Here is a 56,191-nt window from a genome sequence, read left to right as displayed (position 1 = left end):
AAAAGGGGGCCACTGACCGGACCGAATCCGACCGACCGTGGCAAGTTGGGATCGAAGATTCACCTCATCACGGACCGGAGCGGACTGCCCCTGTCACTGGGGATCTCCGGCGCCAACATGCACGACAGTCTCGGTCTGAAGCCGCTCGTGCGTGGGATCCCGCCCATCCGTTCCCGCCGCGGGCCCCGCCGCCGACGCCCCTCCAAGCTCCACGCAGACAAGGGCTATGACTACGACCACCTGCGGAAATGGCTCCGTGAACGAGGCATCCGGCACCGTATCGCCCGCAAGGGCATCGAGTCGTCCACGCGGCTCGGCCGTCACCGCTGGGTGGTCGAGAGGACCGTGTCCTGGCTGGCCGGCTGCCGACGCCTGCACCGCCGCTACGAGCGAAAGTCGGAACACTTCCTCGCCTTCGTCGGTATATCAGCAGCCCTCATCTGCCACCGCCGACTCACCAAATGAAACGGCGTCTTAATCGGGGCGCTTCGGCAGGATACGACCGGCGAGAATGGCACCTCATCGCACCGGCTGTCGTTGTTCCACAAGACCTTTGAAGGGCCCTCAGTTCCATGACCGACCATCGCATGCTCACTGGAGACCGACCCACCGGAAGGCTGCACCTCGGCCACTAGGTGGGCAGCATCGCCAACCGGGCGCAGCTCCAGCACAAGTACGAGACACGTTCCTGATCATCGCCGACCTGCACATGCTCACCACCAAGAACACCCGGGAGGACATCGCCAAGGTCTCCACCAACGCCCTGGACATGGTCCTGGACTCCCTAGCGGCCGGCATCAACCCGGCCCGGGCGACCTTCTACCTGGAATCGGCCATCCCCGAGGTCAGCGAGCTCAACACCCTGTTCCAGAACCTGGTGACCGTACCGCGCCTGGAACGCGTGCCCAGCCTGAAAGACATGGCTCGGGACTCGGGCAAGGAAGAGATGCCGTACGGCCTGCTCGGCTACCCTGGGTCTCCCGCACGAGGTTGATCACCTGTTCGGCTGCTTGCAGACCGCTCGTCATCCGAAGTCCTTCGCCCTGCTCATCCAATAGTCCTGTGCGGCGCCAGGGCCCCGCCGAAGCCGAAAGCTTCGGCGGGGCCTGACGGACCGATGGATCCGATTACTCGGTTGTGGCAGCCTGGCCTACTGTCACCATCAGGCCGCCCACCAGGGCGAAAAGGTTCTCGCGGTAAAACCCGAGCTGCTCGTGGAAGCCCTCCTCCGAAGCGAACATGCAGTACACGGACGTCAGCACGGCGTGCAGAGTATGCAGTTCCCCGGCTGAGAGAACCACATACTCACGATCACCGGCACTCTGGATCCTGCCGTGGAGTTCTTCCAGTTGCTGTCTACCACACCCGGCCCACACCTGGAGTGCAGATTCGCCCTCCCGCCTGTAGGCGAGCGAGAGCAGTGCCTCGCCGACGAGGTCACGCTGTGCCCCGACGAACCGCACGGCGAACCCGTTCCCCTCTCGCCGGACGAACGGTTTGCCTCTCACGGTGTTCCTCCTCCGGATTCAGCGGCACGTACTGGCCGATGTCCGCATCTAAGCCTCTGGTTCACGGCGGGAATTAGCCAGCGATTCGCTGTGAACCGGTCTACCTTTGCGGCTGGAGGTTGACATTTTGCCGCCTGATGGCCAGTAAAGCGCCCAGCGAGAAGACGTTCCAAAGAGAACTCCTGTGTGGGGTTGATCACTCTTGAAGGCATCGACCCTGCCAAGATCACGAGCCGTCTATGTTGGTCGAGACCACATCTCCAGGGGGTATCTGTGAGACCTGCCAGATGGGTTTTGCCTGTCGTCATGAGCGCCGTTGCTGTGCTGCTGTCGCCTGCGACGGCGTTCAGCGTCAGCGATCCGAAGTCGGACCACATCACCTATACGGCGACCTATACGCCGTTGGACGAGTCAGGCTCTCTCCCGCCCGGCGCCTCGGATGGGGCTTCGGGCGTCCGAGCCGGCGGCGGGGGGAGGCCTCCGGGCACAAACTTTAACTATGACGACGTCACCTACGGCGAGTGCATCAAACACGGCAACACGAACGGCCAACCGAACTGGGTCAAAAACCACTTCGCCTTGTGCCGCCGGGGCACCGTCCAGGTCGTCGGTACAGATGTCGACACTGGTGAGCCGGTCGGGACGCTCACCTACGTGGAGACGATCGTCGGGTACGCCTTTCAGGGCGAGCGAACTGTCGCCTTTGACCAGTACTTCGACAACATCCAGAGCACCGGCACCATCAAAGACAAGACAACTTTTTTGATCAACAGGTGGAACGAGGCCAACGGGAACGGCCCCATCCTGCATAAAGGGGAAAAGCATAACGGTGTCACGCAGGTCTCGGGCGGCTTCCGAGGTGAGGTCGGCTCAGCGAAGGAAGACCCCAGCCTCACAAGCTGGAAGCGTGACAACATGGAAATTTTGATCTTCGACGAAGACGAAGCCTCCGGCACCGGCAAGGACAAAGTCCACACTTTCAACTTCGTTCCGGCCACCTTCTTCATCTCGGACGGAAGCCACAACGTCCAGCTCCCCGAACCCGAGATCACAGTCCGGTTCGACAGTGCGCCCTACCTGAAGTACAAGAAGGGCAGCATCTTCACGGACATCCGCGCGACTATGAACTACGACCGCGGCAATGCCGATGTCAAGGAGACAGCGCAGCACATCTGGGACGCACAGAACCGTCCGGAGATCACCGTCCCGAAGAAGGCTGGCAAGAAGATCCCGGGGGGCCTCTCTTCCATGCCTCTGCACCGGATCTTCTACGACACGAAGCTGCGGGATCGGAACCGCGACACTGCGCGGGCGGCCTGCCAGGCGGAGTGGCCGAACTACTCCAGTGACGGCAAGGACTGTGACGAGTACCCCTTCAGCACTACAAAGGAAGGGGCCTACAACGCCAACGGCAACTTCTCCGCGCGAGCTCTGACGAGCAAGGACAACCAGAAAGCGGGGTCCCAGCTCTCCGCCTGGTACAACGACGACCGCATCCTGGACGGTGATGCCTTCTACGTTCACGTGAGCTAGTCACCGCTGCGGCGGGGCGGCCGACTCGCGGCTGCCCCGCCGACCGCGTTATCTCCACAGCTGGATGACGAAGCTCTCGAAGAGTCGGTACGCGTCTAGCTCTTCAGCAGGGTTCTCTTGCTGAGATCCCATCCACACGCGTACGCGGTAGGGGCCAGCACTGGTAAGTGCATACTCGTCTGACTGTGGTTCTTGCATTAGGCTGATCAGCTGAATTCGCTCGGACTCAAAGAAGACGGCGCTCGGCTCTCCCAAACTTTTGAATTCTTCTTCGGCTGGTGCATCGGGCGGCGAGTCCCATAGCTCCACCCTCACCTTGGCCCTCTGGTCTTCCAGATCGGACGCAACCACCACGGAGCCTTCGTGGGCCAGAAACGCCGAGTTGTCCGGGATCTGCGAGAACGTCTCTTCTCTCTCTGGGTCGGTGTCAGCCAAGGCGAACAGGTGACGTTCCACTCGTACAACCGACGAAAACGAGCCTTGTAGCCCCACTTCACCCTCCCATGGCTGAACGCCTCACCAGTATGCCAATGAGCAGGCGCCGCAGTTGCCTGGAAGCCGGTGGCCAGCCGCCTGTCTGGGGCACCTGTCACGCGAGGGGCGCGTTCGGCTGGTGTGGCGACATCGCCATGAACCTCGCTGTCCCGGTCGCGATGTCGCTCGCGCTCCGCGAGGGCCGCCCGGCCGCAGACCACGCTCTTCCGGGCCTGCGGGCATCCCGCGCAGCGCACGCCCGGTCAGCGTGGGGCCTCGGCGCCATCACCGCGACGAACACGCTCCAGCACGTCCCGATGGAGAGCCTTCAACCCACTGGGCGGGACGGGAGCGGGACTGCCGGTAAGGGTGTACCACTCGTCCGCTTGCGCGTACTGGATCTCGATCTGGGCTTGTCCATCGCCGAGCGGGGTCGTGGCAACGGTCAGTTGACCCGTGATGACGCCGACATCATCGGTCATGGCACCGCCAGGACCAGCCTCCACGTCGTCGACCAGCCGCTCCCGAGCCCGCTCGCTCATGTCGCCTCTCATGGCCTACGAGTGTCCACTGCTTCAACATCCGTGGTGCTGAACGGCACGCCGCGTTCGGAGCACGTTGCCCGCACTGCAGTTGCCGCTGCTGGTACTTGATACGCGTGATCATCTCCACTGCGTGGCGCCGCGCCGCCACCCTCGTACTGGTGTGCCTGGCCGGACTCCTCCCGGCCGTCACCACTCCTGCCTCCGCAGCCCCCTTGCCCTATTACAGTGCGCTGGCCCTGCGGCGCGACCTGCCTGAGCCGCCGGGCGCCGATGTCGCCCTCAAGGAGCTTGGCGAACTCAAGGTCGAAGAACCGCACCAGACGCCCGGTTACTCGCGGGCGAAGTTCCCACACTGGGCCAAGGTTTACGGGCAGTGTGACACCCGCGAAGTCGTCTTGGCGCGCGATGGAAAGGGCGTGACGCAGGACTCGCTGTGCCGGGCTGTCGCCGGCACCTGGTACAGCCCCTACGACAGCAAGACGCTCGACGCCGCCTCCAAGGTCGACGTTGACCACCTCGTCCCGATCTCCAACGCCTGGAAGTCCGGCGCGGATCTCTGGACTACGGACAAACGCAAGGCTTTTGCCAACGATCTGACGCACTCGCAGCTGATCGCCGTCTCCGCCAGCTCCAACCGATCCAAAGGCGACCAGTCCCCGGACCAGTGGGCACCGCCGAACAAGGATTACTGGTGCACCTACGGGCGTGCCTGGACCGACATCAAGTACGTGTATGGGCTGAGCATCACGGCACCGGAGAAGAAGATGCTCGGAACGATGCTTAACACCTGCGACTGAGAACGCTCGTCGGCAAGCCAGCCGACATCCTGAACCCGGCCTCTACCACCGAGGACGGGTTCAGGCGCGTCCGGGTGCGGCTACCCGTCACCCAAGGCCCAGCGACTGCAGCGCCGTCGTCCAGTCCGTGGCGATCGCGTTCTGCGCCGCCGTGAGCGTGACCTTGCCGGAGCAGACTGCGGTGTGCAGCTTCGTCTCCACCGGGTCCTTCTTGTTGTTGATCCCGCCGCCCGGCTTGTGGCCCGGGTCCGGCGGCTGAACCCAGAGATTGCGGGAGTCGTTCGGGTCGCCGCCCAGCTGAAGCGAAATATCGTGATCATATTCAGCATCCGCGGGGCTCCCCTTGTAGCCGTAGGACGCCGCGTTCAGCTTCTTCTCCTGGCCCGTGATCGAAGCCGGCGGTCGGATCCCCTTGGTGTAGCCGCCCTTCCGGCAGATCGTCTGCGCCAGGTTCGCCTGTGTGACCGCCGGCGAGGTCGCGCCCGGCGTGCACTTCGGATCCGGCAGCGGCTCCCCATCTTTGGTGAACCGGTAGTGGCAGCTGCCCGCCGGGGGCTGCTGTTGCACCGTGTAGGTCTTCTGCGGGCCAGCGCCCACGGGAAGCTTCCCCGACGAACCCGCCGTACCCGAGGGCCCGGCAGCCGATGCGCCGTTCTTCCCGGCAGCGTCCCCACCGGAATGGGACCCGGAGGGCAAACACCCTGCCAGCACCAGACAGGACAGCACCACCAGCGGCGTGGCGCGACGCAACGAACCCATGACGACCCCTCACAGAGCGGAACAGACTGAGCAGATACTGTCCCACCGAAGTCGCCGACCCACCGCCAGGATCCGGCGCAGAGGAGCACATGCGCGCATAAGGAGAAACCCTGCTGCGGGGCTTCGGAAGGAAGCGGCGGCTATGTCCTGTGCTCAACAGGCAGCGGGGGGTTCGCCGTGGGCGTGGGCGGAGCTGGGAGACGTTCGGCCCAGCCCGCACTGCACGTGACAGCGCCCGGTTCAATGAGCCGCTGGCGGTCTGGTCAGCCGGCAAGGCCACGATCGTCTTCATGGCGCTCGTGGCTGCCGGGCTGCTCAGCGGGTGGGGATCTTGCGCTTACTGGAAGTATTCTGCTATCGCTCAGTCGGCACAGCAGAAGGGAAGGCCGTCGTGGCGAAGCCACTGATCGTGGGCCGCAAGGAGTTCGCGAGGATCTACAACGTGGCGCAGACGGCCGTCAGCGACTTGTGGGTGCCTCGGGGCCTGGTCTCCTACGAGGACGCCGCGATCGTTTCCGGCAAGCCGTTCTGGCCCGGTGGCCTGGCGGTGGACTTCGCGCTGCCCCCCGGCAGTCGCGGCCGGCAGTTGGACGAGACCTTGCTCACCGAACTGGAGAAGGAACAGGGCGCTACGTCCCGTCCGAAGTCGAAGGGCGAGCTGCCGCCTCTCGTGGGTCTTCAGGAGTACGGTGCGCTCTTCGGGGTGACTCAGCAGGTTGCAGCATCGGCTCGTCGACGGGGCGGCGAGATGCTGCCCGCCGAGGACTACTGCCTGTCGGGGTCTCCTTTGTGGATGCTCTCGACGGTGCTCGACGCGGCGTCGGAGACCCTGAAGCACAGCCGTAAGGGCACGTGGCAGTTGCAGGAGATGGTCGTTGAGGCTCTCCGTGAAGGCCGGTACGACGGCCCGGGGTCGTCGATAGCGGCACGCGGCAATTACGGCGCGAAGAAGGACTGACACCAGAGGTTGTCTCGTAACCCGTGTGGCTGTTGGTGCGATGGTTGGGCATGGGTGCGGTGATTTCAGCGGATGATCCGAAGTGGATTGAGCCGTTCTCCGGGCTGACCGAGGTGCAGTTTGCCACGCTGGTAGCCCTGGTGCGTCGTCGCGGTGGCGACGTTCAGCGCGGCCGTCCCTGGCGACTGCCACTTGCGGACAGAGTCCTGTTGGTAGCGACGTACTGGCGCACGAACCTCACATTGCGCCAGGTGGCACCGCTGTTCGGAGTCTCGAAGTCCGCAGCCGACCGCATCCTCGATCCCCTCGCACCCCTGCTGGCCATCTCCCCGGCCCGCCGACCACGCAAGGACACCGTCTACATCGTCGATGGCACCCTGGTAGCTACCCGGGACCGCAGCATCGCTGCGTCCAGCAAGAACTACCGGTACTCGACCAACCTGCAGGTCGTCATCGACGCCAACAGCCGCCTGGTCGTGGCGATCGGGATCCCCTTGCCCGGCAGCCGCAACGATTGCCGGGCGTTCACCGAGTCCGGCGTCGACCGGGCCTGCCTCGGAGTCCCGGTCATCGCCGACGGCGGCTACCAGGGCACCGCCCTGCTCATCCCTCACCGCAAACGGCGTGGTCAGACACGTCTCAGCCCGCGAAAGGAGGTGGAGAACACCGCCCATCGCCGGGCCAGAGCCAGAGTGGAACACGCACTGTCCCGCCTGAAGAACTGGAAGCTGTCCGGGCCGCTTTGCGGCGTCCTTGACTGGGGAAAATTCTGACGGCGGCCTCGGCTTGGGTGACGTCGAAGGATCTTGGTGCGGTTGAGTCCGTGTGGAAGCTTGGCGCGAGGGCTGGGGCAGGCGCCCTGGACTGTTGCCTCTGAGCACGTGAGTCAGATTCCTAAGTTGGCTGTGCCCTCACCAGGCCGGGGTCGTTTGGCGATGACGGCCTCCGAGGGGGTGGCTTTATGGATGTGCTGGTCGAGAGAGTCGCTGGACTCGACGTTTCCAAGGGTGATGTGAAGGCCTGCGTCCGGGGGCCGATCTCCCAGGGTTCACGACGCTACCGGGATGAGGTCCGCACCTTCTCCACGATGACCAGGTCGTTGCTGTTGTTGTCGGACTGGCTGGCCGAGCAGGACGTTCAGCTGGTGGTGATGGAGGCAACAGCGGACTACTGGAAACCAGTGTTCTACCTGCTCGAGGAACGGTTCGAGGTCTGGCTGGTCAACGCCCGCGACATCAAGCGGGTGCCAGGCCGTAAGACCGACGTCTCCGACGCCCGTTGGATCGCCCAGGTGGCTCAGCACGGGCTGGTCTCCCCGTCCTTCGTGCCACCACCGCGCATTCGTCGACTCCGTGACCTCACCCGGCAACGCACCAGCCTAGTCCGAGAGCGTTCCCGCGCTCTGAACCGGCTGGAGAAGGTGCTCGAAGACGCGGGCATCAAGACCTCGCTCGTGCTGACCAAGACGCTGAGTATGTCTTCCCGCGCCATGATCGAAGCACTCATCGCCGGTGAGCGTGACCCGGTGGTGCTGGCCGATCTGGCCGTCGGGAAGGCCCGCTCCAAGATCACCGACCTCCGCGAGGCCCTGACCGGCCGCTTCGAAGACCACCACGCCTTCTTGACGTCCCAGGCCCTGGCTCACATCGATTCCGTCGACGCGCAGATCGCCGCGTTCGATCAACGCATCGATGCCGAGACCGCGCCCTTGCGCCGGCAGCACGACCTCCTGGTCACCATCCCCGGCGTCTCAACCCGCCTCGCACAGGTAATGATCGCCGAGACGGGCGCCGACATGACACGCTTCTCCACCGCGGCCGCTCTGGCAAGCTGGAGTGGCGTGGCTCCTGGAAACAACCAGTCCGCGGGCCGAAGTTACTCAGGCGCCACCACGCACGGCAACATCTGGCTGAAGGGCGCCCTCGGCGATGCGGCAGCCGCCGCGGCACGCACCAAGGGCACCTACCTCAACGCTCACTACCGACGGCTGATCAGACGCATGGGCAAGAAACGCGCACTCGTCGCGGTCATGCACAAGATCGTCATCGCCACCTGGCACATGCTCACCAACGACACCGACTACCAGGACCTCGGACCCAGCCACTGGCAACAGCATCCGCACCAGGTCAAGCGACGGCAGCAACGGCTCATCGCCGAGCTGAGCGCCCTCGGGGTCGACACCTCCGGCCTCGCACCCGCTTGATTTCCCGTACCCCAGCCGCACTGCCGGGGCAATCAGCCCTGCCCTCGTGCGGCCATTTTCGAGTCAGATCCTGCGGGACTGTCGCCTCAAAGGCAACGGCGTTCACCAGGCCATGCTCGGCATCGCCCGACTGCACAATGTCGCCATCACCGACTGACGCATACCTCACAGAACAGCTGCCGGCCGAGGCTTGCTGCCGTTGACTGATCAGTATGACCGGGAGTCACGGTCCCGCAAGGCGCTGACACCGTTGACATCGGCGAAATACTGATAGGCATGAGCCTGGCGGCGTGCACCGTGAAACCCTCGGGTAGCCGCCGCTTCGATCCGATGCACCTCAGGATTGGGCGGCATCCTCCGTCGTTCTCGGCGTACAAGCATGACCATAGGCACGGCCAGAATTGCCACCACGGCCACCAGCGCCGCAATTAGGTAACCCATCATTCCCCCGTAAACGCCTCGGACTGTCATCATGATCGGCGGATCGACTTTGCTCATCGAAAGCTGCCCGACCACCGTACTGACCCGTTTGCCCGATGTGAACGGCATGTTCCGGCACTAGGACTTGGCTGAACCTTGCCGTCGTCCGGCAAAGTTCAGCCAACGAGGCCCTACCTCGCTCCCGACGCACGCGTCAGATATGCGGGACAGCCTTTGGCCTCGCCGCCTCACTTGTAGAAGCGTGGCGCTGAGCTGACTCCGCCAGCCCAGCGCAGTGGCGCGTCAGGCTGGAGCGGGCTTGGGCGCCGCGCTCGGGTTGCGGTCGTTTCATTCGATCTTGCTGCTTGGACGGCCGGGAGTGGCCCGTGTCCTGGCCGCTCACTGCCCGGTGCTGCGTGTTCCCGGAGTTGCCCCACCTCATGAAGATAGTAGAATAATCTTAGCTAGGAGGGGGTGTTCGGTGCAGGGCAGAACCGTGGTTGCAAAATAGGTTGCGATACATCGAAAGAGAAGGAGGAGAGGTGACCCCGGTGCAGCTCGAACTGTCCATCGCAGTCATCCGCCAGCCGGACCACCCGGCGGGCAAGCTGAGCATCCAGGAGCGATTCGAGGCGTTTCATGAACTCAACCCTTGGATCCTCCGACACCTGGAGACCCTCACCGCCGACTGCGTCGAGCGCGGCCTCACGCGCATCGGCATCGGGATGCTCTTCGAGGTTCTGCGCTGGCAGTACGGGATCGCCACGCAGGGCGAACCCTGGAAACTCAACAACGACTTCCGGTCCCGCTACGTGCGACGCCTGCTTGAGCTGCACCCCGAGTGGTCTTCCCTGTTCGAGATGCGGAAGATTCACACGGTCTAGCAATAGGCCAGTACCCATCAATCACTCTGGAGATTATCTGTGTCCACCATGACCCCGCCACGTCTGCGCACCCGGAAGCCGACTGGCATCGTGCCGTGGCCGAAGATCCTCATCGAAGGCGAAGAGAAGGCTGGGAAGGCCCAGCCCCTCGATGCGCTGATCGCAACACCGCAGGGCTGGTCACCCATGGGTGACCTCCAGGTCGGAAGCGAGGTCATCGGCTTCGACGGCCGGGCCACCACGGTGACATCGGTTCTCGACCGAGGCATGCTGCCCATCTACCGCCTAACCACGTCCGACGGAGCTTCGACCGAAGTTGCTGACGATCACTTGTGGCGTGTCTGGACAACCCGCGACAAGCACCGTCAGAAGAGCGGCCGACGGATACCTCACGCTGGCCGCGTCCTCACGACGGAGGATATCCGGGACAGACTCGCTCGGGGCGACGTGATGCATCTACCGATGGTCGCCCCCGTGCACTATGAAACCGGCCCGGACCTTCCGCTGGATCCATACCTCCTCGGGCTCCTCCTCGGCGACGGCGGGATGACCCCCGCGAGCGCGGTGTTGTTCTCAAGCGGCGATCCGGAGTTGCACGACGCAGTTGAGGCCGCTCTCCTGGAGGGGGACCGGTTGCGCCGGGAAGCAGATGGAGTCTGCGCCCGCATCACCGGAGGGGCAACCCTCACTCTGCTGCGCGAGCTTGGTCTGCACGGACGGCGCAGCGAGCACAAGTTCATCCCAGAGCCGTACCTGCGCGCCACGCCAGATGAACGCCTGGCACTGCTGCGCGGCCTGATGGATACGGACGGTGGCATGGAGAGGGCTGCGGCGACGTACTCGACGTCCTCCCCTAGCCTCGCGTCCGATGTCCGTGAATTGGTCGAGTCCCTGGGCGGGACTGCCTCGACACACACCAAGCCGACGTGGTACCGCGGGCCGGACGGAGACCGTCGCGATGGCCTGTTGTCGTACCGAATGAGGGTGCGTCTGCCCCGCGGTGTTTGCCCGTTCGTGCTCCGACGCAAGGCTGAGCGGTGGCAGCAGACCCGGCCGACGTTCGTCACAGGACCGATCCGAACTGTGGCCGAAGTGAGCTTCGTTGGGCACAAGGAAGCCCGCTGTATCGAGGTCGCAGCCGACGACCACCTGTACGTGACCGAGAACTTCCTCGTGACGCACAACTCCTACCTCGCTGCCCAGTTCACTGGCTCGAAGCCGACCGGGCAGGCGTACTGGCTGGAACTCGGCGAGGACACAGCGGACGAGTACGCGAGCGTGCCGGGGGCGGATTACCTGTTGATCGAGCACAACGGCACCTACCGCGACATCCTCGGTCAGATCGAAGCAGTGCATGCGGAGGCGAAGCGGGCGGCGGCCGCGAAGGAGCCGCCCGTCGTTCTGGTGGTCGACTCGGTCTCGCTGTTGTGGCGGATGTTGGTGAACTGGACGCACGAGCGGGCCCGCCGCTCCCCGCAGGGGCAGCGCAAGCTGCGGCAGGACCCTGATGCCGAGATCAAGCCGACGATGAATCTGTGGAATGACGCTTACGAGCGGTGGGCGAACGTGATGTACCTGGTGCGTACGATGCCGGGCATCGTGGTCTTGCTCGCCCGGGGCAAGGAGGTCGCTGCTGTGGACGGCAACGGTGACCCGATCCCGAATACGAAGGACTGGCGGGTGGAGGGGCATAAGTCCCTCGCCTACGACGCGACGGTATGGGTGCGTCTGCGGCGCGGCCAGGATCCGCAGGTCATCGGGGCTCGGTCGCTGAAGTTCGAGGTACCGCGGGACGGCAAGCCGATGGCGCTGCCGGACTTCAGCATCGAGCAGTTGGTGTTCGGCCTGATGGGCTGCTCGGTGCGTACCCAGCCGAGGGTTACTCCTGAGCTCACCGGTGACCTGGCGCAGCGGTGGCTGCCGAAGGTCGAGAACGCGTCCAAGGGCGGTCTGGATGAGCTGAAGAAGCTGTGGACGGAGGCAAGCGCGGACGAGGAGCTGTCTCGTGAGGAGATCCGCGTGGTGCGGGCGGCGATCGAGCGGCAGGCCGCGGAGCTGAAGAACTCTGAGCAGCTTAGCGACCCGACTGGGGATGCGGCGCGGTTGCGTGCCGCGGCGGCGGAGCAGGACGCGGCGGCCGAAGGCGTCCCAGAAGAGCCGCGCCTCGATGTCGAGTTCACCGCCGCCTGATCTTCCTCTCGCCGTCTGATGCCGGGGCCTGCCTCGCGTATGCCGGGCCCCGGCATGCCCTTTTTGGAGTTCGCTGTGACCACGCACGTCGTTGCCTCGCCGGCCCCGGTGTCGATCTGGGGTGCGGCACATGCCGCTGTTGCCCGCCGCCCGCGCTCCCGTCAGACGCAGCTCGGCGCCTCGGACACCATCTGTTCGCGCAGGGCCGGATACATCCTGCACGGCGCTGAACGCACCCACAGCCCGGATATGCGGGCGGCGATCCTCGGCACCTACATCCACCTGGGCCTGCTGGAAGATGCGCGTCGAGAGTACGGGTGGCTGGTGGAGCGCACCGTCACCGACGAGGTACTGCGCGGCCACGTCGATGTCGTTCAGCTCGATGCGGTGACGGCGGCACGGCTGCCGAAGCGGCACCGGCCGGTCGAGCCCGCCGACGTGGTGACGGTGGAGGACGTGAAGACGAAGTCGGGAAGGGTCTGGGATCGTGTGGTGCGGTACGGGCCAACGGCGGCTGAGATGCGGCAGGTCATGCTGTACGCGGACCTGCTGCGGACGGTCGGGTTCGCCGACGTGCCGGGGCAGCGGTATCTGCACCGGCTGGGTCCCGTGGATGTGCAGCGGGTGCGGTTCCGTTTCGTGTGCCGCGACACCGGTGATGAGCATGTGCAGGAGTTCGACTTCGACCCGTGGTTGGCGTCCGAGGCTCGCTGGTGGGTGGATCGCGTGCTGGACGCGGCCACGCCGGAGGAGCTGCCCCGTGATCACGACGGTCCTGGGCTGTCGGTGATCTGCGACAACTGCCCCTTCCGGGATGCCTGCTGGCCAGACGTGCCTCCGGGAAGGCCTGCGCAGACGATCCTCATCCACGACGACGCCGATCGCGCCCAGGCCCTTGCGGACTACGTGCGTGGCCACGAGCTGTACCGGGAGGGCAAGCGGCTGAAGGAGCTGGCCCGCGCGAAGCTCGACGACTCACCCGAGGGAAACTACGGGGCAAATCACCTTGGTTGGAGCGGCGGTAACCCCAAGGAGGAGCCGAACGTCGTCGCGATGGTCGAGCGGTTCGAGGATGCCGACTTGGTCGTGCCGATGGTGCCGGATACGCAGGCCATGGTGGAGATCCTGCGCCGGGCCGGCATGACCGTGCCGATGCGAAAGGCCGCTGGGCAGAAGACGCCCCGCTCCATCAAGGTCAGCCCCGCCCGCACGCCCGTCTGACCGGCCAGTGGCCGCCCGCACACAGTGCGGGGCTCTCTCCCGCGCTGCCGCTGTTCATCTCTTCGTTCTGCACTGCCTTGGAGGCCTTCTCCGTGACCATCCTGCGTCGCCACCTCAGCACCGGCTTCACGGTGCTGCCGACGACCACCCTCGAGGACTCGAGGCTGTCGTTCCGCGCGCGGGGCATCCTCGCGTTCCTCGTCGCAAAGCCGGACTCGTGGAGGGTACGCGCGGAGTCGATCGCGGCAGCCGGGAAGGAGGGCGTTGAGGCGGTCAAGACGGCGCTTCGAGAGCTGAAGGATCACGGCTACTACCGGGTGGTGACCGAGCGACTCAAGGACGGGACGTTGAGGCGGATCACAGAGGTGTACGACACAGCACAGGAGTGGGCGGCCAAGGAGTACCGCGCGCTGGAGCGGCGGCGGGTGGCGCGCAAGCGAAAGCAGCAGGCTGCTGCGGAGGCCGACGTCCAGGCCGGGCCTGGGGCGGACGCCTCGGGGCCGGAGGTGCCTGAAGCCGAGGGAGCAGTCGGCGGGACCGACAGCGGGTTTTCGGGCGTCGGTTTTCCGGATGGCGGTTCACCGGACGGCGGATCCTCGGGCGATCTAGTTAGTACCCAGAGCCAATATCCAGAGGAGAACCCCCCTACCCCCACAGCTGACGCTGCGGGGGCGTGCGAAGCTGCGCCGACACCAGATGTGGAGCGGGGTTCGTGTCCAGCGCATCCGGATGGGCAAGGGCATTCGTGCCGTGGGTGCGGTACGAGTCCGCGGCAGCTGCGAGAGCAGCAGGAACGGGCACAGAGGGAGGAGTTCAAGGCCCGGGAGCGGGCGGCGAACGAGCGGGTGCTGGAGCAGGTGCGACGCAAGCCCGGTCAGTGCGGTCTGTCGGAGGTGGCGCGAGCGCAGTTGGAAGCGATGCGCAGTACGGGCCGGGCGGCCGTCGAGCGGAGGCGGGAGGTACAGTCATCTCGTTAAATAGGCTGCGATTCATCGACAGAAGGCAAGTGGGGTGCCCTACTTGCCACCCCCACACTTGATAGTAGAATAAGTCACAGTAAGGGAGGTCCGCGGGCTACACCTTGGAGATCACCGCGATTGCCGACTCCATCTGCTGCGGACCCACCTCCCAGGTCCAGCCGAGGGCTCGCCGGGTTCTCAACTCCATCGTGAGTCAGCTTGAGGATCGGGTGGACGAGGTCTCCGACAGGCGCCTGACGCTTGCACAGAAGTAGCTTTACATCGGTGCGCACTGCGAAAAATAGGCCAGTGCGCATCGCCCGAGTGAGATGGGATTCGTCATGTTCGATGCGACCGCTGAAGTGGCCGCAGTCCGCTCCGCCTACGGGCCGGAGGAAGAGCGGGCGCTCGCCGTGTACGGCGACGTGGTCGCCGCGTTCGACGCGGCAGGCTTGCCCGCGTACGTGGAGACGCGCGGCGGCCTGGCGATCTGCGCCTACGCCCCGGACGGCACGATGATGGTGGTGGCCTGCCAGGACTTCCTGCCTCTGAACCGCGCCATGGTCACCGGCTGGCACCTCGCGCACGTCTCGGAGGACGGGCCGAGCCCGAAGTGGCGGTGCATCGTCCACGACACAGTGCCCGACGATGTGTGCTGCGACGAGCCCGGCGACCTTCGCCTCGGGCCGCTTGTCAACGCCGCGAAGGCGCACCTCGCTGCCTGCGACCACACCCGGGAGGCGGCTGCGGCGGCAGGCGGTGCCTCGTGAACCTCACTGATGACGACGTCACGATGGCCGTGCGCGACTTCTTCACCCCGGCCACACTGAAGGAGTTCATCGATCTGCCGGATCACCTGGCGCGCCTGCGGTGGGGCGCGCGGCAGTTCGAAGGGGATGACCGACCGCGCACGGTGCGCCGGCTGGAGGGTGAGCCGGACGCCGGATGTCTGACCCAGTGGTCGCCGTCGCCGAGCGGGTTCGTCTACGAGGTCGAGGCGCCGGCCGGTACCCGGTCCGGGCTGATGATGTGGCACGACGTGCACACCGTCATCGAGAGGCGTCTGACGCCGGTGCGCTACGGCGCGCTTTGCGAGGCAGTCGAGGCGATCGCCGCTCACGATGCGGCCTATATCCCGTGTCCCGTCCCGTTCCGGACTCCGGAGATTTGGGAGGCCGCCTTTCACCGCGCGTGGGCCCGGCGGTCCTCCGAGTTGGCGCTGCGCGCCTCCGCTGCTCTGGACGCGATCTGCCCGGCCGCGGTCGCGCAGCCGGCGCTGTTCTGATTCTGCTCAATCCGCAAGAAGGTCTGGCCTGTTGATTACCTCCACGACTTCCACCTCCTGGACCGAGTCCGCCCCGTGCGCGGGAGCCGACGGCTACGTGCCGACGGAAGCCTTGGTGCGTCGCCCGCGCGACCTCGTGGAGGTGTGCACGCCGTTGATGGAGGTGTGTGCGGTGTCCTGTCCGTTCGTGCTGCGCTGTCATGAGCGGGTGCGGCCGGAGGCCAGTCAGTTCGATGGGGTGTGCGCCGCACGGGTCTGGGTGAACGGACACGTCATCGCGACCTCGGAGGGCGCGCCGGCATTGCCGAAGCTCGCATCGCGGGCGGGGACGTGCGGGACGAGTAGCGGGGTGAAGGGGCACCGGAGGCTGGGCGAGCCTCTGTGCGGAGAGTGCCGGGTGACGGCGCAGCGGGCGGATACACGTCGGGCCGGTGCGGCGAGTATCCGTAAGCGGTCCAGCCGCAGCAGCAGCCGGGGACGGTCGGCGAACCGGGATACGGCCGCCGCCTAATACAGCCCCCACCCCACCTGAGCTGGGGAAACGTGTTTGACACCCCCTCCCTAGATAGTAGAATAATCCTCAGTTGAGGGAGGGAAACCCTCGACCAACCACCTCACCGAGGCGAAAGGACTCCCCACATGCACACGATGGCGCCGAACCCGCTGACCGTCTGGCAGATCGCCACTGAGCACGGGATCTCTGAGGACCAGGCAGCAACTGCGGTCACCTGGGCCTCCCACATGACCGTGCACGCCTGGGAGGCGTACGCAGACAGGTTCGGTTTGGTCATCGAGGACGGTGACGCGATGGAGGCGTGGTTCCGCTCGCTCGGTCCGGGGGCCAGCCGTGCCGTCATCGATGAGGCCGTGACCGCGGTGATCGGCGCCGAGAACGTACTGGCGGAGGTCTACCGGCAGCGGGATGCCGAGCAGGCCCGCGGCCGCTCACGTCGGCCGATGCGGACGAACCGTCCTCGCGTGCAAATCCGTTGACCTTGGCCTCGCTCTCTGGAGGATCTTTGGCCCGCATGCTGACGGCCGCCCGGCCTGGCCACGGTCCGGCTTGCCGGTACGACAGGCGCGGCTGCCGCTGCTACGTCACGGAGCACGGCTCGAAGGCCGAGGCCGCTGCCGCACTCAGGCCTCCTGCTCACAACTGCTGAGCCAGATCACCACCGACGGCCCGCCCAGTCATGGGGCGGGCCGACGCATGCCGCAACCCCACTTCACGGAAGGACAACCCTCTGATGGGTGCCGTCGAATTCTTCACCACGGCCACCGGCCCGGATCTCAAGGCCGCTTTCAACGCCGCGCGAGAGGAGGCGCAGTGGGAGCACGGGCACGGCGGCTACACAGGCTCGATCGCCGAGAAGTACGAGGTATCTCTCTTCGACGAGCCTCGGCGCAGGGAGAGTGATGCCCTGGCCCGCGCTGAGGAACTGGTCCGGGCCGGAGACCCGCGCATCGATGACAAGTGGGGACCGGCCGGGGCGCTTGCGATCACCACCGCCTCTGGCGACGAGGGGTGGCTGTTCTTCGGTTTCGCCACCCATTGATGTTCCTCGGTCCCGGGCCTGGCCCGACCTGCACCAATCCGAAAGCGTTCTCACCCGTGCTCGACAAGCACCTTCCCCTGGACGCGACTGCCGACGTCATCGCCAAACTCACGCTGACCAGCGGGCAGATCTCTCGCGCCAACCGCAGCATGCAGCGCATCGTCCGCCACGCATGGACCAGACAGCGCATCCTCAAAGGGCGCATCGGCTATGACGAGTTTGCCGACACCGTGGCCGCGCGCGACTGGGCCCGCCTGTTCGAGGCATGCGCACTGATCGAACTGGGCCGCAGCCACGAAGCCGTCGCGTTCATCCTCTCCGCCCAGGCCCATCGCACACCTGACCAAAGCCGGACGCACGACGACTCGCACTGACCTGCGGCCGGCACCCGAAGGACAACCATGATCCTCAGCCCACGCGAGATCGCCCGCATCGGGCTCCGCGACTACTACCCCGAAGACGACTTTCCCACCCGGCGGTTGGCACTGAGAGCCCGGCGCGCCTTCAAGCGCCGTGACCGGCAGCGCACCCGCGCTGAAATCGTCACCGCCCTCGCCTACGACAGCCACGCCGACGACACGAAGGACTCATGAGCACCGACACCCCGAGCAGCGCCGAGTACATAGCCCAGCAAGCTCGCTCCCTCTTCCAACTGCTCACCGCTCGTCTCAAGGATGCCGACAGCCCGCCCCGTATGGACCGTTGGTCCGCCGAACTGTGGGCTGTAACAGAGCCGGAGGTACGGCGCCATCTGCTTCTGCTGGCTGCCTGGGAAGCCCGCACGGCAGCGTGGAACGAACAATGCGCTGACAACGTCGAGGGCCGGTACGCGCGGGAGTTCACCCAGTGCGCGTCCTCCTGGGTCAGGCTGCACCCTGGCGAGGACGCGGACGCTTTCTGCACGGGCCAGCATCCGGCCGCCTTCGCGGCATCCTCCCTCGCCTTCGACCGGGACGACCTCCTCGTGTCACTGGCGACGGCATTCCGGCTCATCGCCCACGCAGCTCTGAAGGACTGCCCATGAAGCGACGCGACCCCAACAACTCCTCCATCACCACGCGGCCACGGCAGGCGGCCTGCGACGGAGACAACAGCGCGTACTCAACTGACCTCGTCCCCGCTCCCCTCCTCACGCTCGTGACCGACACGGCCTCGTGCTCGGCCCGGAGTGGCAGGTGAGCGGTCTGCTGAGCAGCGCCCTCCTGGTGCACCCTCTCGGTTTCCACTGTGCGCTGGACATCCACGCGAACACGCTTCAGATCAGTGCATTCGTCACCACATCCCGTAACCCAGCACAGGATGTTGAGGCCGTCACCGTCACGATGCCGGTGGAGGATGCCGATGGCGAGGCCGTGGCCGAGATGCTCCACAACGAGGTGCTTCCGCACTTCGGGCGCCAGGACGCCATCGCCGCCTTGAGGCTGCTCAGCATGCCGCTGCGCGACGCGAAGATCCCAGCTGTTGCCCAGGGGAGCACCTCGCGCACCGAGATCGAGCTGAGGCTGGGCGACGGTGGAAACCCGGTGATCACCGTAGTCATGACCTCTCCGCATGACGACAGCGTGCAGGTCGGCCTTCTGCTTGACCGGCTCACCACCGACCGGGCCATTCGATGTGCCCGAGCCGCACTCCATGACCAGCTCCTCACGGTAGGGCCCACGCGCGGCAGGTTCGCTCCCGACGTGGACACCGTCCTGGACGCTCTTCCTGGCCTGAGCGCCTCCCAGTCGCAGGCCGGCCCCAGATTCACGATCATCCGGACGCCCGACGACGCTCTCAAGATCCGTCATGACGCGCATGCCATTGCCCCTGACGCCCCGCTCGGGCTGGCCATCCCGGATACCACCGTCGCCACCGCCTATGCCGTACTGCGCGCCTACACAGCAGCCGAGTAGACCTCAACTCCCGTGCCGATGGTGCACATCGAGGCGGGCCAAAGCAGGAATTAGTTACCAGGCACGACAGAAGCGGACGACACGATGCGAGGGTTGTGGAAGGTGCAGTATGCGCATCCTGAGGGCGACGATGGTCAGTGGATGTACCTGATACCCCACCGGCAGGCGCGCACTGAGAAAGCGGCGCGCGCCGAGGCTGCGGCGGGACACCGCGCGAACACGGCCCGGCTCATCCGGCCACAGTGGGCTCGCGGCATGGAGGTTCAGGGGGTGGTATTCCGGCCGGGTGTCTTCTCGCAGGAGCGGGCTCTGGCGTGGATCGCGCTGCAGCGGGGCGGGGCAATCACTGAGCGCGGTTGGCTGTTGCCGGCCGAGCGCGGCGAGCGCAGCCGGGATGAGTGGTGGCGCAGTGAGGTTGCCGAGGACCGTGAAGAGTTGCGAGGGCGGGTTCAGGGTTTCGGCGTGACGGTCCCCGATGCCGTCGGCTGGCCCAGAAACCGGTCGGCAGCGTGGGCTGTCGAGCCGCACACGGACCGATTCGGCCGCATTTGGTGGGACAAGGTGCGGGCGGAGGTCCACAAGTCGGGCATGTCCTGGCTGTGGCAGACGCCGTACGGCGTGGCCTGGATCGACCAGGGCTGACACCCGCATTGACCTGAGGTTCCGCAGTTGCCCCCACCCCGATAGATAGTAGAATAACGCTTGAAAGGGAATTCAGGAACACCCCAACCCGCCCCAGCAACTCGGGGGCGGGTCTTCCTATGCCCACACCCCCATACGGAAGGTGATCATCCCGTGACGCAACTCGACTTGTTCGCGGACATCGTCGACGAGCCGGAACCGATACCCGCCACGTTCACCGCAGGACCCGGGCGAGGGAGAGCAGCACCCGCCCCATCGCACCCGAAGCCCGCACATCCAACTCCCTCGCAGCCTGCACGGCCTGGTCGCGGTCCGCGAAGGTGGCCGCACGCACTCGCCATGGAGATCGGTGAGGCGGTCGCGGCCACATGGCACAAGCAGCACGGCGGCACGGCCATCGAGGCACCCATCGGTGTTGTGGCTGCACTCTCGCTCGTACAGCGGAAGGACCCCAGCGGCCCGGACCTCAAGACACAGATCTTGAGCCTTGAAGGCCCTCAACTGATCGGAATGCTCCGGGAGATCTGGTCCCTGCACTGGATGCACCGCCCGGACCTAATCGACCGCGCTCGGATCCTGCATGAGTGGCTCAACGACGACGTCGACGACCACCGGATGTACGCGGTGCGCGCAGTGGCGAAGATGGCGCTGGAGCGCGGACTGCTCGATCTCACAGCACACGAGGACCCTTTCGATCGCTCCACCACCGACGTGCTGTCCCCGGTGATGATGTGCCTGCGTTCCCGCGGCGCCCAGCAGGGGCTCGGGGAGTTCCACACTCCGGCCTCCATCGCCGACACCATGGCCTACAGCATCTTTGTCGAGACCATGAACAGCTACGACACGCTGAAGGGCGCCAATGGCGGGGAGCACATCTACGATCCAGCCTGCGGCAGTGGCGGACTGCTGCGTTCGGCCGCGCAGAAACTGCGGGAACAGGGCCTGGACCCTGCCGACTTCCAGTGGTCGATGTGTGACGTTGACGAGATCGCCGCTGCGTGCGCGGCAGTGAACGCGATCATCTGGGATCTCGGCCCGCGCGTAACGGTCGCCTGCGACGACTCTCTGGCGAACCCGAACGCGATCGAGGACGCCTGGAAGCGGGCGCGTGCAGTAGTCGAGCACCGGGACGAGGTAGTCGGCAAGGCGCGGATCATCGCTGCCATGCGCCAGACCCAGCACCTGCTGGAGCGAGCTACAGCCGTCGCCGCCTGAGCGACATCCCCACCCCACCTGACCTGCACTAACGCAGTTGACCCCACCCCGATAGATAGTAGAATAATTTCAGGAGCTGGGAGGGGAACCCACCACCCAGCCGACCGCAGACAGGAAGCACCCCTCGTGACCGACACCGTCCACGCCCTGCTCATCGACCCCACCGGCACCGTCAGCGACCTCCGCCTGAGCACCGATCCGCACACCCAGGCCCGGCAGGTCCACGATCTACTCGGAGACGACGCTGAGATCGTGGGCTACGCCCACCACGAAGGCGGCTCCCACACCGTCGCCTTCGCCGGCGAACTCCGCGAGGACCTGCCGCCGAACCTGCCCGCGGCCCTCGCCCTGGTCCTCCTTGATGAGGCTCGTTGAATTTCCCCACCCCGCACTCAGGGGTTCCCCAGACCTGCTCACCTTGTCTCCCCACCCGCGACGCGCTGACCTGCGGACGGATGCCACTCGGGAGGGGCCGCCCGATAGCTAGCCAGGTCCAGGGGCGGGACGGACTGTCCAGGGTGGCCGAAGGCCAGCGCGCAGCGCCGCCGCAGGCGCCCTTGACCGGCCGGCACGGCCCGCACACTCCACGAGCGGGCGGCCCCGGCCCTCGTTGCCGACAGCAACCACCTGGGGAACGAAGAGCAGCCCCGGGGAAATTCACGAAGCCTCATCATCGACACCTCCCTCATCGTCGTCAATCTCAACGGGCCCGTCCTGTTCGCTGGCTTCGCCTCGTGCGGACACCTCACCGACCTGACCCCTACGGCGATCAGCCTGATCCGCACCGTCGAGCCCCGCATCCCCGGCACCTTGCCGACAACCGGACACCCCCGCGGCTGACCCGTACACGAACTCGCCTACTACTCACGCCTCTTGGACAAGGGAACCACCGGCATGACCGCCACCGACACCGCGCCCACCGCCGAAGTCACGCATGAACCGACGCAGCACCTCCTCACCGAGATCGACCTGTACCTCCTGGCGAAGCCCATCGCGGATGCGCTCGGCGACGGCTGGAGCGAGGACGACGACGAGACCCATGTGGACGTGGACAGGGCGATCAGGCTCCACCACACCGACGGCCGCGCGATCGGCATACGCCACCTGTGGCGTGGCCAGGCCGTACAGACCTTCGCCATCGGCGCCCCGTCCCCCGAGTCCGGCGACAAGACCGCCTCGTCCACCGGCAACAGGCTGCCTCCGGGAACCCGCTACAGCACCGGCGTCCGCTTCACCACCGACTCACCGCTCGACGAGATCCTCAACTCGATCCGCACCGTGCTGCTGCCCGCCTTCGACGGCTACCGCCCTCCCCTGAACGCCAACGGCACCCGCATCCTGCCCACCCCGGCAGGCGACGAGCAGGCCGCCAGCACCGACCCTTCCCCGGAGACCAAGGCGGCCATGGCGGCGCCCGCACCGGCGAATGCCAAGAGGGGCACACGCCGGTCCACGGCGCCGGCCAACCGGACAACGAAGTCCCGGGCCAACCGCAAGCCGCGCCGGGCTGCTGCCACAGCCGCCGCCTGACCAAGCCAGCCCATCTCAACCCGGGCGGGCACCGGCCAACCGGAACCCGTGCCCGCCCCGCGTACGAAAGAACCACACACCCCATGAGCACCACCGCCACCCGGCCGACCGCCGTGGAAGGCTTCACCGGCCGCTTCGCCTGGCTCGACCCCCACGACCTGGTCGTCGACCCGTACAACCACCGCAAGCAGCGCGACGCCAAGGACACCACCCGACCCGATCCGGCGCTCCAGGCCAGCGTCGACGAACTCGGCGTCCTCACCCCGCTCGTAGTGCGCCCCCAGACCGGCGACCGCGAAGGAATGCTCGGCATCATCTTCGGCCAGCGCCGCAACAACGCCGCCCTTGCCGCCGCGAAGAAGGCCAAGGCGAAGAAGAGAGCCTACCGATTGGTCCCGGCGATCATCCGAGACGACCTCGCCGGCGTCGACGACGAGGCTCTGGCCATGTCGTTCATCGAGAACAAGGACCGCGCGGCGGCAACTGTCCGCGACGACATTGAAGCCGCTCAGCAACTCGCCCTGATGGACGTCACCAAGACCCGCAAGGCCCGCCTCGCCCGCGCCATCGGCTTGAAACCCGCTGAACTCGCTGCCTCCATCAAGGCCGTCCAGCTCACCGACGAGGGCCTCAAGGATGGCGTCGAAGCCAACTTCAACTTGATCGAACTCGCCGAGTTCCAAGAGGTCGAAGACGTCGACGGCGCCCTGCGGACCTTGAAGTGGGCCAAGCGCCGCGACCTGAGCGAAGACAACACCAAGCGCGGTCACTGGAAGCACGCCCTCGCCGAACTGCGGGCCAAGAAGGAGCTTCAGCGCGCACAGCACCAACTCGTCGAGGACCTCACCGCAGCCAAGATCCCGGTCCTCGAGTGGCGCTGGACATGGACCGACACGACAACGCGCCCGCTCACCGACCTGCGCACGGCTGACGGCGGGCCGATGACCGCCGATGCGCACCGCGACTGCCCGGGGCACGCGGCGTGCATCGATCCCCAGGAAGCTGAAGCGATCTGGCTGTGCACCGCGTGGCGCCAGCACGGCCACACCCTCAGCCCCGACGCCGCACCGGACAACACCAGCCGGACAGCAGACCAGGAAGCCGCCGCCCAAGCCCGCCGCGAGGTCATCGCCAACAACAAGGCCTGGAGGCAGTCCCGCACCGTCCGCCACGAGTTCATCACTGATCTGTGCAACCAGCCCGAAGCCAGCTTGCGCGTCTGGCCGCTGATCCTGTCGACGATCACCGACACCAGCTACGCCTACTACAACTACGTCAGCCGCTTCCGCACCGATCTGGTCGCCCAGTTCCTCGGTGTACCGGACCCCAACGACAGCCGCAGCAAGTTCAGCCGTGTCAACGATCCCTTCGCCGACGTCATCGCCCACACCAGCCCGGCACGCGCCTGGCGCATCCTCCTCGCGCACGTCGCCGCCGCACACGAAGTCGAGCACATGGACGACGCCGCCTGGCGCAATCACATCAACCCGCAGACCATCGACTGGCTGACATTCCTCGAAGCAGAGGGCTACGTCCTCAGCTCCATCGAAGCGGCAACCGTCGCCACCGGCCGTGCGCAGCAAGCCGAAGGCGACCAGCAGCGTCAGGCGGAATCTGAAGCCGATCAGTCCGAGGACACCGAGCAGGAGACCGACCGGGCAGAAGCGCCCGCGCCGGCCGCCGCCTGACTCATACCTGGTGGCCCGCCATGGACGAGCCACCACCCCACCCACCAGCTTTCAGAACGACAACAGATCGAGGATCACCATGCTCAGCACCGTCAGCGCCACCCACCTCGTCCCCGACCGGAACAGGTGATGGGCAGCTACATCTACGGCGCCTCAATCTCCGGGAAACCCCACCTGGTCAACCGCTCCGCATGGCCGACCGTCCACAACCGGTTCGTCCTGGCACGCTGCGGCCGACCCACCATCCGAGAGGTCCCCGAGCCCACCGCAGACGAACTGTGCGGAAACTGCCGCCTCCTTCATGAGGCCGACCAGCGGACGGCCCAGCCCGACCCCGAGACCCACGCACTCGAGACGGTCCGGCAGCAGATCGCGGACGAGATCACCCACCGCCGCCATCGCCTCACCTCCCCCACCGCAGCATCCTCCGCCGTCACAACGGAACGAGCCGCGATCATCACCGGCCTCCTCATCGCCCTCACTATCGCGCTCGGCGCGCCCGGCGATCAGCACGCCGCCGACCTTTACCTCCAGCAGCGCCTCAGCACCTGACCGGCTCTGAGGACCTCGCAGCCGAAATCACGGCCGTCCACGACCTCGAAGACACCATCGCACTGAGCATGAAAGCAACGCCATGAGCACCCCGCACAACCCGCCCGGCCCCAACTCCCGCCATTCCAAGGGCTTCCTCGTCACCGTCGCACTCCCCATGACAGTTCTGGCATCCCGTCTGCAGCGGCACGACGTCTTCGTTCTCCCTGAACAGGGTGACCAACCGCTTGCTGTCGCAGACGTGACACAGCACCCACACCTCGAAGCACGCTTGGTGATCGAACTCAAGGGCACGTCGATACCGATCACGCTTCACGTCAACGAACCCGTCCAGCCCGTCTCCATGCCCCGCCGTGTCGACGTGAAGTGCCAGCTGTGCGGCAACACGACAACCACCGACATCGATCTCGTAGCTCACGGCGAACCGAAAACGTGGGTATGCAACCGGCACTGAACCGGTCGCACGCCCACTTGCGGCCTGCGTGGCAGATGGGGTGATCGTCGACCAGCCCCTCATGGAAGCAAGCCGCAGCCACCCACTCTGAGCCGGTGACGGGCTGTGATTGCTGGTCCCGTGATCACAGCCCCGAGGCGTCCGCTCAACGCAGGACGCTGTTCTTCAATAGCATCAAACCAAACGGGGCAAAGTTCACTAAATGGCCGGTACAGCAACGGTGGACACATTGAGCAACGACCGAAAATAGCCCTTCGCCATAGTGCCACAATCCCCTTGAACTGGGATGAATCGAACAGCCATGTACCACCGAGTCGCACCAGCCTCCCTACACCGGACTCTCCACCGACCGGCCAGGCAGCCACCCCATAAAGGGCGGTTCGGCGGTCCCACCAATGGCGAACAGCAGTCATGGTGGCAACTTCCCCCCAGGCCGCTCAGATAGTAGAATAAATCGACGAGGCTGAATCCCCCAGAAAGAAGTCCATGACCAGCCCCTGCCCCGACTGCTCCACCGCCTCCGGCACCCTCCACGCCGACGGCTGCGACATCGCCCGCTGCGCCTTCACCGGTCGGCAACGCAGCAACTGCCATCCCACCAACCAGTGCAACACCGTCTGGACCGGCCGCCTGCCAGGAGAGGAGGAGTGCATCGAATACGGCTTCTACGCCCGCAGCGGCCCAAACGGCTACGAACCATGCAACGCAGACGACCCCGGCGCACTCCCCGACTACAACCGGCTCTACCGCGACTGCCAATGGGACATATCTGCCCAGCGCATGATCCTCCCCGCTCCACGCCCGTCCACCCCAAGTCCAGAGCAATCAGGATCGCACCCCGCCCTGAACACAGAACTCAGTCAATGACAGCGGCTAACCTCACCGCCATAGGACGCCACCGGAACATGGAGAACCTCGTGAACACCCCCGACGCTCGCGCCGCCGGCCTCTTCCTCAGCGCCTTCAATGTCGCCTTCGAAGACGACGAACGGATGACGATCTCCGTCCACACCAACGGCGGCACGGTCTCCGTCGAAGGCCACCTCTCCAGCAGCAACATCATGACCTTCCACGTCGAAGACGTCGCCTTCCTCCTCGACCGCCTTACTCACCTCCTATCCAAGGACAAGCCGCTCGGCTCCATCACCGTCACCGTGCCTAACCACAAGGGACGCGGCGCCCTCATCAGCGCATGGGCGTGGAGCCTCACTGGCGGCACCGACGGCAGCACCGAAGCCCTCGACCCAGAGGTCGCCGTCATGCTGCTCCCAGAAAGCGCAGAGTTCCCTCAGCCCGACGCAGTGATCGGAAACGGCACCTTCACCAGCCCTCCTTCGGCAGCGATGGACGCCGCAACGCTGAACGAATTGCGACGTCGCGGCCTCACCATCACGGAAGCCAACTTCGGCTGACTCCGATTCGTCCGGCCTTCACCTGCTTAATGATCTCTTAGGCTTTGTTACTCCCCGAGCGGGCGCAGGCCCAGGCCCCGGTGCCCGCCGACGACGAGTTCGACCAGCCAGGATGGGACGACCACATGAGCCAGCCAGAAGCCCTCCGCGCAACCGATCCTGCGGAACTCACCGTCACCATTGCGACCCAGGGAGACGGACAGGCCGTGGCAGACCTTGGTGCCCTCGCGCTCAGCAAAGGCACCACCCCGCACGTTCCCTTCGCGTCCCTCGCCGAAGCCATCGACAACCACGGAGGTCGCCTACGGCTGCCCTACGGTCACGGTCACTGCCTGACAGCACGCATCGGTACGAACGTCGTTGGCATGCTCTACGCAGTACCTCCGATCCGTTGGCTCGAAGCCCAGCCCGCCACCCAGCGCACCCACCTCACCCAAGCCCTCATCGAGATCGAACTCCTCGCCGTCTCCGAGCCGCACCGCAACCATGGCGCAGGAACAGCTCTCCTCCGGGCGGCAGAACAGTTCGCTCGCCGCGCCGGCACGCAACTCGCCCTCGCCAAGATCGAAGCCGGAGCCTTCCCCACCATGCGGTGGTATCGCCGACGCGGCTACACCATCGCCGCCCAAGGCGAACCCGTCCTCTTCCGAACCCGCTTTGGCTTCAACTCCTGCGACGACGGCTCCGACGGCTACCAGCTCGCGGTTAAGACGCTCCAGCCCAGCGCCACCGTACGTCGCCGCGCCAAAGGGGCCGACTCATGCCTCGTGGTCGAGCAGGCCACCCAGCCCGCCGCCAGCGAGGTGTCCATGACGCCGCCGGGCCTGCCCGCCCCGAGTGCGGACATCCACGCCGCTACAGAGACGACCAGCTCCTCGCAAGGGCGCGAACCCTAAGCGGTAGTCCGCCGTTCCCTTAGTGGCCCGTCACCTGCGGCTTTGACTGGCCCTCGCCACCTGCGCAGACGTACCTGCCCGATGGGTACACGGTGGGGACAGGGTGGGGACAGAAGGGCGGGGACAGGCGAGGGCAGACAGGGAAAGAAGGGGTACGTTCTCCCGCTCCGTGACCGGCTCACCCGGCCCGGCAGATCCGCTCTGACCTGGGAAAACAGGAACCTTGCCAGGCGGGAGCCCGTATCCGCTAGGCTATACGTCGGATCACACAGATCTCCCCGCCTTCGTAGCTCAGGGGATAGAGCACCGCTCTCCTAAAGCGGGTGTCGCAGGTTCGAATCCTGCCGGGGGCACAACGCGTTAACGCTCTGACCTGGGGTTTCTTCCCCAGAGAGGGGTCCTAATCGGCCTCGGACATCTCGTCCGGGGCCGTTTGCGTGAGCGGTGCGTGAGCGGACGGGGTGCCAGGCCCCGAGATTTCTCCGGACGGATCAACACCGTTTGGCACGTTCGCCTCCGGCTCTCCGGCCTTGTGCTTGGCTTCCGGAGAGTCGTCCTTGGAGGCGGCGCGGGCGCGCGGTACGAGCCTGGCTGCGGCTTCGGCGATCGCCAGGTCCGCCTCGGGGAGCAGGCTCGTGTACGTGTCGGCCGTGATGGTGATCGAGGAGTGGCCGAGCATCTCCTGGATGTCCTTCAGGTCGGCCCCGGCCGCGTGGGCCAGCGTCGCGGCACCGTGACGGAGGTCGTGGAGCCGGACGGGCGGGAGACCGATCTCCTCGCACAGCTCGACGAACCGCCGGGTGACGTTGGCGGGGTGGAGCGTCTCGCCGTTCTCCTTGGTGAAGACGCGGCCGGTCTCCACCCAAGCGCTGCCCCACTCCTTGCGGTCCTTGTCCTGCTGGGCGCGGTGCCGCTTGAGGGCCTGGACCGTGTCGGAGTCGAGCGCGATGGTGCGTGCGCCGGCGTCGGTCTTGGGATCGTCCTCGTACACCTCCCAGCCATCCACGACGAGTTGCTTGGCAACGGTGATGAGCCCGGCGTCCAGGTGGGTGTCGGTCCACTTCTGGCCGCATGCCTCACCGCGTCGCAGTCCACGGAAGGCGATCAGGTGCCACAGCGCATACAGGCGGTCCTCCGCGACGTGGTCGAGGAAGAGGCCGGTGTGCTCCGGCGTCCAGACCATGACCGGCGACGGCTTCTCGCCGGTGCGCTTCCAGTAGAGGATGCGTTCGTCCGTCCACACCAGCGCCTTGGGCCGCTTGCCCGCCTCCAACTCGACGTGGGCCGCCGGGTTGAAGGTGATGAGCTGCTGGGCGATCGCAGCGTTCAGGGCGGCACGCAGGGTGGAGCGTACGCGCTGGCGGGTGGCCGGGCCCACGATGCGGCGGTAGGGCTCCATCTCCTCGATCGCCGCCTTCATCGCTTTACGGCGGGCACGGTGCTCGCGCCCCTTCCAGGGGATCTGGGCGAGATCCTCGAACGCCTTGCGGCGGGCTGCGTTGCCCTCGGCGATCTCGACGTTGGCCTCGGCGATGGCCTCGAACATCTCCGTGAGGTGGATGACCCGGAGGCGGTCGAGGCGCAAGTGCCCGATCCGCGGTTTGAGGTGCACCCGGATGTTGCTCTCGTCACGGCTGATGGCGCTCTGCCGCCCCTTCTTGCCCGCCAGCCACATGTCCAGCCATTCACCGACGGTGAGACGACTGGTCAGGTCCAAGCCGTGGCTGAGGCGCCTGCGGGTCGCCTCGATGTCCGGCAACGGCGCCTTCTCCTCGGCCACCTTCTCCAGCAGCTCCGCGATCTGCGCCAGACCCTCCGCGTCGTCGGCGTCGGCGAGGCCGATCAGGGCCCGGACGTGGTCGAGGTCGGCCTGGGCGGCCTTGAGGCTGTCGTAGCCGGCTCGGCTGAAGGAGCGGCGGGTGCCGTCCTCGCGGAGTGGTAGCTCCTGACGTATGGAGTACGAGCCGTGCTTGCGGCTCGTGAGCTTGGGGCACTTCTTGCCGAGCGGCTTACCCGTGTGGGGGTCGCGGCAGTAGCAGCGGCGGTGGGTGGAGCCCTTCAAAGGCGTTCCTCCTGAGTGGTGTCGGTATCGGGTTCGGGCGGGTCGACGTCGCCCAGCGCAGGTGGCAGATGAGGTGGGGTGGCCCCGTCCTCGCGGAGGTCGCGGCGGAGGTAGCGGAGCCTGTACTTGGCGGAGATGGCCTGGTCGGCGTACTTGGCCCGCTGGCGCTCGGCTTCTTCCATTTCGGCGCGGCTGGCGGCCGTCTTGGCCGCGAACCGGGCCTGTTCTTCCTCTTCGAGTGCGGCGAGCGCGGTTCGGACGAGGCTGGCGTGAAGCTCGAAGTCGGGGACCAGGCCGGCGTCGTAGCCGGGTACTTCCTCCTCGCCGGTGAAGCGGCGTAGGGCGTCCCAGGTGGGCACGAGGTGCTGGAAGGGGAGTTCCTGGGTCTGCTCGACGTAGCCGACCGGGAAGATCAGGCAGACCGGGTAAGTCTCCAGGGCGGCGGCCAGGACCATCACGTCCACGAGGGGAAGGTTGGCCCGGCGGCCGGACTCCATGTTGGCGATCACGTTGCGCGGGATGGCATGCCCGAGCTCCTCGCACCGGTCCGCCAGATCCTGCGCACTCCATCCCATCTCCTTCCTTCTGCGCCGAACTTCGCCGGCGACGTTGGCCTTGATCCGGTCCGCCCACTCAGGGACGTCGTCCTCGTCACTTCCATCATCGAAACACCGTTGTGTCATAAAGACACATTAGCTTGGCCATCCTGGTTCGTAGACGCCTGGAGCCGGACGTGATGACTGCGTTCGCCGAGGGCTGCATGAAAAGGGGCGCACTGCATGCGCGACGACGCGATGACCGGAGACTCGAAGGGATCGAAGGGGATGAGCCGGGAGGAGGTACTCGCCCTTCCCGTGGCGGTTGACCTGGACACAAGCAATCGAGCGCTTGGGCTCGGCCGGAGCAAGGGCTATGAGCTGGCGAAGCAAGGCGCCTACCCGTGCAAGGTGCTGCGCCTGGGCAACGCCTACCGGGTGGTGACCGCCGACTTGTGGGAGCTGCTGGGTCTGGCGGCGTGAAGGGGCGGCAGCGTAGCAGACGGTTCTGCGCTGAGCTGACACAGAAATGCTGGACTGTGCCACGGGGCGGACGTACTGTCCGTGTTCCCTCGGGGAGCAGAACGAGCGTCCCGACACGGGACAGAGCACGTGTTCGGTCTCTGAACGCAGCGAGCCTCCGGCGCGGCAACGCCGGAGGCTCGGGAATCCCCGTCGCCCGTCTCCAACGAACGATCCGCGCCGCTGGGCCTGCATGCCCGGCGGCGCAGAAGAGGAGCCACCTGGTGCAACCTGAGAACCCCGCGCCCTATTCCACCCCCGTACCTGCTGCTTGGCCGCCGGTCGTGCTGCCGGGCAAGCCCGACCAGGGCGAACCCGAGCCGACTGCGCAGGGCGAGGCGGTCGAGACTCCGGCACCGGATCCGGAGCCGACCGTCGGCTCGACGCTGCTGGACGAACTACGTGCGCAGATAGCGAAGTTCGTGATCCTGCCCTCGCCGGAGGCTCTGGACGCGGTGACGCTGTGGGTGGCGGCGACGCATCTGCAGCCGGCCTGGCAGCACGCGCCGCGGCTGGCGGTGGTGGGTCCGGCGAAGCGATGCGGCAAGTCGCGGCTGCTGGACGTGCTGACCGAGACGGTCCACGAGCCGATGCTCACCATCAACACCACACCGGCTGCGGTGTTCCGGTCGATCACCGAGGAGCCGCCCACGCTCCTGGTGGACGAGGCGGACACCATCTTCGGCACGCCGAAGATGGCGGAGAAGAACGAGGAGATGCGCGGCCTGCTCAACGCCGGCCACCAACGCAACCGCTACGTCACGCGGGTGGTCGGCAACGACCACACCCCACACCGGTTCGCCACCTTCGCCATGGCGGCGCTGGCGGGGATCGGTGACCTGCCCGACACGATCATGGATCGAGCTGTGGTGATCCGTATGCGCCGCCGGGCGGAGGGCGAGCGCGTCAAGCCATTCCGCTCCCGACGCGACATCCCCGCTCTGCACGGCCTGCGCGACCGGATCGCTGCATGGGCAAGGCCGCTGCTGGATGAGGCAGCAGACCTGGAGCCGGACATGCCGGTGGAGGACCGGGCCGCCGACACCTGGGAGCCGTTGGTCATCATCGCGGACCTGGCCGCCGGATCCTGGCCCCGTCGCGCCCGAGAGGCGTGCGCACGGATGGTCGCCGCAGAGGTCGAGGCAGAGGAGGACCGGCCCGGCGGAGCCCGGATCCTCGCCGACATCCGCAGGGTGTTCGTAGCCCAGCGCGAGCCCGACAGCCTTACCACGGACGAACTACTCCACCAGCTCCGGCAGGATGCCGAGAGCCCCTGGGCGGAGTGGGGACGCAACGGGCTGAACGCCAAGGACCTGGCAGCGATGCTCCGAGAGTTCGATATCAGGCCCGGCAACGTTCGCCTCCCCGACGGAACCCAGCGCAAGGGCTACATGCGCAACAAGTTCCTCGACCCCTGGCGGCGCTACTGCCCCACTGTCCACCCAGTGGACACCGAGCCTGCCGCCCCCAGCGCAACCTGACCCCCGCATCCCCGGTGGGCGTCCCTGCCGTCCCTGCCGTGATCCCGCAGGTCAAACGGCATGCAGCCAAGACGGCAACCGGCGACAAGACGGCAACACGATCATGGTGAACCGCTGCCGACAGAAGGACGCCGCCCGAAGCCGTCTTGTGCCGTCCCACGCGTCCTCGCCGTACCACCGCAGGTCGCAGCGCCGCCGGTCAGGACGGCACAACGTAGCAGTGCCGTCCTGACCGGCAGGGGACACGACGAGACGCCGCCGGTACGGCACATCCACGCCCCTGCCGTACCGGCCCTGACCTGCGCTTGCAACGGCCAAGACGGCAAGACGGATCACACCGCCAAACCTCAGGAGCACCCCGCTTGACCCTCCCTACCCCCACCCCCACGCCCACCCGTCGGGGGCACCGCCCCGACGGAGGACGGCTGTCGATGACCAAGCAGGACATCGAGCGGTACACGCTCGATGCAGCCGGAGTCGTCATCGTCGCCCTCACCATCAGCGGATTCTGGCTGTCGTACGCACACCTCGCCGAGGTCGCCGGACAGCACGGGCTGCGCAGCTCTCCCACCCGCCGCTGGGCCTGGCCGGCGACCCTGGACGCCTTCATCGTCGCGGGCGAACTGCTCATGCTCCGCGCGGGCCTGCGCAGAGTGACGGACAGGTGGGCGATCGCCCTGACGGCCACCGGATCGGTCGGCTCCATCGCGCTCAACGTGGCCGGAGTCAACGGCACCGGCAGCACCGGCACCGTTCCGCTGCTCGACTACGTGGTCGCCGCGGTCCCCCCGACCGCAGCCCTGCTGGCCTTCGGTGTCCTGATGCGGCAGATCCACCAACTCGTCGACCAGCCTGCGGGCCATCCGGAACCCGCGCCGGTCCAGGCGCCGGAACCACCGGTCACCGCACCCGCCACGCTCGCCGAGGCACAGGCCGATCCCGCCCAGCCCTTGCCGCCGACCACCGTGTCGTGCCAGCCGACGAATCCCCTGTCCGAGATTGCGAAGAGCAGGCCGCGCGGTGGCCGTCCGCCCAGCGCCACGCTTGAGGAACTCGTGGAGATCGGCCGGATCGCCCTCGCCGAGCACGGCACGCTCACCCGGTCACTGCTCCGAAGGGCCGTCAAGGCCAAGGGCCTGACGATCAGCAGCGAGCGGCAGACCGACGTGATGACCACCCTCCGGCCCGAAATCGAAGCCGCCGCCGAGACCGGTCCGGACAGCGCCTGACCGGAATCCCCACGGGGTGACCGGAACCCCCTCCGGTCACCCCGGCCAGTCGGCCACCCGTCTCACTCGCCGCCCGCTTATCCACATCTATGGACGACGCGGTGACCGCCCCCACTCCGCCGCCCCCTCCTGCGGAACTGCCCGCCCTCCCCACCCTCTCCTGGAGCACCGTCCGTGACGCACGACCCGCACCACCCTCAAGACACCCCAGACGTGCCGATACCGCTGACGAAGTCCCCTACGCTGATGGATCGTTGGCGCCGTGCCTTCGGACGGGCTGCCCCTGGCGGAGCCAGTAGTACCCCGAGTCCGACTCAAGGCCGGCCTTCGGGGGTCTCCGCCCCGGGGGTGGCGGAGACGGCCCAGCGCCAGGGGGCGCAGGACCAGGAGGGCGGGGCCGAAGGCAGCCCCGACCCGGACACGCTCCATGCCGCCCAGCGCGAAGTCCTTCGCCCCGTCCAAGCCGCCGAGACCACAGGCGGCGAGCCCGCCGTGCAGAAAGTGCAGCCCACGATCCGCCGCTTCACCGGCACCAAGCGCGTCGTCCGAGTCGGCCCCCTGCGCTTCACCGACGACGAGCACACCCAGCTTCAGGAGGCAGCGACCCAGCACGGCTACAAGGGCGAGTCTGGTTTCGCCGCCGACATCGTCCTTGCCTTCGTCACCGGACGGTTCACCGCCAATCTGCCCCTGTCCGAGGACCGCCGCCGCACCCACGTCTTCCGCGCTCAGGTCCTGCGCCAGCTCAACCGGATCGGCGTCAACGTCAACCAGATCGCCCGAGCCCTCAACAGCGACCAGACCCCGCCCGACATTCGCCAGCGCCTGACCGAGCTCCACGACCTGCTGGAGCTGATCGCCGAGGCCCTGCGCCAGCCCGCCGATCCGGAGACGGAGGCAGCCGCGTGATCGCCGCCATCAAACCGGCCGGGTCCAACACCCGCGGCCTGCTCGCCTACCTCTACGGCCCCGGCCGCCACGACGAACATCTCGACCCGCACATCGTCGCCGGATTCGCCATGCTCGGCATGCCCGACCCCGGCCGCGACGAGAACGCCACCCTCACCGAACTCGCCCGCCACCTCGACGCGCCCGTACGCCTGCGCAACAACGAGTTCGGCCAGAAGGTCACCGACCACGTCTGGCACTGCCCCGTCCGCGCCGCGCCCGAGGACCGCTACCTCTCCGACGTCGAGTGGGCCGAGATCGCCCAGCGCATCGTCGAGGCGGCCGGCATCGCCCCAGCCGGTGACGACCTGGCCTGCCGCTGGATCGCCGTACGCCACGCCGACGACCACATCCACATCCTCGCTACCACCGTCCGTGAAGACGGCCGCCGCCCCAAACTCCACGACAGCGGCCTGCGCGTCGGCGACGCCTGCCGCGAGATCGAGAAGGACTACGGGCTGCGCCGGCTGAAGAAGGGCGACCGCACCGGTGCACGCCGGCCCAACCAGGCCGAGATGCACAAGGCCGAACGCCTCGGCTGGGAACAGACCAGCCCCGAATGGCTCCAGGACCGCATCCGCGCCGCCATCCCCCACGTGACAGGCGCCGAGGAATTCATCGCCTACCTCGAAGCCGACGGCATCGAGGTAAAGACCCGGCGCGGTCCGTCAGGAGACCTCCTCGGTTACGCCGTCGGCCGCCCCGGCGACCTCAACGAGAACGGCGAGCAGATCTTCCACCCCGGAGGCAAGATCGCTCCCGACCTCTCCCTGCCCAAGATCAAGGCCCGCCTCGAATCCAGCCAGCCCGAAGAGCACCCCACCGCCCGCCGTAACCACCCCAGCACCCCCTGGCACCAGGCCACCGACGCACTCGACACCCTCCACGCCGACCTCGCAGAGGACACACACGCCCAGGCCCACATCGCAGCCCTCGGCGAGCTGCTCGAAGCCACCGCCCAGAAGGCTCCCGACAACCTGCGTGCGGAACTCCGAGCCGCCTCCAAGGCGTTCGCCCGAGCGCAGCGCTCCCAGATCCGGGCCGAAGACCGGGCCGCCCACGCACTGCGCAGCGCGGCACTCGACATCGTCCGCACCGCCACCGGCCCCGACGGCAGCGCGCTCGCCGCCCTCCTCGCAGCCCTCGTCTGGGCGACCATCGTCGCTGGGCGTTGGCACGAAGCGAAGGACCACGCCCACCAGGCCGACGCCGCTCGCCAGGCCGTCCAGCACCTCCGGACAGCCGTAGACCGTGCCCTCGTCCCGACGCTCGCCGAACTCGCAGCTCGGCCGCCCAGGGAGCAAGCCCGTCGCGTTCTCGCGAACGACGTACGTACAGCCGTCCCCGACCACGCCGAACGGATCCTCGCCGACCCGGCCTGGCCCGCGCTCGCCACCGTCCTCGCCGACGCAGAAGCTCGCGGCCACCAGCCCCACCAGCTCCTCAAGGAGGCCGCCGCTCAGCGCGAGCTGACCACCGCCCGCCAGCCCGCCCGCGTCCTGATCACCCGCATTCAGCACACAGGCCGAAACCCGGCGCCCAACCGCCGTGCCGAGGCAGCCCGTCGGCGCTCGACCATCGCAGGCTCGGCCAGCACCGCTCAGAGCCTTGGCCACCAGACCACAGCTGCGGTGTCGATGCCCACCGAACAGCATCACCGGCAGCGTCGGTAGGGGCCAACACTGCCTGCGCCCGAATGACGTAGCCGTCACTCCGATGCCCTCGCTCCTTCCTGGTGCTGAGGGCATCAGCGATTCCTGCGGTTTTCCTCGCTATGCGACCTTCGCGTCACACGAGAAGCCTGAGGCATCAGCCCGCGCGACGGACAACGGGGCGGCACAAGCTAGAACCTCGACCAAGTGCTCGGCCAAGAGACCGACATGCGGATCCGGCTGGACCAGGGCGGTGATATAGCCACGGGCGGTGCGCTCCCTGGCCCACTCGTGGTCGAGGTTGGTGAAGTCGTCGTCGATCCAGATGGCGGGCGCGTCGCTGAGCCAGGCGTCGACGTGGTCGCGTTTCCACAGGTAGCCGTTGGGGTGGCTGGTCGTGATCTCCGGACGCGGCAGCTCGACGTGTGGCAAGGGCGGGAGGCCGAGGAGCGGGCCAATGAGCGTGGTGGCGTCCTGACGCCAGCTGGTGCACCAGACGGGGCTGACCAGGCCGGTTCGGATCACGTGCATGAGCAAGGGGCCATGGGCTGGATTGAGCCAGATGGTGACCGGGTTGTCGGCGGTCCGGCCGGTGGGAACGACGTCGTGGCGCGTGTGGGTCGCGGGGCCGGCCCCTTCGGCGTCCGGGAAGGGGATGAAGACGCCGTCGACGTCGAGAAGCAGGTAGGGCGGGCGCATCGGGTTCTCCCAGGGGGCCGGGGCTGGGGTCAGAGCTTGTGCGCGGTGATCAGCAGCGTGGTGGGCCAGAGGCCGTGACGGGCGTCGTGGAATTCCTGGGCCGAGGCGAGCCAGAGCCCCGCTCGCCCGAGGTGCTTTTCCCAGCGTTCAGCGTCGAACTCCCAGCGTGCGACGGGCAAACGTGTGCGGTCGTGGAGGGTGACGTAGTCCCGGCTGGGTCGGTCGTCGGTGGAAGGGCGCCTGCCGCCCCGCTGGGGATGGGGGACGGAGAAGGCGAGGGTGCATCCGGGTTTGAGATGCTGGGCGATGGCCGGGAGCAGAAGCTCGGGGGCAACGAGGCCGATCGCCCCGAAGACGGAGTAGATCGCGTCGAATCGCTCGGCGGAGGCTTGCAGGTAGTGCAGGGCGTGTCCGGCGACGAAGGTCAGGTTGTTCAGCCGGCCGTAGTGCGAGCGGGCTCGGCGGACCTGAAGGCCGACGAGGTCGACGCCGGTGACGTGGGCGCCGTAACGGGTGGCAAGGTGGGCGGCGTTGTGGCCGGGGCCGCAGCCGAGTTCCAGCAGTCGCTTGCGGCGCAGATCCATGCCGAGGATTTCGGCGCCAGGCCCGCTTCCGGGCCGCGTAGTCCATTCCTCCGCGCGGGTACGGACAGCGGCTCGGCGGGGCTGGCCGTGGCGCGCTGGAGGGCGTGGACGTACCACGGGGACGCCTGGGCGAGCATGTCAGACCTCCAGGAGGTGGAGGACGTCAGTGAGGTGTCGGCGTACGGCCTTGATGTAGGCGAGGTCGGTGGCCGGGTCGTTGATCCAGCGGATCGACTGCTCCATGAACCACTCGACAGCCCAGACGCGGTGCCAGCCCAACGCCCACTTCTCCGCCGGAAGCCCGCCACGCTCGGCGAGGGCGTCGGTGGTGCCGCCCTCGGTGACGTACGTCTCCAGGAAGACGCGCAGACGTACGGGGTCGGGGTTGTCGAGGGTGCCGTGCCAGCTGGCGAGGTCGAGCAGGCCGGGGCCGGTGAAGGCGCGGGCGAAGTCCAGCAGACGCCAGCCGCGTCGGCCGATGTGGAGGCTGGTGGGGTGGAACTCGGAGTGCACCCAGCCGAACGGGCCGATCGTGGTGTCGGCCGAGCGCGTCTTGGCGGCTTGGGCGATGCGGTCGAGAGCGTCCTCGATGTCGTTGGTGTCCTCCCACCGGTCCGCCTTCCGCAGGTGGCCGAGGTGTTCCAAGGCCCGCGCCGGGAGGCCGCGCAGACCTTCCTGATCGAGGACAGGCAGGGCCGCGGCCGTGCGGGTGCGGTGCAGAACCACGGCTGCGGCGGCGCCGTCGAGGTCGTCGGCTTCTCGGATGGGAGCGCCGAGGTCTTCCAGCAGCATCCCGAGCCAGCCGTCCAGGACTGCCGAGGCGTGAACGGAAGGAACGGGGACCCCGAGCGTTTTTGCCAACCGGAGTGCATGGTCCTCCCTGTCGAAGGGCCTCCCGGCGTACTTGAAGATGGCGGTGCTGCCGTCGGTGAAGGTCAGGCGCTCGACACCGGACATGGACCAGACGCGCACCTCCTCGCGCGATGCGCACGTTTGGTTGGCGAGGGTCAGCAGGTTGTCCAGGAGTTCGGCGTTGAGGGTCGCGTCCATGAAGGGCTCTCCAGTGCGGTGGGGGCGTCCGGGGCGAGCGAGAGGTGCCTGCCCGCCCCGGAGCCTGGTGTGTGTCGTACTGCTACGCGGCAGGGCTGAAGCGGTGGGCGTAGACCTGCTCGATCCAGCCGGCCTTGAAGGCTGCGAGGTCGTCGCGGAAGGCGGTCATCGAGGCACCGTAGGGGGCGACGACGCCGCCGGCCTGGTCCGGCACGGACTGGCAGCCGTGCACGAGCCGACCACCGAGGGCGGCGTGGGCCTTGATGGACTCGATGCGCCGGTGCTCGTTGAACCAGCCGCCGTGGTAGACCTCGTCCAGCATCCCGCCCATCTCGTCGTCCAGGTCGAAGACGACCGAGGTGGCGGCGGGGAAGAACCAGCACGGGCCGACGTTGGAGATGTGCCCGTCCAACTCGACCTTGTTGAGCGCCATCAGCGTGGCCGCCTCGCGCAGCATCCGCAGGTGCTCGGCGGTGATCTGCGGCAGGCCGAGGCCAGCGAGGTGCTCGTCGCGGAACAGGTAGGCGTACACCTTGTAGGCGGTGGACAGTACGCGGGCGGCGTCCGAGGTGGACTCGCCGTGGGCCTTGATGAAGTCCAGTGCGAGCTGCTCGACCGCGCTCTCGGCGGTTTCCTCCACGTCCAGGAGCTGGGACTTGACCAGCTCCCAGTCGGCGACGAACCAGGTGTTGGACTCGAAGCGGAAGAAGTACTGGGCCGGGTCGATCGTGATGCGTCGGCCGTCGACCTGGATGCCCGGCAGTCGGCTCCAGCGTTCGTCGAACGCCTGGGGCAGCTCGACCGTGATGGCCGTGGTGTCGATGGTGGTCACCGTGTCTCCGTCTCTGATCGGCCGAGTTCGGGCACAGGCATGCCTGAACCCGGAGCGGTGGTACGGAACTTCGGGGAGCCGCCCGGCCAAAGGGGGGAGCCTGGTCACGGTGTCGGACCGGGCCGGGCGGCTGATATTCAGTGAACACGCCGTCACGCACAGTGGGTACGGTGAGAGACAGTTGAAGCGGTATACGCGGTTTACAGCTCCGGAGCGGAGGCGATCGTGGCAGCGCAGAGAGAACCCAACTCCCGCCTGCGCGAGACCATCGAGGCGACGGGCTGCACCTTCGAGGCTCTGGCGAAGGACATCCGACGCATCGCTGCCGAGAACGGCGAGACCCTCCAGACCAACAAGTCGGCTGTCTCCCACTGGGTGAACGGCAACCGCCAGCCGACCGGCCGGACCGCCCGGTACCTCGCCGAGGCACTGTCCAGGCGAGCAGGCCGCACGATCACTGAGACGGAGATTGGTCTCCATGGAGGCGAGGCACCGACCGAGCAGGCTGATCCCGTCCTCGCCGCGACCGACCTGGGCCGTGCCGACGTCGAACACCGGCGCTTCCTGGCCGTGGCCGCCTTCACCGCGGCCGGCGTCGCCATGCCCCTTGCGTATGACCACGAAGCCACAGCGCGCATGCTTCGAGCCCGCACCGGTAGCTCCCTGGTCGGTGCGGAGGACGTGGACGTCGTACGCCAGATCACTGCAGCTTTCAGTGTTGCCGACGAGCGTCTCGGTGGCGGCCACGGGCTCACCACCGTCACCGCGTATCTCGCCGACACCGCTGCCCCCATGCTGCGCGGACGGTTCCCGAACGAAGCCTTACGCCAGGCAGCCTTCGGGGCCGTCGCAGAACTCACCTACCTCGCAGGGTGGAAGCACCACGACCTCGGCCAGGAAGGTGCCGCCCAGCGCTACTACCAGGTCGGATACCAACTCGCCTGCGAAGCTGACCCGCACGGCCACGCCGCCTGGATGATGCGCGCCCTCGCCCACCAGGCCCTCAGCCTCAAGCAGCCCCACTACTGCGTCGACCTCGTCGAGGGCGCACTGACCCGCGGCCTGGGCCGCGTCGACGGCCAGACCGAGGCGCTGCTCCACATCACCCATGCCCGCGCGTACGCCGCTGCGGGCGAGAAGCCCGCAGCGGCCCGCGCCCTGCTCGCCGCCGAAGACGCCCTCCTGCGCGACGACGGCCCACAACCGAGCTACTCCCGCGTCAGCGGCCCGGCCGCCGGCACCGTGGCCAGCCACACCGCCCGAACACTGACCGACCTCGCCGACCACGTGGGCACCGAGCAGCAGCACCGGGACGCGTTGGTGCGCTGGGACCCGGAGAAGTACAAGCGGGTCCACGCGCTCACCTACGCGGACCTGGGCGACAGCCTTGCCGCCCAGGCCCGCGCAGACGAGGCCGTCGCCGCCTGGTCCCAGGCCCTGACCCTCATGGAGGGCATGACCTCCGACCGCACCCGCAAGGCGATCAGCTCGCTTCGCTCCACCCTCGCCGTCTACCAGCGCCGCAGGGTGCCCGGGGCGGCCGAACTGGCCCGCCGCGCACGCGAAGCACTGGCCTAAGCTGCCCACCAACCGGCCGACGAAGGGACACCAACCGTGGCTCAGCCGAACACCGACGACCAGCCCAAAGCCCTCCCACCCGCCCTCGAATCCATGACACTGCTGGTCGCCGCCGTCATCGTCCACGACAAGGCCACCAACCGCGTCGTCCTCCTCCAGCGCAGCCAGAACGCCAAGTTCGCCCAGGGCATGTGGGACCTGCCCGTCGGCAAGAGCGAGCCCGGTGAGCCCATCACCGAGACGGCGGTGCGTGAGCTGTACGAGGAGACCGGCCTGATCGTGAAGCCAGAGTCCTTGAAGGTCGCCCACATCATCCATGGCGCCTGGGGCGTCGAAGCTCCCAACGGTTTCCTCACTGTGGTCTTCACCGCGCACGACTGGACCGGCGAACCGGAGAACCGCGAACCTCGCAAGCACGCTCAGGTCTGCTGGGTCGACGCCGATGCCATCCCAGGCGAGTTCGTGGACACCACCGCGAGCGCCCTCCACCGCTATCTCACTGGTGGCCCTCAGGTATCGCTGGATGGGTGGAAGTAGGGATCAGCACGGCGTCAGCGTGGCCCTGGGGCGACCTGGAGCAGGGGCCAGGACGTCGGCGTAGGCGTCAATGTGGTCGTCGGGGACGCCGTTCCTCCGGCGCCGGGTACTGCCGTGTATGGCAGGGCCTGTTCGCCCTCGTCAGCGTGGGTGTCCGGCTCCTCAATTTCGTCCGGATCGGGCCAGCGCACCGGCAGCGTTGCCTGGCGTGGTCTGGATTGTGGTGGCTCATGCCACGGGTGCCCCTGCCTGCTCTGGTGCGGCGATGTCTTTGCGGGTGACCGAGAGGTACACGACCAGGCCGAGGATGACCGCCAGGAACAGCCCGCTGGTGATGACGGTACCCAGGCCCAGGCCGCCGTCGCCGGTGGGCTGAGAGAGGTAGTCGCCCACCGAGGCACCGAGGGGCCGGGTGAGGATGTAGGCGATCCAGAAGCTCCAACCCGCGTTCAGGTCAAGGGAGAACCAGGCGAGGGCGATCGCGGCGATGGCCGCGGCGAAGAGCACGGCCGACACCCAATAGCCGAGGTTTATCTCCGCGGCGACCAGGTCGCCGGCGGAGGTGCCGAGCGCGAAGGTGAAGAGGACGGCGAGCCAGTAGAACACCTCGCGGCGGGTGGTGTCGATGTGGTGGATCGACAGGGTGCGCTCGGTGCCGTACCAGAGGGCGAAGACGATCACCAGGGCGATCGCGAAGACCGTGGTGGTGGTCTCCAGCGCGACGCCCATGTTGTCGGTGAGATTGTCGCTGACCAGGGTTCCGACGACGCTGATCAAGGCGACGGCGGGCCAGTACACGCCCGGCCGGTAGCCCTTTGTGCGGAACTGCACCACCAGGACGACGGTGAGCAGCGCGCTCATCAGCAGCGAGACTCCGGTTAGCCCGAGGCCGGCCTTCTCGTTCAGGAGGCCGGCGGCGGTCTCGCCGACCGTGGTGCACAGCACCTTGATCACCCAGAAGCTGACGGTGACCTCGGGCGCCTTGTTCCAGCGCAGCCGGTGACGGGAAGGGGCTGCCTGGCCGACCTCCTCAAGCACCGAATTCTCAGATGTCTCGTATGCCATGTTGCCCAACCGTGGCACCGGGCGCCTGAACACATCCTGACTGCCGCCGTGGATCACCCGCCCCGCCAGTCCAGTGCGCGCACCATGGCTCCATGCACACGCACGCATATGGTCTCCACATAGCGGTCTTCCGTCCCGCCCCTGCCCCCGCGACGGAAGAAGACCGCCATGCACGCACCCGCTCCCACTGCCACCCCGGCGCCCACTGACCGCGCGAGCGCCTGGCTGCGGCGCCGTCTGGGCCGGGCCGTCGTCCTGTCCTACGCCGCAGCCCTGCTCGTGCCGGGCCCCGGCCTGTGGCTACGCCACTCCCACGCACTGCCGCTCGGACCGCTGATCCGAGTGCCGGTGTCCACCGCACCATGCCTGCTGTGGCTGGTGCTGTTCTCATCCGGACTCCAGGTCCCCGTCCGTGAGCTGGTCCGAGTCCTGCGGCGCCCGAGTGCACTGCTCGCCGGGCTTGCGCTGCACCTGGCGATCCCGTTGCTGGTCATCCCGCTCGTCGCGGTCCTGCTGCACGCCTCGCCCGACTCCGACGGCGGCAGCGGCCTGGTCACCGCGATGATCCTGATCGTGGCGATGCCCGTGGCGGCCGGCGCCACGGTGTGGACCGGCAAGGGCGACGGCGACCAGCCGACCATGGTCGGCCTGGTCCTCGCCTCCACCCTCATCAGCCCACTCACCACACCGCTCGTGATCGAGCTGCTGTCTCCGCTGCTCAGTGGCGGCTATGCCGGCTCGCTCGCCGCGAGTGTCCACACTGCGGACGGCGGCTTCACCTTCGTCGGCGTGGTGCTGCCCTGCGCGGCGGGCATCCTGGTCCGGCTCGCCCTGCCCGCGTCGTTGCGCGGCCGGGTGCTAGGCGCAGTCGTGCCTGCAGCCCTGGCCGGCTCGCTGGTCCTGACGTACGTCAACGCCAGCGGCGCCCTCGGCTCCTTCGTCGCTCGGCCACGCCCGCTGCTGCTGGGCGCCGCGCTGGTCGTGGCGGCACTGGTCTGCCATCTGTCGTTCGTGCTCGGCCGCTGCGCCACGCGGCTGCTGCGGCTGGACCCGCCCGCCGCCTCCTCGCTCACCCTCGCCTGCGGCATGAACAACAGCAGCGCCAGCGCCGTACTGATCACCGCCGTGCTCCCCGACAAACCACACCTACTGCTCCCGGTCCTCGCCTACGGTCTGCTCCAGAAGACAGCCGCCAACCGAGTCGTACGGGTCCGGCCTTCCACGGTGTTGCGTTCTATTGCCTAGAACATCGCGGGCCTCGGCCCAACGCCGGGAACCGGCAGGACACCGGTGCGCGCTAGCTGTCGCAGCCTGTTCCCAGGATGCGACAGGCGTCGATGGCTGCGACCGTATGGGCGAAGAGCGATCGATGCGGGCGGGTCCGCATGGGAGGTGGTCTTGGCCATGGCGTATCCTCCGCACTTGCGAGAGCTGGTCGAACGATGCGAAACGCTGAGGCGTCGCCTGGCCGTCGACCACAGCGCCGAGACCGCCCGCAGACTTGAAGATGCGACCCACACACTGTGCCTGCTCACCGGGACCCGTCGACTGGATACAGCGCTGTACGTCGCCCGTCAGCAGATGGCCGAGGCGATGAGACGCAAACAGCCCACTGAAACGCGCAGCCGTAAATGTCCAGGTCAGGTAAGACACCCTGGCTGCGGTCCGAAGACGATCAACACGGTCCCAGATCCTCGCCACCACGGATCTGGGACCGCCATCATGCGCGCTACGAACAAAGTACTGCGAACAGCCCGTTTTGAGACCGATGAGTGATCGATCAACAAAACCGAGTTCGCGACCTGCCCGTCTTCACGCTGTCCCACCCCGCGGATCGGCACGAGCATCACCGAAGCCATACATGCGCGTCCCGGACGGTGTCCTCGTCCGCCTGCACCAGCAGCTTGTGCCCCCTGGTCGGTCAACCTGCGGACACGGAGAGGCTGTGCGACCACACCCCCAACGGTCAGACCAACGGACGTCACCGCACATGCAACCGCTAGGGCGGAACCCGGGCCGGCCGTCCAGGGTCCGCCCGGCTGTGCCTGCGTGCAGGGCCGGGCTTCCGGTCAGGCCCTCAGCGCGGCACGGATGAGAGCGCGTAGTTCATCGTCGGTGACGACCGCCGTGTCCTTGGACCGCAGCCGAATGGTGGCCTTTCCGCTGATGAGCGTGGGATGGCGGGAGCTGAAGCCACCATCGCGGTCGGTTCCCCACCCGTAGATCGAGACGCCATGCTGCCAGACACCGACGTGCAGTCTGCGCTTTTCGACCCGGTAGGTGGGCATTCCGTAGGACAGCGCCACGCTCGCCTGCGGGAATTCCTCCAGGATCAGCCCGCTCACCCGGTCGAAGAGCGAGCGGTGACCTGGCGCAATGGCATCGATGTACTCCTGCACAGAGTCCATGCGCCCCATTGTGGTCCTCCCGCGAACCCCCACTGCTGCGGTTCGGTCGGTCGCGCCCGACCGTCGCGGCTTCAGGGCAAAGCAGGGGCGTGCGGCACCAGCGGAATGCTTCCGCCCGTCAGGCGGCTGACCAGGGCAGATGGAGAACTGGGACGGGAGTATCTAGGGTCAGCACGTGGCTTTCATCATGGTGTGTGAAGACGACGCGGCGGTCCGCGGCGTCCTCAAGCGCGCCCTGGAGCACGACGGCCACACCGTCTCCGTCGCCGCCACGGCCGACAGCCTGCTGCGGCAGCTCGCACCGGCGCCCCACCTGGTCGTCCTGGATCTCGGGCTCCCGGACGCCGACGGCCGCGACGTCTGCCTGGCCCTGCGGGCTCGCGGCGTCGACGCGCCGGTGTTGATGCTCACCGCCTTGGACGGCCTGCATCACAAGGTGGGCGGCTTCGAGGCCGGCGCCGACGACTACATGACCAAACCCTTCGACATCCCGGAACTGCTGGTCCGCGTCCGGGCGCTGCTGCGCCGGGCCACCGTGGCGCCCGCACCGCGCGAGGTCGTCCTCGATCCGGCGAAGCACGTGGTGACCTACGATGCGGTGAGCATGAGCCTGACCCCGACCGAGTTCCGGCTGCTGGGCCGCCTGATCGCCTCGCAGGGCGACGCGGTACGCCGCCACACCCTCATCGCTGCCGGCTGGCCGCACGGGGCGCAGGTCAGCGACAACACCCTCGACTCCTATGTGCGCCGGCTACGGGCCAAGCTGGGTGCGCTGGGGGTGGCCGAGCGTCTGGCGACCGTCCGCGGCGTGGGCTACCGATGGCAGTGACGGGATTCCGTAAGCGGGTCGTCGCACTCACCGTGCTGATCGCCACCGCCGTGGTCGCGGTCCTGGTCGTGGTCTCGCACGTGCTGCTGAGCCGGGTGACGGACGCCGACGCACACGATCTGGCACGTACGCGCGCCGAGGCGGTCGCGGCGAACGTCACCGCCAAAGGCGGCCGTGTCGTACTCACGGAGAACAGCAACGAGGCGCTGGACGAGGTCGCCTGGGTGTATGCCGACGACCGCCTGCTCGACGGGAACGTGCCGCCGAGCCTGGTCGATCGCGTCGAGGAGCTGGCGGACTCGGGGCGATCGCAGACCGCATCGGTCGGCCATTACCTCCTGTACGCGCGGCAGGTCCCGATCGACGGCCACCACGTCATGGTGATCGTCCGGGTGGACCTCACGCCCTACGAGACATCCGAGCAGCGCAGCCTGACCTTGTCCCTGATACTCGGCGGCCTCACGATCCTCCTCGCCGGCGGTGTCGCACACCTCGTGGTGCGCCGCGCGCTGCGGGTCGTGCACGAGATGGCCGCCCTCGCCGACGAATGGGGCCATCACGAAACCGGGCGCCGCTTCAACCTCGGGGTCCCCCGCGACGAGTTCGGGGAACTGGGGCGGACCCTGGACCACCTCCTGGAGCGCGTCGACAACGCGCTGGCGGACGAGCGCCGGCTCACCGACGAGATCGCCCACGAGCTGCGGACACCGCTCACGGTCCTGCGGGCCGAGGCGCAGCTGGCGCAGCTGTCCGGCGAACCGGTGCCGACGGAGGCGGTGCTGAGCGAGGTCGACCGCCTCGATACGGCGATCACGACGCTTCTGCGCGCCGCGCGCGCCCGCACGGACGACGGGACCCGGTGCGACCTGCGCTCCGCCGCCCGGCAGGCGATCGCCGGCCGCGCGGTCGAGGTCGCCTTCCCCGCGAAGGTCGAGGTCGCCGTGGCGGCCGACGTCGCCGTGTCGCTGCTGTCACCCCTGCTGGACAACGGCCTGCGGCATGCCAAGTCCCGGGTGTGGATCACCGCCCGCAACGAGGGCGAGGCCATCGTGGTCGATGTCCTGGACGACGGCCCCGGATTCGATCCCGCGGACGTCGACCGGGTCTTCGAAGCGGGTGTGACCGGCGGCGACGGGTACGGGCTGGGGCTGCCGGTGGTCCGGCGCATCGCCGCCTCGGCCGGTGTCGAGGTCCGCGCGATCGCGGACGGCCGCGGTCACGTCGAGGTGACACTCCCGGCCGCCCGTGCCACCACGTAGTCAGGTTATGTGCAGATTCCCCGCGTAAACCTCCCCGCATGACAACGACAACGGAAGCACGCACGCGCAGCGGGCGTCTCATGCTCAACAAGGTTCCCGAGGTCACCATCTGGTTCTGGGTGATCAAGGTCCTGTGCACGACCGTCGGTGAGAGCTTCGCCGACTGGATCAACATGAAGCTGGGCGTCGGCCTGGTGAACACGGCCTGGATCTTCACCGCGGTGTTCGTCGTGGTCCTGGCCGTCCAGCTGCGGCTGAAGCGGTACGTTCCGTTCCCCTACTGGCTGACCGTGGTCGTTGTCAGCGTCACGGGCACCCTGTACACCGACATCCTGACCGACCAGCTGAACGTGCCGCTGTGGATCAGTTCCGCGGTCTTCTCGGTGCTGCTCGCGGTGGTCTTCGGAGTGTGGTGGGCGCGTGAGCGCACGCTGTCGATCCACTCGGTCACGACGCTGCCGCGTGAGTCGTTCTACTGGCTCGCCGTTCTCGTCACCTTCGCGCTCGGCACCGCGACCGGCGACTGGACTCTGGAGCTGACCGGCTGGAGCCCGGGGGTCTCCGTGTTGCTGCCGCTCGGCCTCATCGCGGCGATCACGCTGCTGTGGAAGTTCGGCGCGAACCCGGTGCTGTCCTTCTGGCTCGCCTACATCCTGACCCGCCCGCTGGGCGCGAACATCGGCGACTGGCTCGCCTCCCCCAAGGTCGCCCAGAACCCGGGCGACCCGACCGGTCTCGACCTGGGCACCTTCACCACCAGCCTGATCTTCCTCGGCCTGATCCTGGCGACCGTGGTCTACCTGACGGTGACGCGCTCGGACGTGACCGAGACCCACGAGGCGACCCACGCCGCGCCGGCCACCAGCAACCCGCGCAGGGAGCGCACCGCGCTGGCCGGCTTCGGAGTGCTGGCCGTCGCCACCGCGGTCCTGCTGGTCTGGGCCCACGGCCAGCCGCACGTCGGCCCGGCGCCCGAGACCGACAACACCTCCGCCGTCCAGATGGCTCCCGGCCAGGCGGTGAAGAAGTTCCCGCCCGCGAAGGTCGACGCACTGAAGAAGCTCGCATCGACCTCGCTCAAGGACGCTCGCTCGGGGGACGCGGCCGGAGCCCATGCGGCAGCCCAGTCGCTGCGTGACCTGTGGGATGCCGACCAGGCATCGCTGCAGCCGCTGGACGGTACCGGCTGGACCTCCATCGACGCCCAGATGGACAAGGTGCTGGGGACCTTCGGTATCGATCACTCGAACCCGCCGATGCCGCCCGCGCAGCAGGAGAAGGAACTGAACGCCCTCCTGACGGACATGGGCTGACAGACCGCACAGCGCCCCGGCCGGCCCACCCGGCCGGGCAGGCTCAGTGTGCCGAAGCGGCGCGGAGAACCGCGCTTCCTCGGCACACGCCGGCGAGCCGCGGCCACCGTAATGCGGCCGGGGCCGCCTGCGGCAGCTTGGGCATGTCCGCAGACTCCCGTGGGGCGGTCGCTGACCGGATGGCGTCGGCCGAATGAGTGCAGACCCTCCTGCGCGAACAGGCGAGGGCCGGTCAACTCTTCGTCCCGGCCTCATCGCTCCAGCCGCAGCGCTCGAGGCGGTAGCCATGCCCTCGGAGCGTGGTGATATGGGGCAACCGGCAAGGGCGGCCGGACTCCTCCGCGGCCTGGGTGAGGCGTCGGCGTAGGCCGGCCATGGTGACGTCCAGGGTCTTGGTGGGGCCGAACCAGTTCTCGTCCCACACCTGTGCCATCAGCGTTTCTCGCGAGACGGCGGTGCCGGGGTTCTGGGCGAGCAGGGCGAGGAGGTCGAATTCCTTCGGCCGCAAGGAGATCTCCGTGTCGTGCAGAGTGCAGCGGCGTGCCGTGGTGTCGATGACCAGGTCGCCGAGCCGTAGTGGGGGCTGCGGCTGCGATGTGCTGGTCTGTCGGCGCAGGTGGGCGCGGAGGCGGGCCAGCAGAACGGTGAGGCTGAAAGGTTTGACCAGGTAGTCGTCGGCGCCTGCGTCCAGGCCGGCGATGACGTCGATGTCGTCGGTACGGGCGGTGAGGATCACGATCAGCAGGTCGGGGAAGCGGGCGCGCAGGGTGCGGGCGAGGTCCAGTCCGTCGAGGTCGGGCAGGCCGAGGTCCAGGAGAACGGCGTCGTAGGCGGTGCGGTCCGTCTCCGTCAGGGCCGAGGCGCCGGTGCGGCTCCAGGCGGGGGCGTAGCCGTTGACGCGGAGGCCGGTTTCCAGGTGGCGTCCGATGGTGTCGTCGTCTTCGACGACCAGGATGTGCAGGCGGCTGCGGTCCTGTGCGGCAGGCGTGCCCATGGCAACAGAGTAGACAGGTCGCTCCCTCACAGGTCGCGGAGTTCCTCCACCGCGGGGCGCCGGGCACTGCGGACGCCGTTCAGGGCTGCGGCCAGTACGGCGATCAAGGCGGCCATTCCGGTCAGGGTCAGGTAGACGCCGGGCACCGCCAGGGCGGCGGGCGGCGGGTCGAACACGCCGGTGAGTACCTTGACCAGCATCTCCGACAGCGCCCAACCGATGACGGCACCCCCGGCCAGGCCGCCTGCGGCCAGCAGGAGGGCCTCGGTGAGGACCATGCCGCGCAGCTGGCGTGTGCGTGCGCCGAGGACGGTGGCGATGGCGAAGGTCCGGCGGCGTTCGGCGAGCCCGAGGGCGAGGACCAGTCCCCCGGCTCCGGCGGCCAGCAGGACCGCGAAGGCAAGCTCGATGCGGGTGAGTCCGGCCAGGTCGACCGAGGTGAGGCTGGTGCCGACGGTGCCGCGGGTCTGGGTGAGGTCGCTGACGGTGGCGCTGGTGCCGAGCTGCGAGCGCAGGCGCGTGGCGATCTGCTTCTGGTGGGTGCCGCCGGTGTCGAGGAGGAAGACGCCGACCGCGTCGCTGCCGGTCGCCTTGGCGATGTAGGAGGCGTTGGCGACGAAGAAGCTGTCCTTCGGCGCCGTGGGGAACTCCTTGGCGATGCCCGCGTAGTGGAAGAGGACCGTGCGCAGGGCCTTGGTGCGGGCGTCCTGGATGCGCAGGTTGACGGTGTCGCCGGGGGAGAGCTGGAAGTCGTTGACGGTCTCGACGCTGACCAGCAGGTTGTCGGGCCGTTCGGCGAGGCGCCGCATGAGTTGCCGAGCCGTGCCGCCGGCGAAGTAGGCGTCCTGGAGGGAGGTGGCGCTGGCGATGGTGTCGGGGCGGACGCCGTAGAGGTCCTGGAGATCGGAGCCGACGTAGGCGAAGCGGTGCTGGAGGGGTTCGACGTGCCGTACGCCGGAGATCTTCAGGGCGGATCCGGCGCCGGGTGGGACACGGGCACCGGGTGGTTCGGTGACGGTGACGTCGGCGCCGTTGGTCAGGCGGGCGTCGACCTCGGCCTGCTGGCGGTATGTGGCGTTGAAGACGGCGGTGGAGAGTGCGAAGGACACAGCGAGGGCGAGCAGCACGACCGAGCGGGCCAGAGGGCGGCGGCGCCGGGAGAGGGTGGCGGCGGTGGTGCCGGCGAGGGTCGTGGTCAGCGGGCGGGCCAGCCGGGCCATGGCGGGACGGCCGTGGGTGAGGGCGAGGAGGGTGAGCCGCCACAGCAGCAGCGCGGCGCCGATCCACAGCAGGGCAGGTCCGAGGAAGGCCCAGTACGACACGGAGATGCTGGGCACGCCTTCCGGGGCCAGGACCAGCGCGTACTGGTTGCCGGAGGAGGCGCGGAAGACCAGCCAGGAGCCGATCAGGAGGGCGAAGTCCAGGCCGTACCGCATCCACCACGGGTTCCGGGTGCTGCGGGCGCCGGACTCCTTGCGGGTTTCCGCGACGGTCACCGTGTGCAGGTCACGCAGGGCCGGGACGAGGACGGCTACCGCGGCGACGGCGGCGCCGAGGACGAATGCAGTGCTGTACCAGGCGGCCCAGGTGCCCGCGCCCGCTCCGAAGGAGGCGGCACCGAAGGCGAGGCGGCCGGTCAGGGCGGCGACGCCCAGTCCGGCCAGGCCGCCGGCGAGACCGATCAGCGCCGCTTCCAACCCGGCGAGGGCGGTGATCTGGCGGGGGCGCAGGCCGCGCAGCCGTAGCAGGCCCTGCTCCTGGCGGCGCCGCTCGCCGCCGGCGGAGGCGACCGCGGCGGTCAGGGCGGCAGCCAGGACCGCGCCGGGGACGCCGAGGAAGAGGAAAAGAATCTGGGCGTACAGGGCGTCCTGCCGGGCGGAGTCGAGGGCGGCGCCGACGTTGTTGCCGACCAGCGCGGCGCCCGCGGAGCGGGCCTCCAGGTTGTGGGCGGCGCGGGTGACCGCGGTGAAGGCGGCGGCTGGGTCGGAGGGCAGGCGGGCGTCGTCGCGGGCGACATGGATCTGGGTGGTGACCGCAGAGGCACCCCGGGTCAGTGCGGCGAACCTGGCGGCGGGCAGCAGGACGACGTTGTCCGGGGGTGCGGTGGGCTGGGACTGGCTGGGTGCGCCGACGGTTTGGAAGAGGGAGTCGGCCTGGGGCAGGTCGATCACGCCGTCTACCTTCACCGGCCTCAGCCCGATGCCGGGAAACTGGACGGCGATGGTGTCGCCAGGAGCGGCGTGCAGGTTGGAAGCGGTCTGCTGGGCCAGCAGGACGCCGCTCGGGGAGCCGGACAGCGTGCGGATCGCGTCGGGGAAGAGGGCGCGGTAGCCGTCGGGCAGGCCGAGGGCCATGCCGGGGCCCGTGGTCTGGGTACTGCCCTGGACGCGCGCGGTGAAGCCGGTGGTGTGGGCGAAGCCGACGGGCAGGGCGGCGCGGGTCCCCGGCGCCTTGCGGACCAGGGACATTACCGCGCCGGGGTCGACGCCTGGCTGTACCTGGACCTGCCAGTCGACGGCGACCGAGCGCACGGCACGCTGGGTCATGGTCGCCTTCGACGCCGTGAGGAACGAGCCCAGCGCGGCGACCAGGGCGACCGCGAGGGCGATCCCGGCCAGCGCAGCCAGCAGACGTCCGGTGCGGTGGCGGGCCAGGCCGACCGTCCACGAGCCGATCATGGCACCTCCTCGGGTGCGAGCAGCCGGCCGTCGCGCATGGCGCGCCGGGTGGTGAAGCGGGCGGCGACGGCGGGATCGTGGGTGGTGACGACGAGGGCCGCGCCGGTGTGGTCGGCGGCAGTGAGGAGGGCGTCGAGGACACGGCCGCCGGTGGTGTGGTCGAGGCGGCCGGTGGGTTCGTCGGCGAGGATCAGGCGTGGGGACTGGGCCAGCACCCGGGCGACGGCCACCCGCTGGGCCTGACCACCGGAGATCTCCTCGGGCAGCCGGTCCGCCAGGTCGGCAGCGTCGACCAGCGTGAGCGCCGCGAGGGCGGCCTGCTGGGCCTCGCTTTCCGGGCGGTCGGCGAGGACCAGCGGGAGAGCGGTGTTCTCGACCACGTTCAAGGCCGGGATCAGGCTGTCGCCCTGGAAGACTAGGCCGATGTCGTACGGCCCCAGAAAGGCGGCCCGCCGCACGGTGCCGCTGGTGGCCTGTTCGAGCCCGGCCAACAGGTGCAACAGCGAACTCTTGCCCGACCCGGAGGGGCCGACGACGGCGAGCCGGTCGCCGGACCCGATCTCGAGGTTGGCGCCGTGTACGGCCACGACCGCCTGTGTGCCCCGGCCGAAGGTGAGCGCCGCGTCAGCGCAGGTCACGAGCACTTCATCCGGTGACATCGGGCACCTCATGCGACGCGGGACGGGCAGTCCGAGCCGAGGCGTCGGTGGCCCTGCCATCCTCCAGTGCGATCACCCGGTCCGCGCTCCGGACGACTTCCGCGCTGTGCGTCACGATCAGCACCGCGCACCCCTGTGCGGCCCGCTCTCGCAGCATGGCGAGGACCACTCGCTCGGTCTCTCCGTCGAGTTCGCCGGTCGGCTCGTCGGCCAGCAGGACAGCGGGCGCGTTTGCCAGCGCCACGGCCAGCCCCGCCCGGGCCAGCTCGCCACCGGACAACTGCCGGGGCAGCGCATGCGCCCGATCGCCGAGGCCCACCTGGGTCAGCAGCTCCCTGGCCGAGGTGACGTGCTTACGGCCGGCGGCGCGCTGCGGCAGGCGGACGTTGTCCCGCACGCTCAAATGGGGCAGGAGATTGCGTGTCTGCAGCAGCACGCCGATGTGCCGGGCGCGCAGCCGGGCCCGCTCGGTCTCGGGCCGGTGGCTGATCCGTACGCCGTCCACTCGGACCTCGCCGCCCGAGGGCTCGTCCAGCCCGGCCAGGCACGCCAGCAGGGTCGACTTGCCGGATCCCGACGGTCCCACGACCGCCACCGTCTCGCCCCGCCCGACCCGCAGCGACACCCCACGCAGCGCGAGCGTCTCCTCCTCGCCAGCCCGGTAGAAGCGGTACAGCTCACGGGCAGCCAGCACCGGCTCGGACGCCATGGTGTTCACCGCCAGGCGAAGGAGTCGCTGATGATCCGCCACGGGTCGACGTTGTCGGCGTTGACCGGGCCGGACAGGGTCAGATCCACCTCATGGCCCGACTTGTAGAAGGCATACCGCTCGAACCCGTCGCGCACCACCTTGCCCGTGACCGGGTCCTTCGCCGAGTCGCCCTGATAGGTCAGCCTGACGACACGGCCGGCGTGCCGGGACACCTCCGACACCTTCGGCGCGGCGAACTTCGGCACCTGGGAGCGCAGCTTGGGGACAACCGTCTTGGTCACCGAGTCGACCGTGGGCGCGGTGGACGCCGAGACGGCCGTGATCCTCACGGTGTTCAACTTGTCGGTGAACACCGTGCTGCCTCCCTGCTCGGTACGGGCCCAGCCCTCAGGCACCTTCACCGTGAAACCGGTGAAGGACCCGCCTGTCGGCCGGTAGGCGACGTACACCTGGTTGTCGGGGATGTCGCCGGGCGGATTGGATTCGGTGGGAGCGGGTGCCGGGTTGTTCTGCCCGTTTCCGACGCGCGCAGAGGAAGCCGGCGGTGATGATGTCGTCGAACCGGAACCGGAGTGCGAGCCGGAACCGGAACAGCCCGCGGTCACCGCCGCGACGAGCACCAGTCCGACTGCCGCGGACGTCCGTGCGTGTGCTGCCATCACCACTGCCCTCCAAGGAATCCCCCGGACCGGACCGTCATGGCACCCACGCTAGAAAGAGGCCGGTTAACGCCCTGCTCGCCGAGGGTTAGACGACGGCAAAAGCGTGCGCCTCGCCCCGCGCGCCCGGCCGGGCCGCCGCATGATGAGGGCATGAGACAGCGCGTGGTGCGAGTCGCCCTCACCGCCGCGTTGGTCGCCGTGGTCCTGCTCGCCGTCCCCCTGGCCCTGGCCATCAGGTCCTCCCTGTACGCCGGGCAGCGGGACACCCTGGAACGCGCGGCCCTCGCCGCTGCCGTACGGGTGAGCCCGGACTATGCGACCGGTGATCCGGTGGAACTGCCCAGGGCGCCGGCAGGGGGGCATCTGGGCCTGTACGACCCGCAGCAGGCCAAACGTGCGGGCAGCGGCCCCCGGACGGCGGACGCGCCGGTCCACCGCGCCTTTGGCGGAGAGGTGATCCGGGGGCGGTCGGGCGGCGACCTGGTCGCCGCCGTACCGGTCTCCCACGCCGAGCATGTGATCGGCGTGGTCCGCGCGTCCTCCCCCGCTGACGCCGTACGCGACCGGGTCCTGGCCGCGTGGGCCGTGCTACTCGGCGTGACCGTAGTCGCCCTGACCATCGCGGTGCTGGTCGCCCGTCGGCAGGCTCGGGCGCTGGCCGCCCCGCTGGAGGACCTCTCCCGCCACTGCCGGGCCGTCGCCGAAGGAGACCTGAACGCGAGGGCGGCCCCCAGCAACATCGCCGAGATCGATCAGGTGGCCCGCACGCACAACACCATGCTGCACACCCTGTCCGAACTTCTACGCCGCGAACGCGACTTCGCCACCAACGCCTCCCACCAGCTGCGCACCCCACTCACCGGCCTGCAACTCGCCCTGGAATCGGGTCTCGCCCAGGACGACGACACCCGTCTACGCCCCGTGCTGACCGAGGCACTGGCAACCGCCCATCGCCTCCACCACACCGTGGAGGAAGTGCTGCGCCTGTCCCGCTCCCCGGACCGGCCCCGCCCGGCCGCCGGGGACATCGCGGTGGCACACCTCCTTCAGGAGACGCAGGAGCACTGGCATGGCCTGTTCGCCGCCGACGGCAGACGCCTGGAGTGCGGCACACATGACGCACCCGCGGATGTCCTGGTCCCCAGTGGCCCCGTTTCGGAAGTGCTCGGCGTCCTGCTGGACAATGCACGGGTGCACGGACGCGGAATCGTGCGACTGGTGGTGCGGGACCTAAACGACGCCCTCGCCTTCGACGTGAGCGACGAGGGAACCGCGGAGGGCGAGCCGGCGCAGCTGTTCGACCGCGGACACACCGGCGACGGCCACGGGACGGGCATCGGCCTCGCCCTCGCTTCCGAACTGGCCCACTCCATCGGCGGCCGACTCTCCCTCACCAGAAGGGCTCCGGCCACGTTCACTCTCCTCGTCCCGGTCCGCGGGGCCGGCTTCGAAGACAACGCACCGGCCTGCAGATGAATGCCTCTTTCCGACATGCTCGGCTCCGGGGGTGTGGCTTGCTCCACTGCCCTTGTGCCGAGCCGATCCGATGGGCCCGGATCCACGACGGCCACCGCACAGACGGGGAACCTGCGATACCGGGCGTGACAGCCCGCAGCCGTGCCCTCGCCGGAGCGCGCCTTCCCGACGGGGAGGCCCGCTCCGACATTGCCGACTGATGCCGACGTGCGTGCGCGATGCGTGAGCGGACTGTCCGGCACAGGCCACCACGAGCCGGATGAAGCACACAGCCGCGTGACGCTGACCAGGCGAGACAGCAGCACGCGGCAGCACCACGCACGCCCCGGCAAGGTTTCGATCCCACTCCTAAAGCGGGTGTCGCAGGTTCGAATCCTGCCGGGGGCACGACGCATTACGCCGCTGACCTGGGGTTTCCCCTCCAGGGAGGCGCTTTGGTCGGCCTCGGACGCCCTCGTCCGGGGCCGCATGCGTGAGCGGACGAGGAGTTGATCTGCCGAACGTCGCCCGGCAGGTCAGCATCATCCGGGCCTCGTCCGGCGCCGTCCACCGCCTGTCCAGCCCCCCGCTCCACCGCGGGTCAGGACACCCCGATCCACCCGAACATGTGGAAAGGGTGCTGGGGGCAACCCCTCACGAGTGCGAGTCTCGCGTGCTCCGCAGCCGCCAGCGCAGACGAAACGAAGGGCGCACGCTCCCGCATCCCATTGCAGGACCTGATCACCCTCGACGACGCCACGGCGGCACTCGACGAACGGCAGGAAGAAGAACGACTCCGAAAGCACGTGAGCGAAACCGACACCCTCCGCCTCGCCGACGGCGGCACCGCACCGCCCCTCACCCAGCCCGC

General features: G+C 68.0%; 59 protein-coding genes, 1 tRNA gene and 3 pseudogenes (2 of these 63 running past the window's edge). 45 read left to right on the top strand and 18 right to left on the bottom strand.

Annotation, left to right across the window (positions count from 1 at the left end):
• Together M878_RS73550 and M878_RS000000101910 are read left to right on the top strand one after the other, a co-directional pair.
• A protein-coding gene (locus tag M878_RS73550) for an IS5 family transposase (RefSeq protein WP_245238410.1) occupies window positions 1-465 on the top strand; the annotation gives its coding sequence in 2 pieces (ribosomal slippage) (window positions 1-4 and window positions 7-465; 798 coding nt in all); it begins 335 nt to the left of the window's first position.
• Between the two features lie 46 nt (window positions 466-511).
• The gene (locus tag M878_RS000000101910) at window positions 512-994 is read left to right on the top strand and encodes a hypothetical protein (protein WP_425347905.1); all 483 of its coding nucleotides are present in this window, start codon (window positions 512-514) and stop codon (window positions 992-994) included.
• Between the two features lie 133 nt (window positions 995-1,127).
• Here M878_RS000000101910 and M878_RS73540 read toward each other — a convergent pair whose 3' ends face one another.
• Window positions 1,128-1,508 carry a hypothetical protein gene (locus M878_RS73540; RefSeq protein ID WP_158692746.1) on the bottom strand — a complete coding sequence of 127 codons (381 nt, stop codon included), beginning with the start codon at window positions 1,506-1,508 and terminating at the stop codon, window positions 1,128-1,130.
• 306 nt (window positions 1,509-1,814) lie between these two features.
• On the opposite strand from M878_RS73540, the gene M878_RS92380 reads away from it, so the two are divergent.
• On the top strand, window positions 1,815-3,041 hold the full coding sequence (locus M878_RS92380) for a NucA/NucB deoxyribonuclease domain-containing protein (protein ID WP_078630358.1): 1,227 nt from the start codon (window positions 1,815-1,817) through the stop codon (window positions 3,039-3,041).
• A gap of 48 nt (window positions 3,042-3,089) precedes the next feature.
• On the opposite strand, the gene M878_RS73535 is transcribed toward M878_RS92380, so the two are convergent.
• Window positions 3,090-3,476, bottom strand: a complete 387-nt coding sequence (locus M878_RS73535) for a hypothetical protein (RefSeq protein WP_158692745.1) — start codon at window positions 3,474-3,476, stop codon at window positions 3,090-3,092.
• Between the two features lie 302 nt (window positions 3,477-3,778).
• Window positions 3,779-4,057 (bottom strand): hypothetical protein, encoded by a 279-nt coding sequence (locus tag M878_RS73530; RefSeq protein ID WP_023549674.1) that lies wholly within the window; start codon window positions 4,055-4,057, stop codon window positions 3,779-3,781.
• A gap of 119 nt (window positions 4,058-4,176) precedes the next feature.
• Between M878_RS73530 and M878_RS73525 the strand changes: the two genes are divergently transcribed.
• Window positions 4,177-4,857 (top strand): HNH endonuclease family protein, encoded by a 681-nt coding sequence (locus M878_RS73525; RefSeq protein WP_106962864.1) that lies wholly within the window; start codon window positions 4,177-4,179, stop codon window positions 4,855-4,857.
• 87 nt (window positions 4,858-4,944) lie between these two features.
• Here M878_RS73525 and M878_RS48670 read toward each other — a convergent pair whose 3' ends face one another.
• Complete coding sequence (locus tag M878_RS48670; protein ID WP_031225603.1) at window positions 4,945-5,616, bottom strand: hypothetical protein; 672 nt, start codon at window positions 5,614-5,616, stop codon at window positions 4,945-4,947.
• Window positions 5,617-6,007: 391 nt separating this feature from the next.
• Between M878_RS48670 and M878_RS73520 the strand changes: the two genes are divergently transcribed.
• From M878_RS73520 to M878_RS96615, 4 genes and pseudogenes are all read left to right on the top strand, one after another.
• Window positions 6,008-6,574, top strand: coding sequence for a hypothetical protein (locus M878_RS73520; RefSeq protein WP_023549671.1), 567 nt, complete (start codon window positions 6,008-6,010; stop codon window positions 6,572-6,574).
• 50 nt (window positions 6,575-6,624) lie between these two features.
• Window positions 6,625-7,305: pseudogene (locus M878_RS48665) on the top strand (IS5/IS1182 family transposase); the annotation flags it as partial.
• A 230-nt stretch (window positions 7,306-7,535) separates the two neighbouring features.
• On the top strand, window positions 7,536-8,777 hold the full coding sequence (locus tag M878_RS73515; protein WP_023549669.1) for an IS110 family RNA-guided transposase: 1,242 nt from the start codon (window positions 7,536-7,538) through the stop codon (window positions 8,775-8,777).
• A 64-nt stretch (window positions 8,778-8,841) separates the two neighbouring features.
• Window positions 8,842-8,934, top strand: a pseudogene (locus M878_RS96615) (IS5/IS1182 family transposase); the annotation flags it as partial.
• A gap of 50 nt (window positions 8,935-8,984) precedes the next feature.
• On the opposite strand, the gene M878_RS97665 reads toward M878_RS96615, so the two are convergent.
• On the bottom strand, window positions 8,985-9,326 hold the full coding sequence (locus M878_RS97665) for a hypothetical protein (protein WP_158692744.1): 342 nt from the start codon (window positions 9,324-9,326) through the stop codon (window positions 8,985-8,987).
• 413 nt (window positions 9,327-9,739) lie between these two features.
• Between M878_RS97665 and M878_RS73510 the strand changes: the two genes are divergently transcribed.
• The 23 genes from M878_RS73510 to M878_RS73410 all read left to right on the top strand — a co-directional run bounded on the left by M878_RS73510 (window position 9,740) and on the right by M878_RS73410 (window position 27,929).
• Window positions 9,740-10,081, top strand: coding sequence for a hypothetical protein (locus M878_RS73510; protein WP_023549668.1), 342 nt, complete (start codon window positions 9,740-9,742; stop codon window positions 10,079-10,081).
• A gap of 48 nt (window positions 10,082-10,129) precedes the next feature.
• Entirely contained in the window at window positions 10,130-12,271 is a 2,142-nt protein-coding gene (locus tag M878_RS92375) for an LAGLIDADG family homing endonuclease (protein ID WP_245238409.1), read from the top strand.
• Between the two features lie 75 nt (window positions 12,272-12,346).
• Complete coding sequence (locus tag M878_RS73505) at window positions 12,347-13,492, top strand: PD-(D/E)XK nuclease family protein (RefSeq protein ID WP_031225599.1); 1,146 nt, start codon at window positions 12,347-12,349, stop codon at window positions 13,490-13,492.
• A 92-nt stretch (window positions 13,493-13,584) separates the two neighbouring features.
• The gene (locus tag M878_RS92370) at window positions 13,585-14,469 is read left to right on the top strand and encodes a hypothetical protein (RefSeq protein WP_023549665.1); all 885 of its coding nucleotides are present in this window, start codon (window positions 13,585-13,587) and stop codon (window positions 14,467-14,469) included.
• Window positions 14,470-14,792: 323 nt separating this feature from the next.
• Complete coding sequence (locus M878_RS73495; RefSeq protein WP_158692743.1) at window positions 14,793-15,221, top strand: hypothetical protein; 429 nt, start codon at window positions 14,793-14,795, stop codon at window positions 15,219-15,221.
• Window positions 15,222-15,244: 23 nt separating this feature from the next.
• Complete coding sequence (locus M878_RS73490) at window positions 15,245-15,736, top strand: hypothetical protein (protein ID WP_158692742.1); 492 nt, start codon at window positions 15,245-15,247, stop codon at window positions 15,734-15,736.
• Between the two features lie 639 nt (window positions 15,737-16,375).
• On the top strand, window positions 16,376-16,729 hold the full coding sequence (locus M878_RS73485; protein WP_023549661.1) for a hypothetical protein: 354 nt from the start codon (window positions 16,376-16,378) through the stop codon (window positions 16,727-16,729).
• 254 nt (window positions 16,730-16,983) lie between these two features.
• Window positions 16,984-17,292, top strand: a complete 309-nt coding sequence (locus M878_RS73480; protein ID WP_023549660.1) for a hypothetical protein — start codon at window positions 16,984-16,986, stop codon at window positions 17,290-17,292.
• Between the two features lie 56 nt (window positions 17,293-17,348).
• Entirely contained in the window at window positions 17,349-17,666 is a 318-nt protein-coding gene (locus tag M878_RS73475; protein ID WP_158692741.1) for a hypothetical protein, read from the top strand.
• A 27-nt stretch (window positions 17,667-17,693) separates the two neighbouring features.
• A complete protein-coding gene (locus M878_RS73470) occupies window positions 17,694-17,885 on the top strand; it encodes a hypothetical protein (protein ID WP_023549658.1) in 192 nt (63 codons plus the stop codon).
• The gene (locus M878_RS73465) at window positions 17,882-18,316 is read left to right on the top strand and encodes a hypothetical protein (protein ID WP_023549657.1); all 435 of its coding nucleotides are present in this window, start codon (window positions 17,882-17,884) and stop codon (window positions 18,314-18,316) included. The genes M878_RS73470 and M878_RS73465 overlap by 4 nt, the downstream gene beginning before the upstream one ends.
• A gap of 151 nt (window positions 18,317-18,467) precedes the next feature.
• Window positions 18,468-19,187, top strand: a complete 720-nt coding sequence (locus tag M878_RS73460; RefSeq protein WP_158692740.1) for a hypothetical protein — start codon at window positions 18,468-18,470, stop codon at window positions 19,185-19,187.
• Between the two features lie 93 nt (window positions 19,188-19,280).
• Entirely contained in the window at window positions 19,281-19,829 is a 549-nt protein-coding gene (locus tag M878_RS73455) for a hypothetical protein (protein WP_158692739.1), read from the top strand.
• Between the two features lie 339 nt (window positions 19,830-20,168).
• A complete protein-coding gene (locus M878_RS73450) occupies window positions 20,169-21,044 on the top strand; it encodes an N-6 DNA methylase (RefSeq protein ID WP_023549653.1) in 876 nt (291 codons plus the stop codon).
• Window positions 21,045-21,170: 126 nt separating this feature from the next.
• Window positions 21,171-21,419 (top strand): hypothetical protein, encoded by a 249-nt coding sequence (locus tag M878_RS73445; protein WP_023549652.1) that lies wholly within the window; start codon window positions 21,171-21,173, stop codon window positions 21,417-21,419.
• 519 nt (window positions 21,420-21,938) lie between these two features.
• Window positions 21,939-22,574, top strand: a complete 636-nt coding sequence (locus M878_RS73440) for a hypothetical protein (RefSeq protein ID WP_023549651.1) — start codon at window positions 21,939-21,941, stop codon at window positions 22,572-22,574.
• Window positions 22,575-22,657: 83 nt separating this feature from the next.
• Window positions 22,658-24,262: a ParB/RepB/Spo0J family partition protein gene (locus M878_RS73435; protein WP_023549650.1), complete on the top strand. Its 1,605-nt coding sequence runs from the start codon at window positions 22,658-22,660 to the stop codon at window positions 24,260-24,262.
• A 129-nt stretch (window positions 24,263-24,391) separates the two neighbouring features.
• Window positions 24,392-24,814: a hypothetical protein gene (locus tag M878_RS73430; protein WP_023549649.1), complete on the top strand. Its 423-nt coding sequence runs from the start codon at window positions 24,392-24,394 to the stop codon at window positions 24,812-24,814.
• An 82-nt stretch (window positions 24,815-24,896) separates the two neighbouring features.
• Window positions 24,897-25,268 carry a hypothetical protein gene (locus M878_RS73425; RefSeq protein ID WP_023549648.1) on the top strand — a complete coding sequence of 124 codons (372 nt, stop codon included), beginning with the start codon at window positions 24,897-24,899 and terminating at the stop codon, window positions 25,266-25,268.
• A 486-nt stretch (window positions 25,269-25,754) separates the two neighbouring features.
• The gene (locus M878_RS97660; RefSeq protein ID WP_158692738.1) at window positions 25,755-26,135 is read left to right on the top strand and encodes a hypothetical protein; all 381 of its coding nucleotides are present in this window, start codon (window positions 25,755-25,757) and stop codon (window positions 26,133-26,135) included.
• Between the two features lie 50 nt (window positions 26,136-26,185).
• Window positions 26,186-26,680 carry a hypothetical protein gene (locus M878_RS73420; protein ID WP_158692737.1) on the top strand — a complete coding sequence of 165 codons (495 nt, stop codon included), beginning with the start codon at window positions 26,186-26,188 and terminating at the stop codon, window positions 26,678-26,680.
• Between the two features lie 80 nt (window positions 26,681-26,760).
• The gene (locus M878_RS73415; RefSeq protein WP_158692736.1) at window positions 26,761-27,576 is read left to right on the top strand and encodes a GNAT family N-acetyltransferase; all 816 of its coding nucleotides are present in this window, start codon (window positions 26,761-26,763) and stop codon (window positions 27,574-27,576) included.
• A gap of 280 nt (window positions 27,577-27,856) precedes the next feature.
• Window positions 27,857-27,929 (top strand) — tRNA-Arg (locus M878_RS73410).
• 47 nt (window positions 27,930-27,976) lie between these two features.
• On the opposite strand, the gene M878_RS73405 is transcribed toward M878_RS73410, so the two are convergent.
• Both M878_RS73405 and M878_RS73400 read right to left on the bottom strand, forming a co-directional pair.
• Window positions 27,977-29,638, bottom strand: coding sequence for a site-specific integrase (locus M878_RS73405; RefSeq protein WP_023549644.1), 1,662 nt, complete (start codon window positions 29,636-29,638; stop codon window positions 27,977-27,979).
• A complete protein-coding gene (locus tag M878_RS73400; RefSeq protein WP_031225597.1) occupies window positions 29,635-30,321 on the bottom strand; it encodes a helix-turn-helix domain-containing protein in 687 nt (228 codons plus the stop codon). Before M878_RS73400 ends, M878_RS73405 begins: the two co-directional genes overlap by 4 nt.
• Window positions 30,322-30,417: 96 nt before the next feature.
• On the opposite strand from M878_RS73400, the gene M878_RS73395 reads away from it, so the two are divergent.
• From M878_RS73395 to M878_RS73370, 5 genes are all read left to right on the top strand, one after another.
• A complete protein-coding gene (locus M878_RS73395; RefSeq protein WP_023549642.1) occupies window positions 30,418-30,657 on the top strand; it encodes a hypothetical protein in 240 nt (79 codons plus the stop codon).
• A 263-nt stretch (window positions 30,658-30,920) separates the two neighbouring features.
• Window positions 30,921-32,177, top strand: coding sequence for a DUF3631 domain-containing protein (locus M878_RS73390; RefSeq protein ID WP_031225596.1), 1,257 nt, complete (start codon window positions 30,921-30,923; stop codon window positions 32,175-32,177).
• A 431-nt stretch (window positions 32,178-32,608) separates the two neighbouring features.
• Window positions 32,609-33,406, top strand: coding sequence for a DUF2637 domain-containing protein (locus M878_RS73385; RefSeq protein WP_023549640.1), 798 nt, complete (start codon window positions 32,609-32,611; stop codon window positions 33,404-33,406).
• 348 nt (window positions 33,407-33,754) lie between these two features.
• The gene (locus tag M878_RS73375; RefSeq protein ID WP_023549639.1) at window positions 33,755-34,315 is read left to right on the top strand and encodes a MobC family plasmid mobilization relaxosome protein; all 561 of its coding nucleotides are present in this window, start codon (window positions 33,755-33,757) and stop codon (window positions 34,313-34,315) included.
• Window positions 34,312-36,027, top strand: coding sequence for a relaxase/mobilization nuclease domain-containing protein (locus tag M878_RS73370; protein ID WP_023549638.1), 1,716 nt, complete (start codon window positions 34,312-34,314; stop codon window positions 36,025-36,027). The genes M878_RS73375 and M878_RS73370 overlap by 4 nt, the downstream gene beginning before the upstream one ends.
• Before the next feature lie 99 nt (window positions 36,028-36,126).
• On the opposite strand, the gene M878_RS73365 is transcribed toward M878_RS73370, so the two are convergent.
• The 4 genes and pseudogenes from M878_RS73365 to M878_RS73350 form a co-directional block, all read right to left on the bottom strand.
• Window positions 36,127-36,705: an HAD domain-containing protein gene (locus M878_RS73365; protein ID WP_023549637.1), complete on the bottom strand. Its 579-nt coding sequence runs from the start codon at window positions 36,703-36,705 to the stop codon at window positions 36,127-36,129.
• A 29-nt stretch (window positions 36,706-36,734) separates the two neighbouring features.
• Window positions 36,735-37,426, bottom strand: a pseudogene (locus M878_RS73360) (class I SAM-dependent methyltransferase).
• A 1-nt stretch (window position 37,427) separates the two neighbouring features.
• Window positions 37,428-38,339, bottom strand: coding sequence for a phosphotransferase family protein (locus M878_RS73355; RefSeq protein ID WP_023549635.1), 912 nt, complete (start codon window positions 38,337-38,339; stop codon window positions 37,428-37,430).
• Window positions 38,340-38,421: 82 nt separating this feature from the next.
• Window positions 38,422-39,171: a hypothetical protein gene (locus M878_RS73350; protein WP_023549634.1), complete on the bottom strand. Its 750-nt coding sequence runs from the start codon at window positions 39,169-39,171 to the stop codon at window positions 38,422-38,424.
• 225 nt (window positions 39,172-39,396) lie between these two features.
• Here M878_RS73350 and M878_RS73345 point away from each other — a divergent pair, with 225 nt between their 5' ends.
• Window positions 39,397-40,749: a helix-turn-helix domain-containing protein gene (locus M878_RS73345; protein WP_023549633.1), complete on the top strand. Its 1,353-nt coding sequence runs from the start codon at window positions 39,397-39,399 to the stop codon at window positions 40,747-40,749.
• A gap of 36 nt (window positions 40,750-40,785) precedes the next feature.
• Window positions 40,786-41,286, top strand: coding sequence for an NUDIX domain-containing protein (locus tag M878_RS73340; protein ID WP_023549632.1), 501 nt, complete (start codon window positions 40,786-40,788; stop codon window positions 41,284-41,286).
• A gap of 228 nt (window positions 41,287-41,514) precedes the next feature.
• Here M878_RS73340 and M878_RS73335 read toward each other — a convergent pair whose 3' ends face one another.
• Window positions 41,515-42,351, bottom strand: a complete 837-nt coding sequence (locus M878_RS73335) for a COG4705 family protein (RefSeq protein WP_031225594.1) — start codon at window positions 42,349-42,351, stop codon at window positions 41,515-41,517.
• A gap of 168 nt (window positions 42,352-42,519) precedes the next feature.
• Here M878_RS73335 and M878_RS73330 point away from each other — a divergent pair, with 168 nt between their 5' ends.
• On the top strand, window positions 42,520-43,596 hold the full coding sequence (locus M878_RS73330) for a bile acid:sodium symporter family protein (RefSeq protein ID WP_023549630.1): 1,077 nt from the start codon (window positions 42,520-42,522) through the stop codon (window positions 43,594-43,596).
• Window positions 43,597-43,755: 159 nt separating this feature from the next.
• On the top strand, window positions 43,756-44,127 hold the full coding sequence (locus tag M878_RS94670) for a DUF5133 domain-containing protein (protein WP_245238183.1): 372 nt from the start codon (window positions 43,756-43,758) through the stop codon (window positions 44,125-44,127).
• Window positions 44,128-44,420: 293 nt separating this feature from the next.
• Here the strand turns inward: M878_RS94670 and M878_RS73325 are convergent, their stop codons facing one another.
• A complete protein-coding gene (locus M878_RS73325) occupies window positions 44,421-44,759 on the bottom strand; it encodes a DUF1801 domain-containing protein (protein ID WP_023549629.1) in 339 nt (112 codons plus the stop codon).
• A gap of 175 nt (window positions 44,760-44,934) precedes the next feature.
• Here M878_RS73325 and M878_RS73320 point away from each other — a divergent pair, with 175 nt between their 5' ends.
• The 3 genes from M878_RS73320 to M878_RS73310 are packed head-to-tail and all read left to right on the top strand — an operon-like array spanning window position 44,935 to window position 48,160.
• Window positions 44,935-45,588 carry a response regulator transcription factor gene (locus M878_RS73320; RefSeq protein ID WP_023549628.1) on the top strand — a complete coding sequence of 218 codons (654 nt, stop codon included), beginning with the start codon at window positions 44,935-44,937 and terminating at the stop codon, window positions 45,586-45,588.
• Window positions 45,579-46,847, top strand: a complete 1,269-nt coding sequence (locus M878_RS73315; RefSeq protein WP_031225592.1) for a sensor histidine kinase — start codon at window positions 45,579-45,581, stop codon at window positions 46,845-46,847. The genes M878_RS73320 and M878_RS73315 overlap by 10 nt, the downstream gene beginning before the upstream one ends.
• A gap of 38 nt (window positions 46,848-46,885) precedes the next feature.
• Window positions 46,886-48,160, top strand: coding sequence for a COG4705 family protein (locus M878_RS73310; protein ID WP_031225591.1), 1,275 nt, complete (start codon window positions 46,886-46,888; stop codon window positions 48,158-48,160).
• A gap of 232 nt (window positions 48,161-48,392) precedes the next feature.
• Here the strand turns inward: M878_RS73310 and M878_RS73305 are convergent, their stop codons facing one another.
• The 5 genes from M878_RS73305 to M878_RS73285 are packed head-to-tail and all read right to left on the bottom strand — an operon-like array spanning window position 48,393 to window position 53,862.
• Window positions 48,393-49,154 carry a response regulator transcription factor gene (locus M878_RS73305; protein ID WP_023549625.1) on the bottom strand — a complete coding sequence of 254 codons (762 nt, stop codon included), beginning with the start codon at window positions 49,152-49,154 and terminating at the stop codon, window positions 48,393-48,395.
• A 26-nt stretch (window positions 49,155-49,180) separates the two neighbouring features.
• On the bottom strand, window positions 49,181-51,832 hold the full coding sequence (locus M878_RS73300; protein WP_023549624.1) for an FtsX-like permease family protein: 2,652 nt from the start codon (window positions 51,830-51,832) through the stop codon (window positions 49,181-49,183).
• Complete coding sequence (locus M878_RS73295) at window positions 51,829-52,491, bottom strand: ABC transporter ATP-binding protein (RefSeq protein WP_023549623.1); 663 nt, start codon at window positions 52,489-52,491, stop codon at window positions 51,829-51,831. The genes M878_RS73300 and M878_RS73295 overlap by 4 nt, the downstream gene beginning before the upstream one ends.
• Window positions 52,478-53,200, bottom strand: coding sequence for an ABC transporter ATP-binding protein (locus M878_RS73290; protein ID WP_037730824.1), 723 nt, complete (start codon window positions 53,198-53,200; stop codon window positions 52,478-52,480). Before M878_RS73290 ends, M878_RS73295 begins: the two co-directional genes overlap by 14 nt.
• 5 nt (window positions 53,201-53,205) lie before the next feature.
• Window positions 53,206-53,862, bottom strand: coding sequence for a hypothetical protein (locus M878_RS73285; RefSeq protein ID WP_031225588.1), 657 nt, complete (start codon window positions 53,860-53,862; stop codon window positions 53,206-53,208).
• A gap of 153 nt (window positions 53,863-54,015) precedes the next feature.
• Here M878_RS73285 and M878_RS73280 point away from each other — a divergent pair, with 153 nt between their 5' ends.
• Both M878_RS73280 and M878_RS73275 read left to right on the top strand, forming a co-directional pair.
• Window positions 54,016-55,341, top strand: a complete 1,326-nt coding sequence (locus M878_RS73280) for a sensor histidine kinase (RefSeq protein ID WP_051430113.1) — start codon at window positions 54,016-54,018, stop codon at window positions 55,339-55,341.
• Between the two features lie 785 nt (window positions 55,342-56,126).
• On the top strand, window positions 56,127-56,191 hold the beginning of the coding sequence (locus tag M878_RS73275; RefSeq protein WP_158692735.1) for a hypothetical protein. 232 nt of this gene lie beyond the right edge of the window; 65 of the gene's 297 nt are visible here — the first part of the coding sequence; it begins with the start codon at window positions 56,127-56,129; the stop codon falls past the right edge of the window.

The sequence above is a fragment of the Streptomyces roseochromogenus subsp. oscitans DS 12.976 genome (assembly GCF_000497445.1).
Lineage (GTDB): Bacteria > Actinomycetota > Actinomycetes > Streptomycetales > Streptomycetaceae > Streptomyces > Streptomyces oscitans.
The sequence above is the reverse complement of the archived record's forward strand: the minus strand, read 5'-3'. Positions and strand labels throughout refer to the sequence as shown.

What these genes read in the sequence shown, in the direction of transcription:
- M878_RS000000101910 (WP_425347905.1), top strand. Translation starts at nt 512, where the DNA reads ATGGCACCTCATCGCACCGGCTGTCGTTGTTCCACAAGACCTTTGAAG.
- M878_RS92380 (WP_078630358.1), top strand. Translation starts at nt 1,815, where the DNA reads ATGAGCGCCGTTGCTGTGCTGCTGTCGCCTGCGACGGCGTTCAGCGTC.
- M878_RS73530 (WP_023549674.1), bottom strand. Translation starts at nt 4,057, where the DNA reads ATGAGCGAGCGGGCTCGGGAGCGGCTGGTCGACGACGTGGAGGCTGGT.
- M878_RS48670 (WP_031225603.1), bottom strand. Translation starts at nt 5,616, where the DNA reads ATGGGTTCGTTGCGTCGCGCCACGCCGCTGGTGGTGCTGTCCTGTCTG.
- M878_RS73515 (WP_023549669.1), top strand. Translation starts at nt 7,536, where the DNA reads ATGGATGTGCTGGTCGAGAGAGTCGCTGGACTCGACGTTTCCAAGGGT.
- M878_RS97665 (WP_158692744.1), bottom strand. Translation starts at nt 9,326, where the DNA reads ATGCCGTTCACATCGGGCAAACGGGTCAGTACGGTGGTCGGGCAGCTT.
- M878_RS92375 (WP_245238409.1), top strand. Translation starts at nt 10,130, where the DNA reads ATGACCCCGCCACGTCTGCGCACCCGGAAGCCGACTGGCATCGTGCCG.
- M878_RS73495 (WP_158692743.1), top strand. Translation starts at nt 14,793, where the DNA reads ATGTTCGATGCGACCGCTGAAGTGGCCGCAGTCCGCTCCGCCTACGGG.
- M878_RS73490 (WP_158692742.1), top strand. Translation starts at nt 15,245, where the DNA reads ATGGCCGTGCGCGACTTCTTCACCCCGGCCACACTGAAGGAGTTCATC.
- M878_RS73485 (WP_023549661.1), top strand. Translation starts at nt 16,376, where the DNA reads ATGCACACGATGGCGCCGAACCCGCTGACCGTCTGGCAGATCGCCACT.
- M878_RS73480 (WP_023549660.1), top strand. Translation starts at nt 16,984, where the DNA reads ATGGGTGCCGTCGAATTCTTCACCACGGCCACCGGCCCGGATCTCAAG.
- M878_RS73470 (WP_023549658.1), top strand. Translation starts at nt 17,694, where the DNA reads ATGATCCTCAGCCCACGCGAGATCGCCCGCATCGGGCTCCGCGACTAC.
- M878_RS73465 (WP_023549657.1), top strand. Translation starts at nt 17,882, where the DNA reads ATGAGCACCGACACCCCGAGCAGCGCCGAGTACATAGCCCAGCAAGCT.
- M878_RS73450 (WP_023549653.1), top strand. Translation starts at nt 20,169, where the DNA reads ATGGAGATCGGTGAGGCGGTCGCGGCCACATGGCACAAGCAGCACGGC.
- M878_RS73440 (WP_023549651.1), top strand. Translation starts at nt 21,939, where the DNA reads ATGACCGCCACCGACACCGCGCCCACCGCCGAAGTCACGCATGAACCG.
- M878_RS73435 (WP_023549650.1), top strand. Translation starts at nt 22,658, where the DNA reads ATGAGCACCACCGCCACCCGGCCGACCGCCGTGGAAGGCTTCACCGGC.
- M878_RS73430 (WP_023549649.1), top strand. Translation starts at nt 24,392, where the DNA reads ATGGGCAGCTACATCTACGGCGCCTCAATCTCCGGGAAACCCCACCTG.
- M878_RS73425 (WP_023549648.1), top strand. Translation starts at nt 24,897, where the DNA reads ATGAGCACCCCGCACAACCCGCCCGGCCCCAACTCCCGCCATTCCAAG.
- M878_RS97660 (WP_158692738.1), top strand. Translation starts at nt 25,755, where the DNA reads ATGACCAGCCCCTGCCCCGACTGCTCCACCGCCTCCGGCACCCTCCAC.
- M878_RS73400 (WP_031225597.1), bottom strand. Translation starts at nt 30,321, where the DNA reads ATGACACAACGGTGTTTCGATGATGGAAGTGACGAGGACGACGTCCCT.
- M878_RS73395 (WP_023549642.1), top strand. Translation starts at nt 30,418, where the DNA reads ATGCGCGACGACGCGATGACCGGAGACTCGAAGGGATCGAAGGGGATG.
- M878_RS73385 (WP_023549640.1), top strand. Translation starts at nt 32,609, where the DNA reads ATGACCAAGCAGGACATCGAGCGGTACACGCTCGATGCAGCCGGAGTC.
- M878_RS73365 (WP_023549637.1), bottom strand. Translation starts at nt 36,705, where the DNA reads ATGCGCCCGCCCTACCTGCTTCTCGACGTCGACGGCGTCTTCATCCCC.
- M878_RS73355 (WP_023549635.1), bottom strand. Translation starts at nt 38,339, where the DNA reads ATGGACGCGACCCTCAACGCCGAACTCCTGGACAACCTGCTGACCCTC.
- M878_RS73335 (WP_031225594.1), bottom strand. Translation starts at nt 42,351, where the DNA reads ATGGCATACGAGACATCTGAGAATTCGGTGCTTGAGGAGGTCGGCCAG.
- M878_RS73330 (WP_023549630.1), top strand. Translation starts at nt 42,520, where the DNA reads ATGCACGCACCCGCTCCCACTGCCACCCCGGCGCCCACTGACCGCGCG.
- M878_RS94670 (WP_245238183.1), top strand. Translation starts at nt 43,756, where the DNA reads ATGGCGTATCCTCCGCACTTGCGAGAGCTGGTCGAACGATGCGAAACG.
- M878_RS73325 (WP_023549629.1), bottom strand. Translation starts at nt 44,759, where the DNA reads ATGGACTCTGTGCAGGAGTACATCGATGCCATTGCGCCAGGTCACCGC.
- M878_RS73315 (WP_031225592.1), top strand. Translation starts at nt 45,579, where the DNA reads ATGGCAGTGACGGGATTCCGTAAGCGGGTCGTCGCACTCACCGTGCTG.
- M878_RS73310 (WP_031225591.1), top strand. Translation starts at nt 46,886, where the DNA reads ATGACAACGACAACGGAAGCACGCACGCGCAGCGGGCGTCTCATGCTC.
- M878_RS73305 (WP_023549625.1), bottom strand. Translation starts at nt 49,154, where the DNA reads ATGGGCACGCCTGCCGCACAGGACCGCAGCCGCCTGCACATCCTGGTC.
- M878_RS73300 (WP_023549624.1), bottom strand. Translation starts at nt 51,832, where the DNA reads ATGATCGGCTCGTGGACGGTCGGCCTGGCCCGCCACCGCACCGGACGT.
- M878_RS73295 (WP_023549623.1), bottom strand. Translation starts at nt 52,491, where the DNA reads ATGTCACCGGATGAAGTGCTCGTGACCTGCGCTGACGCGGCGCTCACC.
- M878_RS73290 (WP_037730824.1), bottom strand. Translation starts at nt 53,200, where the DNA reads ATGGCGTCCGAGCCGGTGCTGGCTGCCCGTGAGCTGTACCGCTTCTAC.
- M878_RS73285 (WP_031225588.1), bottom strand. Translation starts at nt 53,862, where the DNA reads ATGGCAGCACACGCACGGACGTCCGCGGCAGTCGGACTGGTGCTCGTC.
- M878_RS73280 (WP_051430113.1), top strand. Translation starts at nt 54,016, where the DNA reads ATGAGACAGCGCGTGGTGCGAGTCGCCCTCACCGCCGCGTTGGTCGCC.